A 56513-nucleotide genomic window follows, 5' to 3' on the forward strand; every position below is an offset into this window, starting at 1 on the left:
CAAAGAACACGGGGCGCGAATGGATTCACCCGCATGGCGTCCGATTCATTCAACCTGTCGTACTAGTAGATGCAGTTCTGTCAGCCACATTCTTCAGAACTGCATGGCGTATTTCGCGCCGTCGTTGCCGGTGCAGTCGCCGATGCCGTGCTCGTTTTCGTCGACCGTCAGGGTACAGGTGAGCGTCAAGACCGGAGTGCCACCGGTTCGGGCGATCAGGTTCCCGATGCGGGCCACAGGAGGGCCGTGTCGATCTGGACTGTCGAGCCGGGTGCCGATGCCTACCATCCCGTTGGTGAAGGCGGCGCTGCTGGCCCCGAAGCCGAAGCTGAGGCCCCAGCCGGCGGGCAGCGGGTTGCCGGCTCCGCTGCTGCCGTCCACGATGGCGGTACGCCCGGAGTACGCCTGCCCACCAATGGTGATCGTGGCGTTGTCTTGCGCGAAAGGATCACCCAGTCGGGGCCGGAGTGTCCCTGGAGTGAACGTCACGACCCCTTCCGTGCCGGTGACCGAATTGACGATCCGGCCCTGGTGTGGGGCGGTAACAGTCGGAGCACACGACGCGAGAAGGGCAGCGGCAATCACGGTCAGCGCGGCGTGGTTCATGATCTGCCCAGTCTAGGAGACGGGCCTGACGCGCCCATGAGCTGAACGGTAGCCCGGCGCTTAGCGATGGGAGGAGGTGCGGCCGGCTGGTCAGGGCAGGTGATTTATTTCAGACGCGGTGCCCCTGGGGCGTGAGGTGCGCGAATTCGTGGATGAAGCGCTCTTGCGCCCTGGTCTCAATAGCGTTGGGGCTGCGCGTGCGGCGCACCATCGCAATGGCGTCGTCGGGCGTCATCCCGGCCTGAACGAGCAGGCACGCCGCGGTCAACCCAGCCCGTCCCAGGCCGCCCCGGCAATGGACGACGATGGAGCGTCCGTCGAGCAGCAGGGTCATGAGGTCGTCGATGTACAGCGCAAATTCCGCTGGGTCGCGGGGCACGCTGCCATCCGGGATCGGGCACGGCACGACCGTGAGACCGTGGGTCTCGGCCGCCTCGTGGTAGCCGTCCATGCCGAGCAGGTCGAACTCGAAGTCCTCGATGAGGGGAGCGATGACCTGGGCGCCATCCTGCGCGAGCGTCTGCATGTCGTCGTTCAAGTCGCGGTCGTGGGTCACGCCGGGCTGGTAGACGCTCAGACCCTTCTTGCCGGGCGCGAAGGTCAGGCCCAGGCGGCCGGGCCACAGCCCGGTGGGAATCCAGTCCACCCGGATCGGGGCGCTCACGCCCGCTCCTGAAGCCAGCGGGCGGCGTCCATGGCGTGGTAGGTGATGATCGCGTCCGCTCCGGCCCGCCGCATGCCGGTCAGGGTCTCCAGCACCGTGCGGCGTTCATCCATAAACCCGGCCAGGGCGGCCGCCTTGATCAGCGCGAACTCGCCGCTCACGTTGTAGGCCACGACCGGCAGGTCGAATTCCCGCTTCAGCAGGCTCAGCACGTCCAGGTACGCCAGGGCGGGCTTGACCATCAGGGTGTCGGCGCCCTGTTCGGCGTCCAGGCGGGCTTCACGCAGCGCCTCGCGGTAGCCGCCGGCCGGATCCATCTGGTAGGTGGCCCGGTTACCGACGCTGGGCGTGCTACCCGCCGCGTCGCGGAAGGGGCCGTAGTAGGCGCTGGCGTACTTCACGGCGTAGGCCATGATCGGCACATGGCTGAACCCAGCCTCATCGAGCGCGGCGCGGATAGCGGCGACCTGTCCGTCCATCATGGCGCTGGGCGCGACCACGTCCGCTCCGGCGGCAGCCTGCGAGACGGCCGTGCGGGCCAGCAGGTTCAGGCTGGGGTCATTGTCTACAGTCCAGGCATCCGCGCCGGTCTGGCCGGGCACCTCGCACAGCACGCCGCAGTGGCCGTGATCTGTGTACTCGCACAGGCAGGTATCCGTGATGACGTTCATGGCGGGCACGGCGGCCTTGATGGCCTGTGTGGCCTGCTGGACGATGCCGTGCTCGGCGTAGGCGCCGCTGCCCTGGTCGTCCTTGTGCTCCGGAATCCCGAACAGGATCACGCTGGGGATTCCGAGTGCGAGGGCCTCGCGGGCCTGCGCCACGGCTCCGGCGACGGAGTGACGGCTGATGCCGGGCATGGTCGCGATGGGCTGCTCGTCGCCGTGTTCATGGACGAAGATCGGGTGGATAAAGTGCGAGGTGTGCAGGTGCACCTCGTGCGTGAGGGCCCGCAGGGCGGGCGTGCGGCGCAGGCGACGGGGACGATCCATGGCCCTACCCTACCGCCGCTGCGGCTGTCAGTCGGTGACTATCGTCCGGCGGTTTGCCGTTCAGGGGCCGATCAGGCGGCGGATGGCGAAGCGCACCCGGCCGAGGCTGGTCACGTCGTCGAAGGCCGTGAGGAGGATCTGCGGCCCGAAGGGCGTGAGGAGCGCGGGGCCACCCTCGACGTCTAGCAGCAGTTCCGTCCACTCGGAGCTGCCCAGGTTGGATTGCAGGCTGCCAATCACGGCCTTGCCGGCGGCGATGAGCCCCAGTTCGCGTTTCAGGAAGGCGGGTTCCAGTCCGGCAGAACCGACCACGGAGCCGTTCTGGTCGATCAGCAGGACGAACTTCATGCCGCGCACGGCCATGAGCGTGTCGAGCATCAGCCCTCCGTACGGGGCAGGCCGGTCAGCTCCAGGGCCAGGCGCGCGAGGGTCTGCTGGGCGCTGCGGGTGTCCTGACCGCGCGTGAGGGCCACGCCGATGACGTGGTTGGCGCTGGATACGGCCACGACCTCCACGCGTTCGCTGGTGAGGGTCAGGCGGGTCACGTCGCCTGCGCCCAGGCGGCGGCCGATCCGGTCGAAGGTGGCGCGCAGCGAGGCGAGTTCAGCGGCCAGCGGGTCGCCGCCTTCTCCCTGGGATTCGATGGGCAGGCCGTCCGGGCCGACCAGGGCGGCGGCGATCACGCCGGGCAGGCCGTTGAGGGCGTCGATGATCACAGCATGGCTCCCAGTCTGCGGGCGGCGTCCCGGCCGTACAGCCGCGCCTGCCCGAGGTTGCTGCGGGCATCGAGGGCCAGCAGCAGGTAGTACTCGGTCTTGATCGGGTGCAGGTACACGCTCAGGCGTTCGCCCCGCACGTACAGTTCACGGGTCTGCCCGCCCCCGAGCGTCTGGGTGTAGGAGGAGGATGCGGCCCGCAGCAGGCCGGCGTGCTCGGCGACCAGCAGGCTCAGGTCGGCCGTGCCGGCGCTGTGCCCTTCGATGAGCAGGCCGTCCAGTCCGCCGATGGCGGCGGCCCACGCCCCGTCCACGTCATTCACGAGTTGGGTCAGTTCGGCAAGCATCGCCCGCCATCATAGGGGGGCAACTGTTGCAGCCGCCTGACAAGCCCAGGCAGGGCGCGGCGGGACGGTCTGAGACCCGTTGGTGGACAGCGGTCAACTACGGTCGTGAGGGGTGGCGCAATGACCGGTTTTCCCCGCCGATATCGGTTAGAATTGGGGCATCGAGGGAGCGGCTTCTATTACGCTGTCAACATAATCGTGCTAGAATCGTTCCATTCCCGGAGCAGTGTCCGGGCCTCTATTCCCCCCGCCACGCCGGCCCACAGCCGGGGTGCGCCATGACTGGAGCCACATGACCGGAATTCATCCTGTTGACATCACCAGCGAAGTCAAGACCAACTTCATCAACTACGCCATGAACGTGATCGTGGATCGCGCGCTGCCCGACGTGCGCGACGGCCTCAAGCCGGTGCAGCGCCGGATCATGTACGCCATGATGCTCGAAGGCCTGTACGCCAACCAGAAGCACGCCAAGAGTGCCTCGGTGGTCGGCGAGGTCATGAAGAAATACCACCCGCACGGCGACAGTTCCATCTACGACGCCATGGTGCGCCTGGGCCAGTGGTGGAACATGCGCTACCCGATGGTTCACCCGCAGGGGAACTTCGGCTCGATCGACGGCGATCCGCCCGCTGCCATGCGGTACACCGAGGCCCGCATGACCAAGGTCGCCGAGGAAGTCCTGGCCGACCTGGAAAAGGAAACGGTCGATCTCAAGCCCAACTACGACGAGACGACCGAGGAACCCACGGTGCTGCCGTCGGCCGTGCCGAACCTGCTGATCAACGGCGCGTCCGGCATCGCGGTGGGCATGGCCACGAACATCCCGCCGCACAACCTCACGGAGATCTGCAATGGCCTGCTCGCCTTGATCGACAACCCGCACATCACGCTCGACGGCATGATGGAGCATGTGAGGGGGCCGGATTTCCCCACCGGCGGTCGCATCTCGCAGATGGGCATCCGGGACGCCTACGCCACCGGCCACGGCGGCCTGAAGGTGCGCGGCAAGGCCCGCATCGAGGAGAAGAACGGGCGCAACCAGATCATCATCAGCGAGATTCCGTATCAGGTGAACAAGACCAACCTGATCCAGACGATCTCCGCCATGTACAAGGCCGGGAAGATCCCGGACATCAGCGCCCTGCGCGACGAGTCCGACCGCAAGGATCCGGTGCGGATCGTGGTGGAACTCAAGCGCGGAGCGATCCCCACCCTGGTGCTCAACCAGCTCTACAAGTACACCCAACTCCAGGGCACCTTCACGATCATCAACCTGAGCATCGTGAACGGCGAGCCGCGCGTGCTGCCGCTGGTGGACACCATGCAGTACTTCCTCACGCACCGCCGCGACGTCGTGACCCGCCGCACGCAGTACGACCTGCGCAAGGCCGAGGAACGCGCCCACGTGCTGGAGGGGCTGCTCAAGGCGCTTGACCACATCGACGAGGTCATCTCTCTGATCCGTGCGAGCAACACCGGAGCCGAGGCGCGCGATTCGCTGATGGCCCGCTTCGGGCTGTCGGAAATCCAATCCCAGGCCATTCTGGACATGCGCCTCCAGCGCCTGGTGGGCCTGGAACGCGAGAAACTCCAGGGCGAGTTCGATGAACTCCAGAAGACCATCTCCTTCCTCCGGTCGATCCTGGGCGATGAAGTTCTGCTGTGGAAGGAGATCAAGAAGGAAATCCGAGCCATCCGCGACAACTACGGCGACGAGCGGCGCAGCACCATCACGCTGCTGGAAGACGACATCAGCAAGGAAGACCTGATTGCGGTCGAGGACATGGTCATCACCATGACCAAGGCCGGGTACCTGAAGCGCACAAACCTCGATGCGTACCGGGCGCAGAGCCGGGGTGGACGCGGAGCTTCGGGCGGCAAGTTGCGCGAGGAGGACGTGAACACCCGCGTGTTCGTGGGTTCCACGCACGACTTCCTTCTGTTCTTCACCGACAAGGGCCGCGTGTTCCACGAGAAGATCTACGACCTGCCGGAAGCCGGCCGGGACGCCAAGGGAACGCATATCCGCAACCTGCTTCCCAGCCTGCGCGAGGACGAGAACATCGCGTCGGTGCTGAGCGTGAAGGGCTTCGAGGAGACCGGCTGCTTCATCTTCGCCACCCGCAACGGCGTGGTCAAGAAGACCCTGATCACCGATTACGGGAACATCACGTCCGCCGGTCTGATCGCCATCAACCTCCAGGCGAACGACGAACTGATCGGCGTGGGTATCGTGCAGGACGGCGACCACGTGGTGCTGGCCACCCGCAATGGCAAGGCCATGCGCTTCGAGAGCAGTGAGGTGCGTGACACGGGTCGCGCGACGCAGGGCGTGATCGGCATTCGCCTGCGCGAGGGCGAACAGGACGCCGTGGTCAGCATGGCCCTGGTGCCCGGTGGCGATGAACAGAGCGAACTGTTGGCGGTCAGTGAGTGCGGCCTGGGCAAGCGCACCCCGGTCGGGGATTACCCGGCCAAGGGTCGCGGCGGCATGGGCGTGATCACGCTGGATGTCACCGACAAGACGGGCAAGCTCGTGACCCTGGCACGCGTGGCGGGCGACGAGGAACTGATGGTGCTGACTGAGAAGGGCACGGTAATCCGCACCCGCGTGGAGGAAGTACGGGTCACGGGACGCAATGCCCAGGGCGTGAAGGTCATCAACATCGCCGACAAGGACAGTGTGATCAGCGCCTTCCCGATCCGCCGCGAGGACGAGGTGTAAGCCAGCCTGATTCAGGGGTGCCCGGTGCAGGCTTCACCGGGCATTTTCTGTCCATCACTGACGGGTGGTGCTGAAGCCCAGGGTCTACGCCTCACCGCACGGGATGAGGTGGCCATGAGGCAACAGATAAGGGCGTGGATGCTGGAAATGCCGTCTGGCACGTGAGCGGCCATCATGTACCTCAAAAACGAGTGTGTGAGCTCAACGATGATTAAAGAAACAAAATTGTTTACAAAAAGGTGATTCTCGGTTACACTGTGAGCACGTCGGGAAAGGTCGTTCCATCACCTTACCGGCAGCCCTCCTCACCTCATTCCGCCCAAGGAGGCGACCCAAATGACCCAGACTTCAAACGGCACGCGCACCTACGTCGACACCGTGACCTACCGCCCCGGCGCCGTCATCCTTTACCCCGGCAAGAGCGATATGCTCTACCGCGTCAGCTCTGGCCTGATCCGCGTCCATACCATGGACGACGACGGCAACGGTCTCACCCTGCGCTACGTGAAGCCAGGTGAATACTTCGGCGAGGAAGCTCTGGCCGGAGTGAACCGCGCCTACTTCGCCGAGGCCGTGACCGATTCCAGCGTCGACGTGATCAACCCCGCCCTCATGACCGCCGAGGACAACCTCGTGGTCACCACGCACCTCGTCCGTACGCTGGAACGTGCGTACGAAAGCATCTACCGGCTGGTCGGCAAGCGGCTGCGCGCCCGCATCGCCGGCGAACTGCTCGAACTCAAGGACACCGCGCTGGCCACCCAGCTCGACAGTGGCGAAACCATGATCTACGCCACGCATGACGAACTGGCTGCCGCTGTCGGTTCCGTGCGCGAGACCGTCACCAAGGTCGTGGGCGAGCTGTCCCGCGAGGGCGTGATCAGCGCCGGCTACGGCAAGATCACCCTGAAGAACGAGTCTGCCCTGAGCCAGATTGCCGCGGCGTAAGCACTTCACGCTGAAGATCGCCACCCATGCCTCTGCGCAGGGTGGCGATCTTCCGTTTGGAGAGCTATCCAGCTTGGGATTCGGAGCCTCCCCGAGATCCAGGCCAGTCTAGTCGTGTCCAGACGTCGAATCCGGCGTTCAGCACGGCACATCCGATTCTTTCTGCTCCTGTTTCCGTCCATGTGACACAAAATGGCGGCCCTTGCCATTCACAGTCCAGGCCCCGTTCTCTACACTCGCAGCATGACCCTGCCCTACTCTCCTGAACGTCCCCTGCGAGTCGCCGTGATCGGCAGTGGCCCCAGCGGGATTTTTGCCACCGAGGCCCTCCTCAAATCCGATTTGAGTGTCGAAGTCGATGTGTACGACCGGCTGCCCACACCCTACGGGCTGGTGCGGTATGGCGTCGCGCCGGATCACCTCACCATCAAGAGTGTGACGCGCGGCTTTGAGAAGACGCTGTCCGATCCGCGCGTGCGGTTCCTGGGAAACGTGGAATTCGGCAGGGATCTGACCCACGACGACGTCCGTGCCCACTACGACGCCATCGTGTACACGGTGGGTGCCAGCAGTGACCGCCGCCTGGGCATTCCCGGCGAGGATCTCAAGGGCTCGATGAGCGCCACGGAATTTGTCGCGTGGTACAACGGGCATCCGGACGCGGCGACCCGCGACCTTGCGCTGGAGGCCACCGGCGTGGCTGTAGTCGGTGTAGGGAATGTTGCGCTGGACGTGAGCCGGATTCTGGTCAAGACGGTCGCGGAACTGCGCGAGTCCGACATCGCGGAACATGCGTTGCCTGTTCTGGAGCGGAGTGCCGTGAAGGACGTGTGGGTGCTGGGTCGGCGCGGCGCGGCCCAGGCGAAATTCACGACCAAGGAACTGCGCGAGTTCGGAGAACTGAGCGATGCCGATCCAGTGGTGAAACCCGCCGAGGTCCAGGTCGATGAAGCCGCAGAGGCACTGATCACAGACAACACAGTGAAGAAGAACCTGGAGGTGCTGCGTGATTTTGCCGTGCGCACGCCTGAAGGCAAGGATCGCCGCATTCACCTGCGATTCCTGGTCTCACCCGTCGAGATTCTGGACGATGGTCAGGGGAACGTGGGCGGGCTGAAAGTCGAGCGCAATGCTCTGGACGCCGATGGAAACGCCGTGGGCACCGGCGAGTTCGAGGTTCTGCCCGTGCAGCTCGTGTTGCGTTCTGTCGGGTACAAGGGCCTGGAACTTCCGGGGGTGCCCTTCGATGCGCGCCGGGGCGTCATTCCGAACACGGAGGGCCGCGTCGAGGGGCGTGTCGGGGAGTACACGGCCGGCTGGATCAAGCGGGGTCCGAGCGGCGTGATCGGCACGAATCGCAAGGACGCCACGGACACGGTCGCGCACCTGCTCAGGGATGCCCGCGACGGCGTCTTGCCGGGAGCAGCCCATCCGACCCGTGAGGCCGTGGACGCGGTGCTGGCGTCTCGTGGCGTGGACGTGTACACCTTCCATGACTGGCAGGTGCTGGACGCGCACGAACTGGCCCAGGGTCAGGCGCACGGCCGGCCCAGGCGGAAGGTGGTTCACCGCGAGGAAATGCTGGCCCACCGCAAGAGCTGATCTACACGGAACGGCCACTGCCGGTCTTACAGACCGACGTGCCGCCTGGGTTCCAGCCCGCGCTGGCGCACCAGCTGCCTCACCTCCTGGCACCGGCAGCCACGGTAGGTGCACAGCAGGCCCTCAGGGGTCTGGGCCAGGAACCTGACCGTGGTATCGACCAGCGCGCGCACGCGATAAAGGCGCAGTTCGGACGTGCCCACCCGCACCTCCCGGTACTGCCCTTCCAGCTCCTGGGCGAGATTCTCGAAGTCGGCGGAACAGTTCGGAAAGGCGGTGGGCAGCACGCCCTGCGGCGTGTGCACATACCGCGTGAGGAGCGGCATGCCGGCCAGATGCTCGCCGTAATGGATGGAGGTGTTGCTGCCATGATCCACGCCGATCAGCAGGGCAAAGCCGTCCAGGTCGTAGAGCGCGCCCACCGGACGGTAAGGACTGTCGAGCGACTGCGCCGCCGTGATCGCGGCCGCCTGCTCGCCGATGGCGATGAAGCTCAGGGTGGGATGGGAAGAGCGCTGCGCGCTGGCCCGCTCCACCATCTCCTGAGGAACACGGCCGATGTCGCGGCTCACCCGCATATCCCGGTGGAACCGCGCCGAGGACAACGAGGTGGGGCGGGTCATCAGGGTGGAGTACGTGAAGGCAGGCGCCATGAGGGTGGCCGTCCGGCCCAGCAGCGCATCGACGGCGCCGCGTGCGCCGCCGTCGAGCGTGCCGAAGGATTTCAGGCTGGCGTGAACCATCACGTGCTGTGTTCCGTCGAGCCCCAATTCCGTCAGGCCCCGTTCCAGATCGGCGGGCGTGACGGCAGGCTTCCGCAGCAGGTTCAGCACGCTTCCAAGTGTACAGTTCATGCGTCCAGGGACGGCAATCAGAATCACTGGCCCGCTCAAACGACGGGCGGGCCGCTCCAACCGAGCGGCCCGCCTACAGGGTGGAATTACTTGACGAACAGCATCTGGCGGTAGGTGGGCAGCGGCCAGTGCTGCTCGGCCACGACTTTCTCCAGCTTGTCGGCCGCCTTGCGGACGTCCAGCATGGCGGGCAGCACGTGGTCACGCATGTGGTGCGCTTTTTCGTGTACCTCCTCGCCACCTTCCGCCGCGTTCTGCGTGGTCAGGGCCTGGATGGCGTCGTACAGCTCGTCAGCGGCCGCGCTGACCTCGCCAGCCACGCCCTTGGCGGCGCGCGAGTTGCCGGCCGCCTGCAGGTCGCCCAGGTACTTCACGGCGGCAGGGAGGATCATCGTGCGGGCCATGTACTCGGTGGTCTCGCCCTCGATGTTCACCGTCTTGAAGTAGATGTCGTACATGATTTCCTGGCGGGCGGCCAGTTCCCGGCCCGACAGCACACCGAACTTCTCGAACAGGGCCTTGTTCTTGTCATCGCTCAGGTGCTCGATGGCGTCGAGCGACGTCCGCAGGTTCAGCAGCTTGCGGGTGTGTTCGGCTTCCTGGTGCCAGTCTTCGGAGTAGCCGTCGCCGTTGAACACGATGCGCTTGTGGGCGCTGTAGGTGCTCTTCACGAGGTCGGCCACGGCGGCGTTCAGGTCGGCTCCACCGTCCAGCTTGGCTTTCAGTTCCGCCGTCAGTGCCGTCACAGCGTCCGCGACGATGATGTTCAGCACCGTGATCGGGAAGGAGATGCTCTGCGAGCTGCCCGCCGCCCGGAATTCGAACTTGTTCCCGGTGAAGGCGAACGGGCTGGTGCGGTTGCGGTCGCCCGCGTGACGGGGCAGCGGGGGCAGGATACTGGTGCCCAGGCCCAGCAGTCCGGCCTCGGCGCCACGTCCACCCTGGCCGCTTTCCAGACGGTCGAAGATCTCGGTGAGTTCGCTGCCCAGGAAGATCGAGAGGATCGCGGGCGGGGCCTCGTTCGCGCCGAGACGGTGGTCGTTGCTGGCACTCGCCACGCTGATGCGCAGCAAGTCCTGATGCTCGTCTACGGCCTTGATCACGGCCGAGCAGAAGAACAGGAACTGCATGTTCTCATGGGGGGTGTCGCCGGGTTCCAGCAGGTTCTCACCGGCATTGGTGGCCATGCTCCAGTTGCAGTGCTTGCCGCTGCCGTTCACGCCCGCGAATGGCTTCTCATGCAGCAGCGCGACCAGGCCGTACTTGCGGGCGGTGTTGCGCAGGATCTGCATGATCAGCTGCTGGTGATCGGCGGCGACATTGCTGTCTTCGTAGATGGGCGCGATCTCGAATTGGCCGGGAGCGACCTCGTTGTGACGCGTCTTGACCGGAATGCCCAGGGCGTACATCTGCGTTTCGGCGTCGGTCATGAAGCTCAGCACGCGATCCGGGATGGCCCCGAAGTAATGGTCTTCGAGTTCCTGTCCGCGCGGGGGCTGCGCACCGAACAGCGTGCGGCCAGTCATGACCAGATCCGGTCGGCGGTAGAAGTACTCCTCGGCAATCAGGAAGTACTCCTGCTCGGCGCCCAGGCTGCTGCCCACGCGGGTTCCCTCGCTGGCGCCGAACAGGGTCAGGGCGGGCGTCACGGCCTTGTTCAGCGCCTCCACGGAGCGCAGCAGTGGCGTCTTGGTGTCGAGGGCCTCGCCGGTCCAGCTGGCGAAGGCGGTCGGGATCGACAGGGTCGCTCCGTTGGCATGGCGCATGATGAACGCCGGACTGCTGGCGTCCCAGGCCGTGTAGCCGCGCGCTTCGAAGGTGGCGCGCAGACCGCCGGATGGGAACGAGCTGGCATCGGGTTCGGCCTGGATGAGTTCCTTGCCGCTGAAGCTGGCGATCGCGCTGCCCTCGGCCGTCGGAGACAGGAACGAGTCGTGCTTCTCGGCGGTGGCGCCGGTCAGCGGGTGGAACCAGTGGGTGTAATGCGTGGCACCCTTCTCCATGGCCCAGGTCTTCATGGCGAGGGCGACGGTATCGGCGATGCTCGGGTCGAGGGTCGCGCCGCGTTCCAGCGTCGCCTGGAGGCTCTTGTAGACCGGCTTACTGAGGCGGGTCTTGAGCTGTTCGAGGGTCAGGACGTCGCTCGCGTATACGTCGGCTACCACGTCATGCGGGCTGGAGAGCTGGTTTGCGTCGGTGCGCCAGTTGCGCGCGGCAGAGATCACGTCGAAATCATGGTTCATGTGGCTCCCTTGATCAGGCCTGGCCTTCACGCGGCCCTGCGGCATCCCTGACTTCTCACCGCGGGAAGGTGTCCTGACACTGCCAGCGAGTATAGGAGTTCACAATCGGGGGGGTCAACGCATTCCCCTGCACAAGCTGCGCCTATAGGTAGGATGTGTCCGGCTATAGCAGTCGGATCGTGCGAAATGTCAGACACTCAATGTCAGGTTCAACGGATATCCACATACAAAGTGCAGATCATCACCCAAGCGTCGGTGACGGCGACTGCGCCCGAGCCACTCAACTCGGAACGGCATAATCAGGACTGCTGAGTCCATGTTTCACCCTGCGCCATCGTTCAGGATGCGTGGCAGGCCCCGGAGGTTGCCTTCACCATGAGTCCCCACAGAAGTCCACACGGCGAGAGCCCGACCCCCCCTACCCGCGACAGTGTGCTGGCCGAACTGCAACAGGGCGAGGTGAAATTCCTGCGCCTGCAGTTCACGGACATCCTGGGCACCACCAAGAACGTCGAGGTGCCCAAATCGCAGTTCTTCAAGGCCCTGAACGGAGACGTGACCTTCGACGGCAGCGCGGTCGAAGGATTCACGCGCGTCGAGGAATCCGACATGCTACTGCGCCCCGATCTCAGCACCTTCCTGATCTATCCGCAGTTCTCGCGCGAGGAGGGGGGCGGCCGAGTGGCCCGGTTGATCTGCGACGTGGCCCTGCCCGACGGCACGCCATTCACGGGCGACCCCCGCTATGTCCTCAAACAGCAGATCGAACGAGCGCAGGCCCTGGGCTTCGAGATGTTCGTGGGAACGGAACCCGAGTTCTTCCTGTTCGAGCGCACGGCGACCGGCGTGGGCAGCACGGTCACCCACGACAAGGCCGGGTACTTTGACCTCGCGCCGATTGATAAGGGTGAACGGATCCGCCGCGAAATCGCCAACAAGCTGGTCGAGATGGGCTTCGAGATCGAGGCCGCGCACCATGAAGTGGCGCCGGGCCAGCACGAGATCGACTTCCGCTACGCTCCGGCCCTCGAGACGGCAGACCGGATCGCGACCTTCAAATTCGTGGTCAAGCGGGTCGCGCTGGAGTACGGCCTGCTGGCCAGTTTCCTGCCCAAACCCGTACCCGGTGTGAACGGCAGCGGCATGCACTGCCACCTGAGTCTGTTCCGGGGCGGCGTGAATGCCTTCGCAGACCCAGCGCGCGAGTATGGCCTGTCCCAGACCGCCGAGAGGTTTATCGCGGGGCTGCTCGATCATGCCCAGGCCCTCACGGCCATCACGAATCCGCTCGTGAACAGCTACAAGCGGCTGGTACCGGGCTTCGAGGCGCCGGTGAATATCGCGTGGAGCACCAGCAACCGGTCAGCGCTGATCCGCATTCCGGCCAAGCGGGGTAACTCGACACGGGCAGAAGTGCGCATGCCGGATCCGAGCTGCAACCCCTATCTGGCCCTGGCCGTGATGCTGGCCGCTGGTCTGGACGGCATCGAGAACGAGATGGAGCCGCCGCCGGCCATTCAGCGCAACATCTTCAAGATGACGGTGCGCGAAAAACGGCACCACCGGGTGAAGGAGCTGCCCACCGATCTCCGGGAAGCCGTGGATGAACTGCAGAAGGATGAGGTGATCGCCCGCGCACTGGGGGAGCACGTGCTCGATCATTTCGTCGCGGCGAAGCTGGCCGAGTGGCGTGAGTACTCCACGACCGTCCACCCCTGGGAGCTGGATCGGTACCTGGATCTGATCTGAACGTATGAAGCACTCTGGAAGGAGGTTGTGCCCTTTGGCCTGTGTAGGTTCACGTGCGCAGGGAGCCGCTGACATCCGGGCAGGGCAAGGCGGCGTCCTCCTGCATTCGCAGAACTGCTCCGGTCGGCTGGAGAATATGGGTCGCTTCAATCAGGTCAGCCTCTAGATCCACTGTGGAGGGCCCCGTGATGGGCCTTGCGTCAGTCATCCGGAATAGTTCACACTCACCCGAGTCCACAGGAAGGCAAGAGCCAAAAATTGCGCGTAGGTATATTCTCAGAGCAATACTTGTGGCAACTTCCAGAAGAGGGCGACCTATCGTTTCAAAGCGTTTATGAGCTGCGCATTGACATCAAATCAAGACCGTGGCTAGAATTGCGCCATCACCACACCGCACTCCAGCCAGATGGCTGGCGCTGCACCCGTACCCGGAGGATCCATGAAGAAAACCGCCCTGAGCCTCACCGTCCTGGCCGCCCTTGCCCTCGGCACCGCCGGCGCGCAGACCACCCTCCGCATCGCCTCGCTGAGCCCGCTGTCCGGCGGCCAGAGCGACCTCGGCACCCAGATCCGCAACGGCACGCAGCTGGCCGTGAATGAATACAAGGCCCAGTTCAAGAAGCTGGGCTTCGACCTGGAACTCGTTCCCTACGACGATCAGGCCGACCCGGCCACCGGCACCGCCGCCGCCCGCAAGATCGCCGCAGACCGTCAGATCCTCGCTGTGGTCGGCACGTTGAACTCCGGCGTGGCCATCCCCTCCAGCGCCGCGCTACAGGCCAGCCATGTGGCCATGGTCAGCCCTGCCAACACCGCCAACCAGGTCACGGATCGCGGCCTGCCCAACATGAACCGCATCGTCGCCCGTGACGACGCCCAGGGCGGCGCCGGCGCGAACTTCCTGTCCGGCACCCTGAAGGCCAAGAAGGTCTACGTCCTGAACGACAAGACCGCCTACGGCGAAGGTCTGGCCGGCGAGGTCGAGAAGGCCCTGAAGGCCAAGTCCGTGACCGTCGTGGCCAACGAAGGCACCGAGGAAAAGAGCGACTTTTCCAGCATCATCGCCAAGATCAAGTTGCAGAACCCCGACGCCGTGTACTTCGGCGGTATTTACAACCAGGTCGGCGTGTTCATCAAGCAGCTGCGTGAAGCCGGCGTGACGACCCCTGTGGTCGGCGGCGACGGCCTGGACAGCACCGAGCTCGCCACCATCGCCGGTGCGGGCGCCACAAACATCTACTACACGACCGTCGCCGCGCCCATCGAAGCGCTGCCGGCCGCCAAGGTGTTCGCCACCAGCTACCAGAAGACCTTCAACGACACCGCCCAGGGCTTCGGCGCCTTCGGCTACGACGCCGCCAAGGTCGTGCTGCAGGGCGTGCTGAACGCCATCCGCTCGAACGGCAACAAGCTCCCCAGCCGCACGCAGGTCGAGACCGCGATCCGCAAGGGCAACTTCACGGGCCTGCTGTCCGGGGCCGTGAGCTTCAACTCGGTCGGTGACCGCCGCGCCGCGACCATGTACGTCATGAACGTCAAGGACGGCAAGTACAAGCTGGAAACCAGCATCAACGTCAAACCCGTCAAGCAGTAAGGTCAGGGGCTTCGAACGTGGGGCCGGGCAGCGCGCCCGGCCCCTGTTGTATGCCAGGACTGGGAACAGGCACCGGGGCGCAGGTACGGGCCTACCAATTCCACCCGTCGTGTGTAAGTGTTGTTCATCGCCTTACGGTCGCACCCGCCGAATTCCTGAACTGCCGGGCTCTCGTACGAGGATCATGAGCAGTCGTAGTCGAAAGGAGTTGAATTCTTTGGATCTCGCCACTTTGTTGCCGTTCCTGGTGAACGTGATCGTCGGCGGTCTGGTGCTGGGCGCGGTGTACGCCATCATCGCGCTCGGATACACCATGGTGTACGGCGTTCTGCAGCTCATCAATTTCGCCCACTCCGAGGTGTTTATCACCGGCGCGGTCGTGGGCTTCGAAGTGTTCCGCGTGCTGAAGGACTCGCCGCTGGACGGCTACCTGAAGCTCCTGATCGCCCTGCTGGCGGCCATGTTGATTTCCGGGGCACTGAACGTGGTCATCGAGCGCCTCGCATACCGGCCGCTGCGCAACGCGCCGAAGCTCGTACCGCTGATCACGGCGATCGGCGTGTCGCTGATCCTGCAAGACGTCTTGCGCGTGATCGAGGGTTTCCAGGGCCGCTTTGACCTGACCTATACCCTGCCAGGGGCCTTCACCACCAAGTTCTGCGCGGCGGCCAGTTCCTGCGCGCCTGTGGGGACGTTCCTGCGGAATATCGGGATCGACCTGCAGCTCAAGGATGTGGTGCTGCTGATCGTCTCGGGCATCAGCCTGGCTGTCCTGAACTATCTGGTGAACCACACCCGCCTGGGCACCGCCATCCGCGCCGTGGCGCAGGATCGCGTGACCGCTGGCCTGATGGGCATCGACAGCAACCGCATGATCGCGGCTACCTTCGCCATCGGCGGCGCGCTCGGCGGGATCAGCGGCGTGCTGTTCGGCATGAAGTTCGGTACCGTGAACGCCTATTCGGGATTCGATCCGGGCATCGTGGCCTTCACGGCAGCCGTGTTGGGCGGCATCGGGAGCATTCCTGGAGCCGTACTCGGCGGCCTGACGCTGGGCGTGATCCAGAACCTGATCGGCGTCACCAACGTGCTGGGTTCCGTGGTCGGCAGTGCCAACCTGGGCGCCATTGACGCCAGTTACCAGCGAATCGGCGCGTTCATCGTGCTGGTGCTGATCCTGATCTTCAAACCCACCGGGCTGCTCGGCAAGAGCAACGTGGAGAAAGTATGACCGCCACGCTGACCAAGGCGCCGCCCCGCGATCCGGTTCAGCCGGACCGGACGTGGCTGTTGCTGATCTTCTTCGTGATCACCAGCGCCGTCATCCTGATCTCGCACAACGGCGAGATGCTGCCCCGCTTGGGTTCCCTGGGCACTCTGCTCAAGAAACCGATCGTCGAAGCGTTCATGGTCAGTCTGTTCCTGGCCAATATCCTGTTCGCCTACCTGTGGCGGGCCGCTCCCTGGGCGAAACTGCTGGTGGGTATCGGCAGCCTGATCTTCGTCCTGCCCTTCGCCGGGAAGGAAGATGCCAGCCTGCTCGACCTGAGCATCAGCATCATGATCTTCGCGGCGCTGGCGCTGGGCCTGAACATCGTGGTAGGCCTGGCCGGCCTGCTCGACCTGGGGTACATCGCCTTCTTCGCCGTGGGCGCGTACACCTGGGGGATCGTGGCCAGCCCGCGTCTTGGCGAGGTGCTGAAGTATTACGGTGGGCACGCTGGGGCCGCCGCCACGCCGACCCTGGCCTTCGGGGTGGTGCTCTTGCTGATCGGTGGCGCGCTGTTCACGTACCTGCGCCGCCCAGGGAACACCTCCAGAACCGACAGCACGAGTTTCCTCCAGGCAGGGGCCCTGGTCGTTGCAGCCTTCCTCGCCATGCTGGCGGGCCGGGCAATCTTCACCCAGGGGGACACGCGCTGGAGCATGCCGGTCATCTGGCTGGGCGTGATCATCCTGCTGCTGCCGCTGCTGGCCATGGGCATCCAGCGGCTGCGTGGGCACAACGTGCTGGGCGGACTCCACAATTACAAGCAGTTCCTGACGGGCCTGCTGGCGGTGATGGGCGTGATCCTGGTGGTTCGCTCGATTGTCGTCATGAACGCCCTGAAGGCCGACGGTCTGGCCACGGGCATCAATCCCGGGTTCTTCTGGCTGTTCCTGGCGCTGAGCATCATGGCCGCCGCCACGGTGGGCGTGCTGATCGGCCTGCCCGTCCTGAAGCTCAAGGGTGATTACCTGGCGATCATCACCCTGGGCCTGGGGGAAGTGATCCGGGTGCTGGCGAACAACCTGGGACTGTACACGGGCGGTTCGCAGGGCATCAACGGCATCAAGAGCGCGCCGGTGCCGTGGTTCGACAAGCTGGCCGGGCTGGTGGGCTTCACAGACGACCAGTTCTATCTGGTGTTCCTGTACTTCGTGGTGATCGCCATGATCGGCATCATCCTGACGGTGAACATCCGCCTGGACAAGAGCCGGATCGGCCGGGCGTGGATCGCCATCCGCGACGACGAGATTGCGGCGCAGGCGATGGGTGTGCCGCTGATGCAGACCAAGCTGATCGCCTTCGCCACCGGCGCCAGTTTCGCCGGGGTGATGGGCATGATCTTCGCCGCGAAGCAGCAGTTCATCGACCCCACCAGTTTCATCCTCACGCAGAGCATCGGGGTGCTGAGCATGGTCATCCTGGGCGGCATGGGTTCGTTCCCCGGCGTGATCCTGGGCGCGACCGTGGTCACGCTGCTGAACCTGCGGATTCTGCCCGGTCTGGGCGAACAGGCGGCGAACGTCTCGTGGATTCCGCAGCAGGTGAACCCCGGCCAGCTTCAGCGCCTGATCTTCGGCGTGATCCTGGTGACCATGATGCTGCTGCGGCCAGAAGGCCTGTTGCCCAGCCGGCGGCGCACGCTGGAACTGCACCACGAGGGGAACCAGGAGGACGACTCGGGCCACGGCAGCGGCGGAGGCCTGAATGCCGGGCCGGTCGAGGTGCTCAGTCCCGGACTGGCGCCCGCCGCCGAGGGTGAACGCAGCGGGGGCGCCAAATGACGGGCGGCAATATCCTCGACGTCCAGCACGTCACCAAGCAGTTCGGTGGCCTGACTGCTGTGAACGACGTGACCATGACCGTTCCAGATCGCAGCATCGTGTCGGTAATCGGGCCGAACGGAGCGGGCAAGACCACCTTCTTCAACATGATCACCGGGATCTACACGCCGACCAGCGGCTCCATCCAGCTGGCCGGACGGGAACTAGTGGGCCTGCGCCCGGATCAGGTGACCGAGGCGGGCATCGCGCGCACCTTCCAGAACATCCGCCTGTTCTCCACCATGAGCAGCGAGGAGAACATCATGGTGGGCCGGCACTCGCGCCTGAAGAGCGGCTTCGTGGACGCCGTGCTGCGCACGAAGAAGTTCCACGACTCCGAACAGGAGGCCAGGGACGCGGCGCGGATCATGCTGGACTTCGTGGGACTGGGCAAGTGGCGCCAGGAATTGGCCACCAACCTGCCCTACGGCGACCAGCGCAAGCTGGAGATCGCCCGCGCGCTGGCCACCACGCCCAAGTTGATCCTGCTGGACGAACCGGCCGCCGGCATGAATCCCCGCGAGACCGAGGACCTCAAGGCGCTGATCCGCCGCATCCGGGACGAGCTGGGCGTGACGGTGTGCCTGATCGAGCACGACATGCGCCTCGTCATGACCCTGTCGGAGTACATCACAGTGCTGGATTACGGCAGCAAGATCAGCGAGGGCCTGCCGCATCAGGTTCGCAACGACCCGCGCGTGATGGAAGCGTACCTGGGCCGTGGCGCGGCGGCCGGCGAGTACGGGAAGGAGGAGCGACCGAATGCCTGATCCCGTGAACCTTGCACCCAAGTCTGCCGGTGCGCCCATGCTGGAACTGAACGACATCCACACTTATTACGGACACATCCACGCACTCAAGGGCATCTCGCTGACCGTCAACGAGGGCGAGATCGTGGCCCTGATCGGCGGCAACGGGGCGGGCAAGACCACGACGCTGCGCACCATCAGCGGCATGATGAAGCCCCGCACGGGCGCGCTGACATACAAGGGCCAGACCATCGCGGGCATTCCCGCCCACCACATCATGCAGCTGGGGATTTCCCACGTGCCGGAGGGCCGCCGGATCTTCCCGCAGCTCTCGGTGCGCGAGAACCTGGATGTGGGCGCGTACACCGTGACGGACCGGCCCACGGTCGAGCAGCGCGTACAGGAGGGGTTCGGGTACTTCCCGCGCCTGAAGGAACGCGAGCACCAGCTGGGCGGCACCATGTCCGGCGGTGAGCAGCAGATGCTGGCCATCGCCCGCGCGCTGATGGTCGCGCCGAAACTGCTGCTGCTGGACGAGCCCTCGATGGGACTGTCGCCGTTGTTCGTGGAGGCGATCTTCGACATCATCGAGAAGCTGAACCGCGAACATGGCACCACCGTCCTGCTGGTCGAGCAGAACGCGAACATGGCCCTGCAGATCGCACACCGCGCATATGTGATGCAGACCGGGGAAATCCGCCTGTCGGGCAAGGCCTCGGATATCGCGCAGGACGAGAGCGTCCGCAAGGCGTACCTGGGCGACGAGTAAGCCGTGCGCTGAGCCGGGCCGCTCCCACTCGGGACGCGGCCCGGTTGCCGTTGTGACAGTGGCTGTCGCGACTTGAGGGTACGGTGAAGCATGCGTGCCCTGCTCTCCTCCGCCCTGCTGCTGGCCGTCCTGACTGCGTGCGTTCCAGCGCCGATGGCGTTCGACCCGTCCTTCCAGCCACGTCCGGACGCCTTCGGGCCGAACAACGCGAACACCGAGTGGTGGTACGCCTCGGGCGTGCTGCCGGACTCCGGGCTGGCCTTCCACTGGGCGCAGTTCAAGGTGAACTACCGTGGCACGCCGTACTACACCTCGCATGTGGCCGTGACAGATCTGCGGGGGAACACCGTGACTTTCGTGGAGAACAGCGTGCAGACAGCCAGGTTCGCGTTCCCACCCCTGAGATTGTCGCAGGGAGACTGGACGTTGAGCCAGCAGGGGTCGACCTACCACCTGTCGGCCGGGCCACTGAACCTGACCATGACGCCCACCAGGGCGCCGGTGGTTCACCCGCCCGGCTATTCGGGCACGCCGGAGGTGGGGAGGATGTACTACCAGAGCATCACCCGGCTGGCGGTCGGCGGCACGGTCACGGTGGCCGGGCAGCCGCGCGAGGCGAGGGGCACGGTGTGGTTTGACCACCAGTGGGGCGACCAGACGCCGGGCCGCGCGGCCCTGTGGGACTGGTACGGCCTGCACCTCTCGGACGGCTCCGATCTGATGCTCTACCGGGTGCGGGATACCGGTGGCAGGGTCGTGCAGGTGGCGGGTTCGCGGATCGGCGCGGACGGCGTGGCGCGGGCCGTGCCCGACCTGACCATGACACCGGGCCGGACATGGGCGAGCCCGAGCGGACGCACGTATACGCTGGAGTGGACGATCAGCGCGCCTTCCCTGACCCTGACGATGCGGCCGTTCCGAGATGACCAGGAGCTGCTGAGCAAAACCACGGCCATCGCCTACTGGGAAGGCCCGGTGCGCGGCTCCGGCACCGCCGACGGGCAGCCAGTGACGGCCGAGGGGATGGGCGAATTCATCGGTGGGGTGTTGACCCGCGCGGAGAACCCGGCCCTTCCTGTGGGCCGCTGGACGATGGGCAAAGATCAGGGACACCTAGGGCAGGTCGGACACTCTGTGACCACGGACACGCCGCTTAACCCGCAATAAACTTGACATGACCACGCTCAAGTTCCAGAATAGGGACAGCTGTATGTCCGTCCTCTTCCCTGCCCTGGAGGCCCAGTTTGAATCCCGAACGCTTCACCGAAGCCAGCGCCCAGGCCGTCGCCGCTGCGCAGCAGCTCGCGCAGGCCAGTGGCCAACAGAACCTCACCATCTACCACATTCTGCGTACCCTGCTCGACAACGACACGGCCTCGCGCGCCATCACCGCCGCCGGCGGTGACCTGCACTCCGCCCGCACAGCCCTGGACGCCGAACTCGCCAAGCTTCCGCGCGTGCAGGGTGGCGTGGATCAGCTGTACCTCGACCCGGCCCTCAACCGCGCGTTCCAGAAGGCCGACACCCTTGCAGGACAGCTCGGCGACGCCTTCGTGGCGGCCGACACGCTGCTGCTGGCGCTGCGCGGCGAGTACCGGGGCAAGGGCCTGCCCAGCGAGAGCGACCTGAACCGCGCCGTCAATGAGGGGCGCAAAGGAAAGACCGTGAAGAACAAATCCGCCGAAGGCCAGTTCGACGCCCTGAACAAATACGGCACGGACCTCACCCAGCGCGCCCGGGACGGCAAATTTGACCCCGTGATCGGTCGCGACGAGGAGATCCGCCGCGCCATGCAGATCCTGCTGCGGCGCACCAAGAACAACCCGGTGCTGATCGGGGAGCCCGGCGTGGGCAAGACGGCGATCGCGGAAGGACTCGCCAGCCGCATCGTGAGCGGCGACGTGCCCGAGGGCCTGAAGGACAAGCGCATCGTGTCGCTGGAAATGGGCAGCCTGCTGGCGGGCGCCAAGTACCGGGGTGAGTTCGAGGAGCGCCTCAAGGGCGTGATCGACGACGTGCTCGCGTCGGCCGGCGAGATCATCCTGTTCGTGGACGAGCTGCACACCATCGTCGGGGCCGGCAAGACCGAGGGCAGCCCGGACGCCGGGAACATGCTCAAGCCCGCCCTAGCCCGCGGCGAACTCCACCTGATCGGCGCGACCACCCTGGACGAGTACCGTGAGATCGAGAAGGACTCGGCGCTGGAACGCCGCTTCCAGCCGGTGTTTGTGGACGAACCCAGCGTGGAGGACACCATCAGCATCCTGCGCGGCATCAAGGACCGTTATCAGGTGCACCACAACGTCGAGATCACGGATCCGGCGCTGGTCGCCGCCGCGCAGCTCTCCAACCGCTACATCACGGACCGTCAGCTGCCCGACAAGGCCATTGACCTGATCGACGAGTCCGCCGCGCGGCTGCGGATGGTGCTGGAATCCAGCCCCGAGCGCGTGGATCAGCTCGAACGCCGCAAGCTCCAGCTGGAGATCGAACGCGAGGCCCTGAAGCGTGAGAAGGATCAGGACTCGCTGGCCCGCCTGAGCGACCTTGAGGACGCCCTGAAGAAGGTCTCGGACGAGCTGGGCGACGTCCGGTCGCGCTGGCAGGCCGAGCAGGGCGAGGTGCACGCCCTGAAGGCGAAGCGCGATGCCCTGGATCAGATGCGCACCGACATCGAGCGGGCCAAGCGCGACTACGACCTGCAACGCGCCGCCGAGCTGGAATACGGCAAGCTGCCGGCGCTGGAGAAGGAGGTCAGCGACCTCACCGCGAAGCTCAAGGGCGCGGAATTCGCCCACACCCAGGTGACCGAGGAGGACGTGGCCGCTGTGGTAAGTCGCTGGACTGGCATTCCCGCGAGCAAACTGATGGAGGGCGAGCGCGAGAAGCTGCTGCGCCTGGAAGAGGGCCTGCACGCCCGCGTGATCGGGCAGGATCGCGCCATCGTGAGCGTGTCGGACGCCATCCGCCGGGCGCGGGCCGGGCTGAACGACCCGAACCGCCCGCTGGGCAGCTTCATGTTCCTGGGGCCGACTGGGGTGGGCAAGACCGAGCTGGCCAAGGCGCTCGCGGAGTTCCTGTTCGACTCGCAGGACGCCATGATCCGCTTGGACATGAGCGAGTACATGGAGAAGCACACCGTGGCCCGCCTGATCGGGGCGCCTCCCGGCTACGTGGGTTACGAGGAGGGTGGCCAGCTGACCGAGGCCGTGCGCCGCCGGCCCTACTCCGTCCTGCTGCTGGACGAGATCGAGAAGGCCCACCCGGACGTGTTCAACGTGCTCCTGCAGGTGCTCGACGATGGCCGCCTGACAGACGGCCAGGGCCGCACGGTCGATTTCCGCAACACGCTGATCATCCTGACCAGCAACATCGGCAGCCCGCTGATCCTGGAAATGCAGCACCGGGGCGACGAGCCGGACGAGATCCGTGACGCCGTCCTGGGCGAACTCCAGGGCCACTTCCGCCCCGAGTTCCTGAACCGCGTGGACGACATCATCGTGTTCGACGCACTGACCGAGGCCGACCTGACCCGCATCGTGGAGATCCAGCTGGGCAGCCTGCGCAAGAGACTGGCCGAGCGCCGAGTGACGCTGCACCTCAGCGACGCCGCGAAGGCCCGCCTGGCCGCCATCGGCTACGACCCAGCCTTCGGTGCCCGGCCCCTGAAGCGCGCCATCTCCCGCGAGATCGAGACGCCGCTGGCCCGCGAGATCCTGCAGGGGCACGTGCCGGACTCCAGCACCCTGAACGTCGATTACGACGGCTCGCACTTCCAGTTCGGCACGGCCGTCCTGAACTGAGCGCCGCCGTCACCGAACCCGCTCCCTCATCGGGGCGGGTTTTTGTTCATTGTGTGCCCGCGTGTCCCCGGCACAGGCACGCCCACGCGCCGGCCGGCCAGGATTAGGCTCAGGGCATGACGGTACCGCCGGTCTCCCCGGCCCACCCACACACGGACGCCCGGCCGGACACGGAGCCGACGCCGACCACCCTGCTGAGGGTTTTTATCGGCGTGGCCCTCTCTGGCATCGGCGGTGGCCTGCCCGCCCACGCCCGCCGGGCCATGACCACCCGCCGCTGGCTGACCGACACGCAGTTCGCGGAAACGTACACGCTGGCGCAGCTCACGCCCGGCCCGAATGCCGTGAACCTCGCCGCGATGATCGGCGCGCGGCTGTGCGGCCCTCCGGGCGCGTTCATGGCGGTCATGGGCATCCTAGTGCCCGGTCTGACCACCATGCTCGCCGCCGCCGCCCTCACGCTCAGCGGCGGGACGGCCCTGCCACCAGTCGTGCAGAGCGGACTGCGCGGGGCCGCCTGTGCCGCGCTGGCGGTCATGGTAAGCGCCGTGATTCCCGTCGTGAAGGTCGGCCTAGGTGTCCGGGGCGGCCTGGTGCTGGCAGGGCTGACATTCGTGGGGCTGGGCGTGCTGCGGCTCAACCTGCTTCCCGTCTTCGCCTTCCTGGTCGGTGCCGGCCTGATCCTCAACCGGCCCCGCCGGACGCCGCCCCCACAGGACGACCCCCATGTCTGAACCCGGCGCGTGGCCCCTGTTCCTGGAGTTCGCCCGGCTGGGGCTGATTTCCTTCGGCGGCACCAATATCGCGGAGATGGAACGCGTGCTGGTCGGGGAGCACCACTGGATCACGGCGGCAACCCTCGCCAACGGCTTCGCCCTCGGGCAGCTGATGCCCGGCCCGAACATGCTGGCGGTCACCTATTACGGCTTCGCCGCCGCCAGACTGAGCGGCGCCCTGGCCGCCACCCTGGGCTTCTACGGCCCCACAGCCCTCCTCAGCGCCGCCGCCGCCCTGGTGTGGCGGCGCTTCAGCACCCACCCGTGGCTGGTCGCCTTCCGCGACGCCCTCCTCCCCTTCGGAGCAGGCGTGCTACTGGCCGGGGTACTCGTGCTCGGCCGAACTAGCATCCATTCCTGGGCCGGAGCGGCCATCGCCCTGCTGGCCTTCGTGATCCTCTGGCGTTCTAAGGTGAACTCGGTAATTGTTGTCATCGGCGCGGCGATTCTCGGAGCGCTGCTAGGGTTGTAGCGCGAGCTCATACCCCTACCGCTCCGCGGAATGGTGGAGTCCCTCTACGTTCCCGCCGTCTGCCATACCTGCCCGACCGCTTCCTCGACGCTTTTCACGCCTGCATGCCCTGATAATCCAGGGGGGACGACCAGCCGCGTGTACCCAGCCCGTCCGGCTTCCTCCGCGCGACGTTGGGAGGCCTGAGTGGAGCGCACCTCGCCGGCCAGACCGACCTCGCCGAACACGGCCACGTTGCCGGGGAGGGCTCGGCCCACGACAGCCGAGTACACGGCCAGGGCAATGGCCAGATCCAGTCCCGGGTCAAGCACCTTCAGGCCGCCGGCGAGGTTCACGTAGATGTCCAGGCCGCCCAGGGTGAGGTCGAGGCGGCGTTCCAGTACGGCCAGCACCACGTCCACGCGGCGTGGATCGAGCCCCACGACGACCCGCCGGGCATTCGGATAAGGGGTCTTGCTGGCGAGGGCCTGGACTTCGAGGAGCATGGGGCGTTGACCGTCCACGGTGGCGGCGACGACGCTGCCGGGCACGCCGACCGGACGCTCGGCCAGGAAGGCCTCGGATGGGTTCTCGACGGCGATCAGGCCCTCGCCGCGCATTTCAAACACGCCGAGTTCACCGGCCTGCCCGAAGCGGTTCTTGACGCTGCGGAGCAGCCGGAACGCGCCGACCGTCTCGAGGAACACGGTGGTATCGACGATATGTTCCATGACCTTCGGCCCGGCGACGGTCCCGTCTTTCGTGACGTGACCAACGAGCACCGTGGCCGTGCCGGTTTCCTTGGCAGCGCGGGTGAGCATCGACGTCCCGTCGCGCACCTGGGCCACGCCGCCGGGAGCACCCTCGCCCTCGACCGTGACGGTCTGGATGGAGTCGACGATGCACAGCGCGGGCCGGTGCTCCTGCATGAGTCCGGCGATGTGCTCGGCGCGGGTGTCGCGCGTGAGCTGAATCTCGGCGGTCACGCCCAGCCGGTCGGCCCGCAGCCGGATCTGCTCCAGCGACTCCTCGCCGGCCACGTACAGCACCGTGCCGCCCGCACGGGCCACCCGGTCGGCGACCTGCAGCAGCAGCGTGCTCTTGCCGATGCCCGGCTCCCCACCGATCAGGGTGACGCCGCCCGCCACCAGTCCGCCGCCCAGCACCCGGTCGAGTTCCAGGATGCCGCTGGAGGTCCGTGGTTCCTCGCGCCGGCCCACCCCGGACAGCGGCGTGAGTTTCCCGCCGGTGATCCCCCCGTAGGCCCCGCCACGCGCCTTCGGGGCGACGGCCGACGGCATGTCCTCCTCGAAGGAGTTCCACGCCTGGCAGTTCGGGCAGCGGCCCAGCGGCTTGCTGGCCTGGTAGCCACAACTGGTACAGACGTACTTCGCGGCGACTTTAGCCACGGGCCCCCGGACGGCCGTCGGCGCGCCAGTACACGCCGTCGGCGGTGGCGAGGTAATCGCCCTCCACGAGTTCGCGCAGCAACAGGGTCGGGTCGTCCACGGTGCTGTGGTCGGCGAGGATCTGGTCCACCTGCCCCTGGTCGTAGGACACGCCGGGATCGAACAGCCCCGTCAGGTAATCCAGGATCGCCAGTTGGTGGGCACGGCGGCGGTCACTGGGCCAGCCCGTGATGCGCCCGTGTTCGTCCTGGAATGCGGCAATACTTTTCGTCATGGTCGCATGCTACCTGCCTGTGGCGTGCGCGCAGGTTGTGCCGGGCACAAAGTCCGCCGGCGGATACACTCCGCACGTGGCCGTCCACTGGTTTGCCTGTCCGCGTATGGTCGCCGTGTGCTTGATCCTGTCGGGCATCGGCGCGGCAACTCCTCCGCTTCCCACCTTGGCTCCGACGTGTGGCAAGTCGCCGACTGTCGACCTCACGCCGTCCGTGCTGCCTCCGGTGGTCACGGGGCGGGTGGCCTTCTATGCCGCCGAGTACGATCCCGCCAGCCTGCGGGTTCTCCGGAGCATGGGCCTGGGCCGCCTGAATGAGGTGCAGCCCATCGCCAGCACCTACAAGTCCCTAGTGGTCGAGGCGGCGCTCAGGGACGTCGACTCCGGTCGGTTGAGGTTGACCACGCTGTTCACCACCACGGCCGCCACCCGCAGCATCGAGGCGTATCCACCCGGCACCAACACCCTGGCCTTCCTGGCGAAACGCGCGATCCTCCAGAGCGACAACACGGCGGGCGACCTCCTCCAGCGAGCCGTCGGCACGCAGCGCCTGGCGCGCTCAATCCGGGATCGAAGTCCGTGTACGACGGTGCTTCTCACGGGCAAGGCGACGTGGGCCGCGCAGGGCGACCTGCAGGGCGCCGTCCTGAATGGCGATCTGCTGGCTGGGGCCCAGCAATACGCCGCCCTGCCCTTCGAGGAGCGCCTGGCCGTCGCCACGCGACTGAACGCGAACGCGATGACCTTTACCGGGCCGGAGGTCGAGCGGGCCATCGACTCGTATTTCCGTGGCCCGCTGTACGACGCGCGCATCGACCTCGCGTTCCAGCACACGAGTACAGCGAAGGCGTACGCCGACCTGACCGCGCGGGTCTACGGAGGGAACAACCTGAAGCCCGCGACCCGGCGCGTCCTGCGTACCTTGCTGGATCAGGGGTGCTGCCGCCCGAACACCCCAACCCTGAAGGCCACGTACTGGGGCGCGAAGGCCGGAAGTGGCTGGCGGCTGCTCACGTTGACTGGACGGGTCGAGACACCGGGCGGCCGCATCTTCGCCTATGCCTACCTGAACGACGGCAGCGATACCCTGGAATCCGAGGATATGGAAGCACAGATTCCGGCGGTGGTCGCGTGGGTCGAGCGGAACCTGCTGGTGCTGGCGCAGAACTGAACGGGCAAAGGCGGGGATTGCTCCCCGCCCTCCACTGAAACTCCCTGTGCCCTTACGCCAGGATCTGGGGTGGGGCGGGCATGCTGCGCTCGAACTGGATCCCTCCATCGCTCAGCACCACGCGGACTTCCTCGCCATCGTTGCCGATGAGCTCCATGGCCAGCGGATCCTCGATCTCCTCGCGCACCAGGGTGCGGAGTTGGCGGGAACTGCCGACCGCGTGTTTGGCGCTGCGGGCCTTGAGCTTGCCGACCAGCCACGACGCGATGGCGGGGTCGAAGGTCACGGTCAGCTCTCGGCTGGCGAGTTCCTCGCGCATCTCACCCATGAGCTGCTGCGCGACGCGGACAAGTTCTTCCTCACCCAGCGCCTTGAAGCGAATGACCTCGTCCAGGCGATCCAGGAATTCCGGGGTGAAGATATGCCGCAGCGGCTGGTTGTTGTCGGGCGTGACCGGGCTGAAGCCCACGGTGGGGTTCACGTTGAAGCCGGTGTTGCTGGTCATGATCAGGATCGTGCGGCGGAAGTCCACGGTGCGGCCCAGGCCGTCGGTCAGGCGGCCGTCGTCGAGGACTTGCAGGAAAGTGTTGTACACGTCCGGGTGGGCTTTCTCAATCTCGTCGAGCAGGATCACACTGAAGGGCTGGCGCCGCACGGCCTCGGTGAGGCGGCCGCCCTGCTCAAAGCCCACGTAGCCGGGGGGCGACCCAATCAGCTTGCTGACCGAGTGGCTTTCCTGGAATTCGCTCATGTCCACGCGGATCAGGGCGCGTTCGCTGCCGAACAGGCTGCGCGCGAGGGCCTTGGCCAGGTGCGTCTTGCCCACGCCGCTGGGGCCGACGAACAGGAAGCTCGCGGCCACGCGGGTGCGACCGCCCAGGCCCACGCGCGCGCGGCGCAGGGCGCTGGACAGGGCCTTGATGGCGTCCGGCTGGCCATACACCTGATCCTGGAGGTTCTGCTCCAGATCGGCGAGTTGCGTGGCCGTCTCCTCGGAGTAGATGCCGCCCATGGAGTTGATGACGGCCTCCATGTCCTCGCGGGTCACGACGGGTTCGCCGTCCTCGTTCTCCTGCACGGGCAGGCCGACGCTCATGTTCAGCCGGACGCGGCTGGCGGCCTCGTCGATCAGGTCGATGGCCTTGTCGGGGAAATTGCGTCCCGGCAGGCTGCGCTCGCCGATGCGGACGGCGAGCTCGATGGCGCTGTCCGGGATCTGCACGCCGTGGTGCTCCTCGTACTTGGGGCGCAGGCCGCGCAGGATCTGGATGGTCTCGGCGGGGCTGGGCTCCAGCACGATGACCGGCTGGAAGCGGCGTTCCAGTGCGGCGTCCTTCTCGATGTAGCGGTGGTACTCGCCGGTGGTGGTCGCGCCGATCACCTGGATTTCCCCACGGCTCAGCGCCGGCTTGAGGATGTTCGCGGCGTCCAGGGTGCCCTCGGCACCGCCCGCTCCGACCAGCGTGTGCAGCTCGTCGATGAAGGCCATGACCTTGGCGTTCCTGAGTTCCTCGATGATTTGACGCAGGCGTTCCTCGAACTCGCCCCGGTACTTGGTGCCGGCGACGACGCCGCTCAGATCGAGACTGACGAGGCGCATGCCGTGCAGGTTCGGCGGCGTGCGCTTCTCGTGGATGGCCAGGGCCAGCCCCTCGACGATGGCCGTCTTGCCCACACCTGGATCGCCGATCAGCACGGGATTGTTCTTGGTGCGGCGGGTCAGGATCTGCGTGACGCGGCGGATTTCCTCGCTGCGGCCGATCACCGGATCGAGGCGACCCTCACGTGCCCACTTGGTCAGATCGCGGCCGTACTCGTCGAGGAACGGCGTGGCGACCGGCTTGGCCGGCTTGCTGCTCGTGCCGTCGCCCTGTGCCAGGATGCGCCAGCGGATGGTGTCCACGTCCTTGGTGAGTTCCTGGAGAATCCGGAAGGCCACGCCGTCACCCTCGCGGATGATGCCCAGCAGGATGTGCTCGGTCGAGGTGACCTGCGCGCCCAGGCTGCGGGCCTCGGCGGACGCCAGTTCCATGACCCGGCGGGCGCGCGGCGTGATGCTCGGCGCGTCGTTCAGGCGGTTGCCCTCGCCCCGGCCGATGATCTCTTCGACCCGGCGGCGCAGGCCGTCCAGGCTTGCGCCGAACTCGGTCAGGATGGTCGCGGCGGTGCCGCCCTCACGCATCAGCCCCAGCAGGAGGTGCTCGGGGCCGACCATGGCGTGCCCCAGGCGGTTGCCCTCCTCACGGGCGTAGTGGAATACCAGTCGGGCGCGGTCGTCGTATCTGTTCATGGGGAACCCCCGGTGGAGGGAGCGCGGTGGGGAGCGCAGGGCTGGTCAGGCGGAACACGGTCGGACGAAACTAACAACATTCAAACGCGGCGCAGCGGGCGTAGACGGGATCGGTCGGACTGCTGTGAGTCTAGGGTATCGTCCGGGCGCGTGTCACGGCGCAGCCAAACTCACGATCTGCTCCGGCGCTCGACCCTGCCCTCAGCGTACCCACCCGCCCCTGACGGAGTTCTTTCCGCCCGGTTCGCAGCCCCGCGCCGTACGCTGGGCGCATGAGTGACCCGCCGGAACCCAGCCCACACGCCCGTGAGACGATCTTCGGCGCGCACCATGACCGTATTCTGCACCGACTGGACAGCCTGGATGCCGATCTGGCCGGGTACGTGAAGGACTTTGCCTACGACACCGTGTATGACCACGCCGGCCTCGACCTGAAGACCAAGGAGCTGATCGCCTGCGCGCTGCTCGTGTCCCTGGGCAGCCCGCCAGAACTCCGGACACACCTGCGGGGCGCCCTGAACGCCGGAGCCACGGAGGCGGAAGTGCGGGCGACCCTGCTGATGTGCATTCCCTATCTCGGGTTCCCGAGGACGATCGCCGGTTTTGAGCAGCTCAAAGCGCAGTTCAGCTCAGGGGCGTCAGAAAAAGGGTGAACCGGCCTTCACCAGTTCACCCGTTGCCCAGACAGACTCAGAACACGTACTTGATGCCCACCCGAACCTTGAATTCGACGCCGGGACGGACGACACGATTATTGAATGTCGCGTAGTTAGCATCGCCGGTGCCAATGCTGTCCGGAGTGGTAGACGTTCCGTCTGCCCTGGTGCCGCTGATATTGATCGGCCCCTTGAAGAAGTAATCCGCGCCGAGGTCGCCCACCAAGCTCAGATTGCCTGTCAGGGCATAGCTCACCATCGCACCGGCACCGATGCCGAATTCGTTGCTGCTATACGTCGTAGTGCCACCAGAGACGCCTTCCGTACTGCGGAACATGCCGTAGCGACCGCCAACGTACAAGGTGGTGTCGATTCCCGGAGCGAGTTCGCCCAGGCCGTAGGTGGCGTCCAAGCCGACGATCGTGTGCGAGCCGGATTCCGTGGCGTCCAGACCGCCACTCGCCGTGGACTTCTTGGCGTTCCCAAAGGTGAAGGTGCTGGGATAGAGCGCGCCGGAGGGATCGTACGGGGCCGAGTCGTTGATCGCATCTGCGGCGCGGGCGTAGGCCACCCCGAACTTCACGCCGACCGGGCCGATGAGGTTGGGCGAGTGGATGAACAGTTCACCGCTCAGGCCGCCGGCGTACCCGCCGGTGAGGCCGAGCTCGACGGACTGTGCGCCAGCTGTGGCGGCAGTGGCAAGAGCAGAAATCGCGAGGACATTGATCAGCTTCATGGTCTGGACTATGCGCCTAGACGTCAGGGCCTCAGATGAGAATTCTGATTCTGGGATTGTCACGTTTTTTAGGTTGTCTTGGCCTGAGTGGCAGGAAGTGGGGGTGGACGTGGATGCCCCCGCGTGAAGTGTCTGCTAAACTTGAACTCGGTTCAATTTGTCATGCTGGGATGAGCCGCCGCACCGTTCAGACCATTCCAGCCGACCCCCCTTTCCGGAGGCCCCATGAAAATCCTGACCCTGGTACGCCAAGTTCCCGATGCGGAAGCCCGCATCAAGATTCAAGGACAGGCGGTCGATCTCGACGGCACCACCGTCGTCATTGACGGCATGGACGAATACGGCGTAGAAGAAGCCCTGCGCCTGCGCGAGAGTGGCGCGGCCGTCGAAGAGATCATCGCCCTGGCCGTCGGCCCCAAACGCAACGAGGACGCCCTGCGCACGGCCCTGGCCATGGGCGTCGACCGCGCCATCCATGTGGAAACCGACGAGAAGTATGACGCGGTGGCCCTCAGCAAAGTCGTGGCGCAGGTCGCCCAGAGCGAAGGCGTGCAACTCGTGCTGGTCGGCGGGCAGGAAGCCGACTGGGACTCACAGGCGCTGGGAGCGGCGAGCGCCGAACGGCTCGGCTGGCCGCAGCTCACGTGGACGAACGAGCTGAAGGTCGAGGGCGACACCATGACTGGCCGACACGACGTGGATGACGGCAACGAGAGCTTCCGCGCCACCCTGCCCGCCGTGGTCACCACGCAGCAGGGCCTGAACGATCCGCGCTATCCCACCTTGCCGAACATCATGAAGGCGAAGAAGAAGGAACTCCGCAAGGACGACCCAGCGACCTACGGCGTGACGCCCACCGTGATGGTGGTCGGCGCGGAAATCCAGACGCGCGCCCGGCGCAATACCCTGATAGACGGCAAGGATCCCCAGGCGGCCGCCCAGCAGTTGCTGGAATTGCTGCGCACAGAGGCGAAGGTGATCGCATGATTCTGATCGTTGCTGAACACGCGGGCGGGAAGCTCGCCAAGGCCACCCTGGAAATGGTGACGGCGGCGCGCGACTCAGGCCGCGAGGGGCCGGTCACGCTGCTGGTGCTCGGACAGGCTGTGGCGGCCATCGCGAAGGAAGCGGCGGCCGTGGCCGATCAGGTGCTCGTCGCCGATCTCCCGGCCCTCGCCACATACAACGCAGAGGTGTGGGCAGCGGCCACCGCGCAGATCGCCCGTGAAGGCGAGGCCCATACCGTCCTGATCGGCGGGAGCCGGTCCGGCCGGGAGTACGCGCCGCGCGTGGCCGTGAAACTCGATGCGCCGTACCTGGAAGACGCCATCAAGCTCAGCGCGAATGGCGAGGCCCTTCAAGCCCAGCGCTACACCTTCCTGGCCCGCGTGACCGAGACGGTGGAGGCGAGCGGCCCGGTGATCGTGGTGACCGTGAAGCCCGGCTCCTTCGCGGCGGCCGCCCCGGCCGCCCAGCCCGGCGAGGAGTACGACGTGGACCTCGAGCTGCCCACGCCACGGGTCGAGGTGACGGGCAAGAGTGTCGAGAAGACGAGCCGCGTGGCCCTGACCGAGGCCGACGTGATCGTGACCGGCGGGCGCGGCGTGGGCAGCCCGGAGAACTTCGCCACCTATGTTGAGGGTCTCGCGGACGCCATCGGAGCCGGTGTGGGGGCCACGCGCGCCGTGGTAGATGCCGGCTGGCGTCCCTACGCCGAACAGGTCGGACAGACCGGCAAGACCGTGCAGCCCCAGGCGTATATCGCGCTGGGCGTGAGCGGCGCGGTGCAGCACCTGAGCGGCATGGGCAAGAGCAAGAACATCATCGCCATCAACAAGGACGCCGAGGCCCCGATCTTCAAGGTCGCGGATTACGGCATCGTCGGAGACGTGAACCAGATCGTGCCTGCCCTGATCGAGGCCGCGAAGAAATAGCGCTGGACATGCACGCTCGGGAGACCACGACGGTCTCCCCTTTTTTTGTCGTGTATTCAGCAAGAATTGAGACTTGATGACGGACTGTCGTCTGGTCGGTGACACTGGAGTATGGTTCCAAGCGCACCCGGATCACCATCCACATCCTCAGACCGCGCGACGGCCCCGACCGTGATCGTGACCGGAGCCGCGCGCGGAATCGGTCGCGCCATTGCCGAGCTGTATGCCGAACGTGGCGCCCAGGTGATCTCCGTGGACATCGTCCTGCCCCCCACGCTCAAGGGACACACCCGGCTGAAGGCGGACATCACGACGCCGAGGGGCCGGGCGCGGATCGCTCAGGCCGCCCACGAACATGGCGGCCTGCACGTGCTGGTCAACAACGCCGCCTATCAGGGAGCGCACGGCAGCGTGCTGGACGTCAGCGAGCGCGGGTGGGCGAGAACCCTCGACGTGAACCTGACCGCTCCCCTGCTGCTGGTCCGTGAGGTCGTCGACCTGATGCCGCGCGGAGCGGCGATCGTGAATGTCGCCAGCGTGCAGGGTCTCTTCGCCGAGCAGGACAACGCGGCCTACAACGCCAGCAAGGGCGGGCTCGTGAACCTCACGCGGGCCATGTGCCTGGATCTCGCGCCGCGTGGCCTGCGCGTGAACGCCGTCGCTCCCGGCGCGATCAGCACGGAAGGAGTCCTGCAGGCCATCGAGGGCAGCGACGACCCGGCGCAGACCCGGCGCGACTACGAGGATCTGCACGCCCTGCGGCGCATCGGGACGCCGCGCGAGGTGGCGGAGGTCGTGTACTTCCTCGGGAGCGACGCCGCGAGCTTCGTGACCGGCGCCATCCTGCCGGTCGACGGCGGCATGACCGCCAGCTTCATGATGGCCGGGCGGCCTGTGTGAGCTCCACATGCAAACACCCGCCCGGAGGGGCGGGAGGTGGTGGCGATGCGCGGACTTGAACCGCGGACCTAACGATTATGAGTCGTTCGCTCTAACCAGCTGAGCTACATCGCCTTTCAGGTGTGGGCACCGGCTGACCGGGCCGCATCAGAGTAACGCCCGAACGCGAATCGCACAAGCCCTGTGCTGCCGTGTTCCCGGCTTCCGCCCGGGCAGCTCCATGCAACGAAGCGTTGACGGTGCTGCGAGCACGCTACGGGCACCCATGAGCCATCCTCCCCGCGCTTCCCTGAACACCCGTTCATCGGGCCGCCACGTGACGCGACTCACTGGCGTGATCCTGGCCATCACCCTGACCCTGTCGGCCTGCACGTCTCCCTCCCAGCCCACGCCGGCCGATCCCTACGCCGGTGGCGTCACGCATCCGTGGAGCACCGGCACGGCCTCTCCCGCCGGGATTCCGGCCAAAGTCAATTCCATCAGCGACCTGGACTACCGCAGCGCCAAGAACGGCTGGGGACCGATCGAGAGCAATCACAGCAATGGCAGCGAACAGGCCGACGATGGCGGCACCCTCTCGGTGGGAGGACAGACCTTTGCCAGCGGGCTCGGCGTTCATGCTTCCAGCGAGATCACGTACACGCTGCCCGGCACCTGCACGACCTTCACCGCGCAGGTTGGTGTGGACGATGAGGTCGGGGCTCGCGGCAGTGTGGTGTTCCAGGTGTACGGCGACGGCGTGAAACTCGCCGACAGCGGCGTACGGGTCGGCGGTCAGGCGGCCGTCACCGTCACGGCCACGCTGAAGGGCGTAAAGGAGCTGAAACTGGTGGTCACCGATGCGGGTGACGGCATCGCGTACGACCACGCGGACTGGGGAGCGGCGACGCTGGACTGCACGCCGGTCAAGCCTCCCCCACCGACCAACACCTTCACCTACAGTTCCATCGCCAGCCAGCCGGACAACGTCGGGGTGTCCGAAGCCCAGGGCGAGTTCGTGGGCGGGAAGCTGTACGTGTTCGGCGGGTTCGACAGCCTGAAAAACTGCTGTACCCCCACCGACCGCGTGAACGCCTACGATCCGGTCACGAACACCTGGGCAAAGAAGAACGTCATGCCCACCCACGGGGTGACGCACGCCGGGATGACCACGGACGGGCAATTCATCTACTTCGCGGGCGGGTACATCGCCAATGCCAGCTGGACAGGACAAATCTTCGGGACAGACGCCGCCTGGAAGTACGATCCGCAGAAGGATACGTATTCGGCCCTGCCCAAACTGCCCGTGACGATCGCAGCGGGGCAACTGGAATACCTGAACGGAACACTGCATTACTTCGGCGGCACGAACACGGCCCGCACCCAGGATCTCGGCGTCCACTATGTCCTGAACCTGAGCAACCCTGCGGCCGGGTGGACAACGGCTGCCGACATGCCGCACCCACGGCAGCACATGGGGTCGGTGGTGCTGGGGGGCAAGATTTACGCCGTTGGAGGACAGATCCATCACGACGCGAACCTGACCACCGAGAATTACGTGGAAGCCTATGACCCAGCGACCGACCGCTGGACGGAAGTCGCGCCCCTGCCACTGGCCCGCAGCCACATCGCCAACTCGACGTTCGTTCTGGAGGGCCGGATCGTGGTGGCCGGCGGTGAATCTGCCCACGACCAGCCGATCGCCGACGTGTCTGCGTACGACCCTGCCACGAACACCTGGACTGCCCTGACCAAGCTCCCAGTGGCCCTTATCTCCAGCGTGGCCGTGGGATATGAGCACGGCTTCCTGTATACCGACGGCAACACGGGCAGCAAGCAGGTGGCGACCGGCCTGCGCGCCACCCCAGCCCCGTAAGGCCGCTTTCCTGGTATAGCTGACAGCAAACAAAAGCAGGAACCCGGAAGCTAAAACTTCCGGGTTCCTCTTGGTGGTGGAGCTGAGCGGGATCGAACCGCTGACCTTCTGAATGCCATTCAGACGCGCTCCCAGCTGCGCCACAGCCCCACTCGTCGTGCTCTGCCCGCTTCCGGGCTCAGCTAGGTTAACAGCGACCCCCAGGCTTGTCAACAGGGAGCGCGGCCGTGGTCAGCCGGGTACTTTGACGCCGCGCGCCGCGAGTTCCACGTAGCCCTCGATCAGGTGAATGATCACTGGATTGTGGGTGTGGACGCCGTGGGCCTCGCCACTGCCACCCTCGTCGATGAAGTGCGCGATCACGGCCGCTTCGCCATCGCGGGCCAGCAGGAAGGCCCGCTGGCCCTGCGCGGCCACGCTGGGCAGGCCGTCCAGGCTGCTGACCAGCAGGTGCACGCCACGTGGGGTCAGGCGTTCCAGGCGGGCGGCCATGGTGGCGTCTCCGGCGACGTGCAGACTGCGCCGGGCGTTCAGGGTCAGATCCTCGCACAGGCTGCGGATGGCGGCTTCGCCGTACAGGTGGTACACGGCCTCCGGCGCGGGATCCGGGGCCAGTCGGGTCAGGTCACGCTCCAGTGCCCCCAGCCGGTCATCAAAGGAGCGGCGGGCACGGGACAGGTACTCACGGGCACTCAGGGGCGCGTATTCCAGAGGATTCTGTCCGACCTTGGCTGCCAGCCCACGTCCTTCGAGGCGTTCGAGCGTCTCGTAGATCTTGGGACGCGGTATGCCCGCCTGCCGGGCCACGCGGGCGGGCACGGCGCGGCCCAGGGCCAGCAGGGCAGTGTACGCGCGGGCCTCGTACTCGGTGAGGCCCAGCGCTTGCAGGTGGATCACGGCGCTCATGTTCTCCGTAGCATAAGCGATCCACGGGCAAGTCGCGTGCTGCATGCCTGCGCGGCCTGGACAGTCCTGACGGTCAGATGACGCCGCGAGAAGCAGCTGTATTCAGCTGTGCTTGCGCAACAGGACGCTCTTCAGATACAGGCTCTCGGGCACGCTGAGGAGGTGAGGGTGGTCGGCGGGCTGGTAGGTCACGTCGAGCACCTCGGCGTCGCAGCCTGCAGTGGCGGCGGCAACGCGGGATGCGTCGAGCAGGTCGTCGACCCGGATGTAGTGCGCGCAGGTGCTGACCAGGAGCAGACCTCCCACTTCGAGCATGCCGAGCGTGAGGGCCGCACCATCGGTGAAGATGCGTTTGGCGCCGGGCACGTCGTCGCGGCGTTTGGCCAGGGTGGGCGGATCAAGCACCGCGATCTGAAACCGGCGCTTGTCCTTCGCCAGGGTTCGTAGCACGTCGAGCGCGTCGCCCCAGCGAACACCGACGCCCACGCCGTTGTGCCGCGCCGCCTGTTCCAGGGCGGCCAGGGCCACCTGATCCTTGTCGATGGCGACACTCTTCGCTCCGGCCCGGGCCGCGTGCAGGCTGAAACCCCCGGTGTACGAATACACGTCGAGGAAGCCGTCGCCAGGCTGCACGTGAGATCGCAGCATCCGCCGGTTGTCGCGCTGGTCGAGGAAGAAGCCGGTCTTCTGCGCGTCCATGGGCGAGAAATGAAGTTCCAGGTCGTCCTCATGGAAGGTCACGCGCTCGGGCACCTCGCCCCACAGGGTGCCGGTGTGCAGGTCCAGACCCTCACGCCGGCGTTCGCCCGTGTCGCTGCGCTCATAGGCGGCGTCGGCACCCGTCTCGGCCTTGAGGGCCTGCACGATCAGGTCACGGTGCCGTTCCACGCCCGCATTGCGCAGTTGCACGCCCAACACGCCAGCGAACTGATCCGCGACCACGCCGGGCAGTCCGTCGGCCTCGGCATGCAGGACGCGCAGGGCGTCCGTCCCGTGAATGCGACCTGCCCGGCGATCCAGGGCAGCGCGCACCCGCCGCCGGTAGAAGGCTCCGTCGATGTCCTCGCCCGTCCAGGTGAGCAGGCGCAGCGGCGTGCCGCCCTCCGCATTGAAGTACCCGCGGGCCAGAACCGGGCCGGTCGGGCCCCTCACATCCACGACCTCACCGGGCGCGATGCCGGGATCACTGTCGGCGATGTCGGCGCGGTGTCCGAAGGGGTAGCGGCCCGCGACTCGCCTCACGGCGGCGGCCTGAAGGGTGACGGTGGGACGGCGTTTCACGCGGGCAGGCTACCAGAGCCTGTCACCTGCCTGTCAGAGACGCCCGGTATCGTGGCCGTCAGCACCCGCGTGCGGCCTCTCCCGCCCCATCCCCGTCCGGAGGACTCCTCATGCCCACCTTGTCCAATGCACGTTCCATCCTTTTCCTTGCGCCGCTGCTCCTGGCGGCCTGCGGCGTCATTCCCACGCCCGTGGTCGACCTGCCGGACACGTCCGTGCCACTCGCGAACACCTTCATCACGCAGGGGCAGGTGGTGTATGTCGATCAGGATGAACTGGCCACCACGAAATCGACCCTGCCCGCTGCGCTCCAGGGCCTGACCATCCGGGGCGACGCGCTGTACAACTCGTCGGGCGGGAACCTGGGCACGGTGAAACTCTACGTGAGAACCACCCTGGCGGGCCTGGACAGCCGTTGCACCAGCATGGGGGCTACGCCGTTCACGCCGGCCATCTACGCCTGCGATCCGCAGGGCGAGACGGCCCAGGCCATCGGCACGGTCACGGTGCAGGCGGGGAGCAAGGTGCCGTTCACGCTGAACGGGGCCGCCCTCGACACGGCCGCCAAGGCCGGTCACGGGTACTTCGGCTTCCAGGTCGTCACGGGTACCGCCCTGAACGGCGAGAGTGTGGATCTGACGGCCCTGAAGGCACAGGCGAAGCTGTAGGCCGGAGGGGGCGTCGTGCCGGTGAGATTGTGGGATTCATCGGGCCGTACGGTCAACCGGGCCGTACCCTGTGACGTGTCCTTCACAACGTTCCTGAGTCGGCTGGCTGGCCGGACTGCCCGGCAAGGTGTGGTTCTGACCGTGCTCCTGGGAGCTGCCGCCCAGGCCAGTCCGGCGACCGACCTCTACAAGGCCGCCTCGGGCGACGTCCTGCGCGAGTACTACGGGTGGTCGACCGCCGACCTGGAATCGCTGGTGGGCAAATACCGGGCCGTGCTGGATGAGCGCTGCGCTTCCCAGGCCGAGACGTGCCCGTTCACGACCGCGCGCGTGGTACTCGGCGAACTGCTGCACGAGGTCGGGGATGCCCACACCAGCGTGCGCGATCCGGACGCCGCGAAACGCCTGGACGAAATTTCCCGGAACCTCCCGGTGGCCCGGACTGGCGCGCGGGTGGTGCGCGTGGAGGGCGGCCTGCTGGTCGCGTCCGTGATGCGGGGCAGCCCGGCCGCAGACGCGGGCCTGCGGGTGCATGACCTGATCACCGTGGTCAACGGCGAGGTGGCTGGAAAGCACGGCGCGGTCAACGATCCGGTCGGGCCGAACGAATTCACCACACTTGAGCGCGACGGGCAGGCGCTCCAGCTGACCGTACGCCGGGCTGGTGAGCCCGAGCTGGCACTAACCGTGGGCACCAGGGAACTTCCGGCGCGGGATGCGCCGACCCTGGACTGGGCCGGTGACGATCACCGGGTCGCCGTGGTCACCATTCCCTCGTTCCTGCCGACGGACACGGCCGATCTGTTCCTCCGCCGGGTGCGCGAAGCGCAGGCCCAGGGGGCGCGCGGTCTGGTCATCGACCTGCGCTTCAATTCTGGGGGCGGGTTGAACCAGTGTGTGGCTGCCGCCAGTATTTTCGCGCCCGTGCGCTACCGCATGCAATTCAAGATGGGTGCCCAGGAGGTCATGGGCATCAACGGTGAGACACCACGGCGGCCCCCACCGCACGGCTCTCCGCCGCCTGGGGACGCGCGGGTCTGGACCGGTCCGGCAGCCATCCTGATCGGCCCGGATACGGCGTCGTGCGCGGAGGTGTTCACGTTCTACGCGCAGCAGACGGGCGTGCCCGCAGTGGGTGAAGCTACGCGCGGCGTCTGCAACAGCGGCGTGACCTTCGATGCCCTGCCAGACGGCGGCGTCCTCACCGTGACCGTGCTGCGTGGGTTCGCCGCGGAGGGCCAGCCCCTGCCCGAGCGCATTCGGCCCGATGTGAACGCTCCGCTGAACATCGCGGCCCTATCGACAGACGGGCGAGACTCCACACTTGAGGCCGCGCTGAACGTGCTGCACGCCCCTATGGGCGACGCTCCTCCTCCTCCCGCTGGACTGTCCGTGCCCCCATCTCCGTGAAGCCGGTTCCGGATCGGGACGGCACCTTCCTCTGGTTTCGCTTCAGCCGTGTCGCTGTCGGTCGGCGGCACCCTGTGAGTACCAGAACGGAACCGAGGATTAGCAGTCCTCGGTTCCGTCAAACAGACATGCTCTGCGGGTTTTGGCTCCCTGTTCAGTCGGTTAGCGGGACCAGCGTTTCATCAGGGTCACGAGCCGTTCAGGGGTCACCGCGCGGTATTCCTGGCCGTCCACGCGGATGAGGGGAGCGTCCTCGGGAGCGGTGCCAGCACCGCACTGGCACAGGGCCAGTTCCACGTTCCCGTCGGCGGTCACCATTCCGGGACTGATTCTCAGGGTGTCCCACACGGCATCCAGTAGCGTCTCGCGTTGATCGATGGACAGGTGTTCGGTACAGATTTCCAGACGGGTGACGGGCAAAGCTGGGCCTCCTCTATGGCGCGCCCATGCTACCGGATGACGACCCCATGAGACGCCTGAGGTCTGCGGGTCACTGGCGGGACGGTACCTCGGCTGCGGTCGGGGACACGGGTAGGTGGCCATGGCGGGCGCGCAGGTTCAGGAATTCCACGGCCAGCGCGAAGCCCATCGCGAAATACGTGTAGCCCTTGGGAATCTTGAAGCCCAGGCCGTCGGCAATCAGGTTCACGCCGATCAGCAGCAGGAAGGCAAGGGCCAGCAGTTTCACCGTCTTGTGCGCCTGCACGAACTCCCCGATGGGTTTGGCCGCGAAGAGCATGATGGCGACCGTGACGACCACGGCCGCAACCATCACGCCCAGGTCGCTGGCCATCCCGACGGCCGTGATGACCGAGTCCAGACTGAACACGATGTCCAGCACCATGATCTGAGCGATGGTTGCGGCAAAGCCTGCGGCGACGCGCGCCGTCGTTCCGGCCGGAGCGTCCACCGTCTCGTGGCCCTCGACGAGTTCGTGCATCTCGCGGACGGCCTTGTACAGCAGGAACAGGCCGCCGCCCAGCAGGATCAGGTCACGGCCGGAAAAGCCCATCCCGAAGACGCTGATCAGTTCCGTCTTGAGATTCGAGACCCACGCGATCGAGAAGAGTAGCCCCAGCCGCATAACCAGGGCGCCGAGCAGCCCCACGGTGCGGGCCCGCTGCTGCTGCGCGGGCGGCAGCTTGCCGGCGAGAATCGAGATGAAGATGACGTTGTCGATGCCGAGCACGATCTCCAGCAGCAGCAGCGTCGTGAACGCCAGCCACGCCTCGGGCTGGGCCATCCAGGCGAACAGTGTTTCCATGTTGTGATCTCCACAGGAGGGGAAGCGGGCGCTGCCACGCACGCCCAGGTCACCGAAGAGGGAGAACTCCCGTACTGCCGCGCCCGTGCGGCGCGCTAGGGGCTATGTTCCGGGAGAAGGAGTGCACCGTTCATGTCAGCCGGATGAAGGGCCTTCATGAAACGACGATGGCGTCAGCGGGGGGTCGCTCCATCGAGGTACACGGCCAGCAGCGCGCGTGCGGTGCCGTGTGGATCAGGCTGTGGAACGCCGCTGACCAGCGGGTAGAGCAGCGCAAGAAAGGCGCGCGTGAGGCCTGCCGGTGGCACGTCCAGTCTGAGTTCACCGCGCTCGGCCGCCTGTTCGAACAAGGAGGTCAGGCCGCCCATCCAGACCCGGCGGTATGCCTGCTCGAACACGGCGCGCCGTTCGGGGGACACGTGCCGCAGCTCTCCGGCGAGTTGCAGCCCGACCCGCTGCTCCGGAGCGCTGGCGATGAGTTCCTCCACCAGGGTGTGCAGTTGGGCGCGCAGGTCTGTCTGTGCCGAGGCCAGCTCGATCAACCGGGACAGGCCGCCCAGGGCCCCGTCGAGCATGGACAGGAACAGCGCCTCCTTATCGGCGTAGTGGTGGTAGAGCGCGGGTTTGGTCACGCCGACCGCCTCGGCGACCTCGCGCATGCTGACGCCGTGATAGCCGCGCTGCACGAAGAGCCGCGCTGCCTGGAGCTGAATGCGTGCGCGGGTGCTGTCTTGCGCCGGCTGGGCGAGCGGGACGGACGGAACGGTCACCGGGTCATGATAGGCGCAGTCGCCCGACACCGTCCTGACCTGGGCCTTTACAATCGGGGTGAACCACAGCCCACCGCCCCACCCCTGAGGAGCTGACCGATGCGCCACCTACCCCTGACCGCGCTGTGTACCGTCACCCTGCTCGCCGCCTGCTCACACTCGGCACCGACCGTTCCTCAGGCCAGCACGTCCACAGCCCCCTACGCGGCCCGGCCGGAGCTTCAGGATGCGGGGAGCCAGACGATCCTGCGGCAGTACGCGAACGATCCGGGCCTGATTGCGGCCCTCCAGGAAGCCTACGGTGAGCGCTCCTCGAGCGTGACCCTGCCGAAAGTTCCAGCGATCAGTGGGCTGGACCTGGCCAGTGACCGGATCGCGTACGTGAAGCGCACCGGCTGGGGAACGGTGGGCAACTACACCGCCCAGTACGCGGCCTATGCCACGTCGAGCACCCTGCCGTATCCGGGCCTGGACTGGACGCGTGACGGGTGCAGCGCGCCCGACGGCCTGGGCCTGGGCTACCGCGAGGACTTCCGCCCCGCCTGCAACGTCCATGACTTCGCGTACCGCAACCTGAAGGTCTACGAGCGGACGGACGCGAACCGGGCCACCAGCGACAGCGCGTTCTATACGAACATGAAATCCATCTGCGCCACGAAGAGCTGGTACGCGCGGCCCGCGTGCTACGCGGCGGCCTACGCCTACTACGAGGGCGTGCGGATCGGGGGCGGCAGCTCCTTCTGAGTGCGACGGCTCACTCCTCGGCTGCCCAGACGTCCAGCGGCGTCTCGCGGCGCCGGATCACCGACCAGTCGCCGTCCTGCCAGAGCAGCTCGGCCGGGCGTGAACGGGTGAGGTACGAGCTGCTCATGGCCGCGCCGTACGCCCCCGCGTCACCGAACGCGAGCACCTGACCGCGCTCCGGTCGAGGCAAATCCACGTCACGGGCGAGGACGTCGCCGCTCTCACAGGCCGGGCCGGCAATGTCCCAGCGACTCCGTTCAGACGCATCCCACAGCGCCATGACCGGATGAACAGCGCCGTACAGCATGGGGCGCAGCAACTCAGTCATCCCGGCATCGACCAGCACAAAATTCCGGCCGGTGCGTTTGGTGCCGACCACCCGCGTAAGCAGGTGTCCGGCTCGCGCCACCAGGTAGCGGCCCGGTTCCACCCACAGTTCTGCGCCGAATGCGTGCGCCGCCCGCTGCGCTTCCAGCGCGATGCCAGCCAGGTCGGCCTCCAGACCCCAGCCGCCACCGGCGTCCAGCACGGCCAGGGGGCCAGTCACGTCGCGCAGCTCTATCAGGCGGCCAAAGGCAGCCGTGAAATCGCCGGCGTCACGGATGGCGCTGCCGATGTGGACGTGCAGCCCCACGGCCGTGTGCCCGGCCACGCGCAGGGCGTCCAGCACGAGGGGGGCCTGGTCGAGCGTGACGCCGAACTTGCTTCCGGCCGCGCCGGTGGCGAGGTGGTCATGCGTGCTGACGGCCAACGCGGGGTTCACCCGCACCAGCGCCCGTGACGACGGAGGCAGCAGCCTGACCTCCTCCTCGCGGTCCACGATGAAGGTCGCGCCCAGCCGTGCGCCCGCTGCGTACTCGGCGTCCGATTTCGCGGGGCCGTTCACGAGGAGCTGCGTCCCCCGCGCGCCGATGTGCTCCGCACGGGCGATCTCGCCCGCGCTGACGCATTCGAAACCCACCCCGGCCCCGTGCAGCCGGCGCAGCAGCGTCAGGTTCGGGTTGGCCTTCATGGCGTAGTACACGCGGGCGTCCCCGAAGGCGGCGCGGACGCGGGCCAGGGCCGCATCGAGTTCCGACGCGTCGTACACGTACAGGGGCGTGCCGTGGGTGTCGGCGGCATCGAGCAGGGCGTCGGGTGGGATGCTCACCCCGCGAGTGTACCGGGCAGGAGTGGACGCTCCTGTGGTCGGTGGCCTCGTCCAGTTCCCGATACGCGCCGTGAATTGCCCTTCCCGTCACGCCGGGCGCGGCCCCGACCTGTTAAGCTGCGCGGCTGTATGAGCGCTCCGACTGCCGCCGCCACCCCCACCGTCTCCCCGGCCATCGGCACGGGCGAACGCGTGTTGTGCGCGATGTCCGGCGGCGTGGACTCGTCGGTCACCGCCTCCCTGCTCAAGGAACAGGGCTACGAGGTGATCGGCGCGATGATGCGGTTCTGGCCTGACGACAAGCGGGTCGATACCTTCGACACGTGCTGCTCGCCCGACGCCGCCTACGAGGCCCGCCGGGTGGCCGAGCAGGTGGGTGTGCCCTTCTACCTGCTCGATTACCGCGAGGCGTTCCAACGGCACATCGTGAGGCCGTTCCTGGACGAGTACAGTCGGGGCCGCACCCCCAACCCCTGCGTGAACTGCAACACCAAGGTGAAGTTCGACGAACTGGTGAAGAAGGCCCGGATGCTGGGGTGCCGGTACGTGGCGACGGGCCACTACGTGAAGCGCGTCGAGAACGCTGCGGGCGAGGTCGAATTCTGGAGGGGGGACGACCCCCGCAAGGATCAGACGTACTTCCTGTGGGGAACGCCCAGGGATGCGCTGCCGTACATCCTGTTCCCGGTGGGCGAACTGGAAAAGCCGCGCGTCCGCGAGATCGCGGAGGAGCGCGGCCTGCTCACGGCCCGCAAGCCCGAGAGCCAGAACATCTGCTTCGTGCCGGGCAAGGTGCAGGACTTCGTGGCCGAGCACCTGCCGCAGGCCAGCGGGGCGATCCGCGAGATCGCCACCGGGGAACGGGTCGGGGATCACCTGGGCACGCAGTTCTACACGCTGGGGCAGAAGCGCGGCCTGGGCCTGTACCAGTCGCACCGCGTGCGGTTCATCGTGCACCTCGACCCGCAGACCAACACGGTCTGGGTGGGTGACCACGCGGACTGCCTGTGGCGTGGCCTGCGGGCCAGCCGCGCGAACTGGCTGCTGGATCTGGCCGACCTGCCCGCCGAGCTCGACGTGCAGGTTCGCTACCGCACGACGCCAGTGCGAGCGCGCGTGCTGCACGCCGACGCCGAAACCTTTGAGCTGGAATTCCTGGAACCGCAGTTCGCCGTCGCCCCCGGTCAGAGCGCCGTACTGTACGACGGCCCTCGGCTGCTGGGTGGCGGCCTGATCGACGATCACGTCCGGACGCTGCCGGCCCTAATCTGACGGGTTCTTCTGGTGCCCCGCCAGGCACCGGTTCAGAGCACCTTATCGGCCAGTCCGGGCGTCAGTATTTCCGCCAGGACTCCACTAGGCCTTCGGGTTCGTGGCCCTGCTGGAAGTCGATCAGGAAGTCCCGCGTGAGGCTCGCCCCCCGGTAGACGAGATCCGTGGTGGTGCTGGCGATATGAGGCGTAATGATCACGTTCTCCTCGGCCCACAGCGGATCGTCCTGGGGCAGCGGCTCGGGATCGGTGACGTCCAGCACGGCCCCGGCGAGTTGACCGCTGTGCAGCGCCGCGATCAGGTCGTCCCGGACGATCAAATTCCCGCGTCCGACATTCACGAGCCACGCGCCGCGCTTCATGCGGTCGATCATCTCGCGGTTCACGATGCCGCGCGTGTCCTGGGTGCTGGGCAGGATCAGCACGATGAAATCGGCGCTGGCCAGCGCCTCGTCGCGTTCGGTGTCGGTGGTGCCTGAGGTGATGCCCTCGATGAACACGTCGAACGGGCGAAGCAGGTCTTCGAGGTTGCGGCCGATGCGCCCGAAGCCCCACAACACGACGCGGGCACGGTCGAGGCTGATCAGGCGCGACTCGCGGATGCTGGCCGGGCTGGCCCACTCGTGCCGGCCCTGGGCGTCGCGGTACCGGTGGAAGCCGCGCGCGGCGCTGAGCATCCCGGCCAGCGCGTGCACGGCCACGGCCCGTTCGTGCAGGCGGTTGGCGTTGTAGAGCTGGACGCCCCCAGGCAGGCGGTTGCGGACGTGGTCGATGCCGGCAGTGAGGGTCAGCACCCACTTCAGGCCGGGCAGGGCCAGCAGGTGGTCGCGGGTCTCGCCGCTGGCGAACCACAGCACCACCCCGTCGGCGTCTCCCTCGGGCACGTGATCGCCCGAGTAGTACGCGAGCTCACAGCCGGGAACGCTGCGCTCCCCGACTTCACTGAGGGCACGAAACTCGGGCAGATCCGGCAGTAGAACGCGCATACTTCCTATTCTGAGGGACGGACGTTACTGGAACGCCACTCGGCCCGGCCGATCTCCATGTGCACATCCACCCGGCCACGGCCCTCCGTGCGACCCGTCTCGTGGAAGCCGCAGGCGGTGAAGGCCCGCTGGGCGCGGCGGTTGTGTCCGAAGGTGGTGAGGCGCACGCGCATCAGCGGCGGGTCACGCACCTCGAAGGCCCAGCGCAGCAGGGCGGTGACGCCGCTGCGGCCGTAGCCACGCCCCCACAGGTCGGGGTACCCGATCATGATGCCCAGCGTGCCGGTCGTGGCCGCCAGAGGGGGTGGAGGGCGCAGGTCGTACAGTTCCGCGCTGCCGATCAGGGTGCCCTGGGGATCCAGGATGCCGAAGCCCGCGCGTTCCCCACCCCGCTCCTCGTCCTGCATGATCCGGCGGAAGAGCCATTCGGGCAGGTGAATGGGCTTGGCGTCGTTCCAGTCGGCCAGTTCACGGTTCCGGAAGAAGCCGTGCAGCGTGCGCCACTCGGCTGACGTGAAAGCCAGCAGCGGTTTGAGGGTCACGGCCGCGCCGCCCCCAGGCCCGCTGGCCGGGGGTGGGGTGGACGTGGTCTCCGTCATGGTGTCAGCCTAGCGCTCCGGATGCGTGAGTGCGCCCAGGGCCCGCGTGACATCCCGCGAGAGCCGCTCCAGATGAAAGGCGTCCCCCTCGGCCCGCTCGACGGTGCGGGTGGCCGGATCCACCACCAGCAGGGCCAGCACCCGGCCGTCGGCGTGCCGGACGTACACTCCATCGTGCGCTTCCAGGAGGGTCTGGTCGGCTGTGCTCAGGGCCGACCAGGCGGGGGCATCGGGGCGCAGGCCCAGGTGGGCGGTCGGCAGCGCGCGGGTGTGGAGTTCGGCCTCCAGCCACTCCAGCGCGTCCGGATACCCGCCGATGATGCCCTGCTCAATCTGAGGTGAGGCCTGGTTGTACCGGATGGCCCGGCCATCCCGGCGGCGAAGCTCGCCTCCGGCCGCCCGCAGCAGGGCGTGCCCGGCGGCGATATCCCACTCGCTGCGGGGCGACATGGTGAAGGTCACGTCGGCGTGCCCCGCCGCAATCCGCGCGAGCTTCAGGGCGATGCTGCCGCTGGGGTGCAGGCCCGGCAGGTCGAGGGCACGCAGCTCGTGGCCGTACTCGGTGTCCGACACGGCGATGCGCCAGCCGGGAGCGCTCGCCTGCGCCGCCCGCTGCCCACGGTATGCGACGCCGCTGCCGACGACTCCGCTGAACAGTTCGTCGGTATCGGGCGCATAGACCACGCCCAGCACCGGTTCACCGTCCACCGCGAGGCCGATGCTCACGCAGTAGTCGCCGCTGCCGTTCGCATACTCCTTGGTACCGTCGATGGGATCCACGATCCACACGCGCGAGCGTTCGAGGCGGTGGTCGCTGTCGGCTTCCTCCTCGCTCAGCAGGCCGTCGCCGGGGAAGGCCGCGGCCAGCCCGGCGGTGATCAGATGGGACGCCTCCCGGTCGGCGGCGGTCACGGGATCGTCGGCAGAGGTCTTGTGCTCGACCGTCAGGCCCGCCCGCAGGTGCGCGCGCAGCAGGTCGCCGGCCTCCAGGGCGAGACGCGTGGCGACCTCCAGTTCGAGGGTCAGGGAAGTGGGGGTCGTCATGACCCGAGCATAGCGGCCTCTGACGCCGTCTTCGGCCCGAGGAGCGCGGCAGCCGGACACAGATCCAGCAGCACGCACTGGTCACAGCGAGGATTCCTCGCGCGGCAGGTCTCCCGGCCATGTCGGATGGCCGAGACGTGGAAGGTGTAGCGGGCCGCCCACTCGCGCGTCAGCACGCGGTCGAACCACCGCTCGACCTTCACGGCGTTCCAGCCCTCGGGGGTGAGCCCCAGGCGGGTGGAAATGCGCCAGATGTGCGTGTCCACGGGCATGGCGGGCCGGATCAGGTCAAACAGCATCACGCAACTGGCCGTCTTCATGCCCACGCCCGGCATGCCTTCCAGCAGGGCCCGCACCTCCGTGTCCGGCAGGTCGCGCAGATCGCGCAGGCTGAGGGCACCGCGCGTGGCCTCCAGGTGGGCAAGAGCCGCGTGGATGTATCCGGCCTTGAGGCGCGACAGGCCGCCGCCCGCATCCCTGAGCACGGTCTCGATGCCGTCTGGGCCGTCGGCCAGGGCCGCCTCCCAGCGGGGATAGGTGGCTTTCAGGGCGGCGAACTGGCGCCGGGTGATCGGCGCGGTGTTCTGCTGGGACAGGATGGTGCTGATCAGCCCGTCCAGCGGTTCGGGGGCGCGCTGGGCACGGGGCGGATCCGGCAGATAGCGGTCCCGCAGGCGCCGCGCGATCTCCGGCAGGTGTGGCGGGGCGGGCAGGGTCTCGGGGGACAGGCGTGGCAAGGCCGGGGCGGTCACCTCCGCAGCGTAGGCGGACACGGCGGTTCAGACCGTGGCGGTCGTCGCGGGATTCAGGCCTGCCGGCGGGCCTGCATGACCTTCACGACCACCGGGATGACACTCACGACCAGCACGACGGCCACGATCAGCAGCACGTACTTGTCGAGGTTCGGGATCAGTTTCCCGAAGTAGTACGCCAGGGCCGGCAGCGAGACGCCCCACAGCACGGCACCCAGGACGTTGTAGGCGGTGAAGATCCCCAGCGGCATGCGGCTCACGCCGGCCAAGGTGGGCACCAGGGTTCGCACGATGGGCACGAAGCGGGCCAGCACGATGGACTGCCAGCCGTACTGCGCGAAGAACTGCTCGGACTGTGCGACGTACTCCGGCTTGAAGAACCGGGAATTCTGGTTGCGGAACACGGCGGGCCCAAAGCGCTGCCCGATGAAGTAGCCGGACACGCAGCCCAGGATGCCTCCCGCCACCACGGCGGCCATGACGCCCCACAGGTTCAGCTCGCCGCTCGCCGCAAGCAGCCCGGCGGTGATCAGCAGACTGTCTCCCGGCAGGAAGAACCCCAGCAGCAGTCCCGTCTCGGCAAAGACGATCAGAAAGATGCCGATGTATGAGAAGGCGAGAATGGTGTGAATGAGGGAGTCCATGTGGGCACCCTAGCGTGCCCGGGGCTACACGAACGTCACCCATCGGGAGGAGGGAACGGGAGCGCCGATGGCTGCTTTCCCGTGCGGTCAGCGCGCCCGCAGCGTGGTGCGGTTCCCGGCGGCGTCCACGGCCTCCAGGTCGGCCCAGATGCCGGTCGTCTCGGCGTAGAAATCCACCTTGGCGCCTGGCGTGATGTTGATCTGGTTGCCGTCCACTAGCATCTGGACGACCCGGCTGTTGTCGGTGGCCGTGCCCGTCACGCGGATCACGTTCCCGGCCTTCTCGAAGCGCGTGATGGTGATTGTGGGTTTCTCGGCATCGACGGTGACGGGCAGGATGAGGGTGCTGCGGTTCCCGGCCGCGTCCTGCGCGGCGATGGTGTACTTACCGGTGCTGCCCTGGATCAGGGTCTTGAACTGGAAGTGCGCGAGTTTACGGCTGCCCGGCAGGATCGGAATGGGCGTGCCATCCACGGTGATCTGCGTGACGCCGGTATCGTCGAGCACGTAGCCGTCTACCACGAAGGACTTCGCTCGGCTGGCGGCCCCGTCGGCGTTGCTGATGGTAATACGCGGCTTGAAGGTGTCCGTCGTGCGCGCACACCCGGCCAGACCAATCGTCAGGCCCACGGCGCAGGCGAGCGGGGCGAACACGGAAGGGCGGGCGCGGCGCATGAGGCGGAGTATACCGGGCGCACCCGGAGACGACCGTTGGGGCGTGGCTGGACGGGCTGACCGTGACGCGATGGGCGACGCTTAGAATGCCCCCGTGAGTGCGCCCGCCCGCCCGTCCCTCCGTCCGTCCAGTCCCGGGATTCCCGAGGGCACCCGCGATGTGCTGCCGCCCGAGTGGGGCCATCGGGAAGCCCTGCGGGCCCGGCTGGCGGCCACCTTCAGCGCGTGGGGCTACCGGGGCGTGGAGGTGCCCGCCCTGGAGTTCGCGAGCAGCGCGCACCCGCAGGATGCCCTGGCCTTCAAACTGATCGACTCGGGCGGGCAGGTGCTGGCGCTGCGCAGCGAGTTCACGACCGCTGTAGGCCGTCTGGCCCGCACGCGCTTCCCGGCCGGGCCGTTCCCGCTGAGGCTCCAGTACGCGGGCCGCCTGTGGCTGCGGGCCCTGACCAGCGAACTGGGCCGCCTGCGCGAATTCAACCAGTCGGGCGTGGAACTCATCGGCGTAGAGAGCGCCCGCGCCGACGCCGAACTGCTGCACCTGGCCGACGCGGCCCTGCGCGACGTGGGCGTGGATGCGCAGCTCGAGGTCGGCTATCCGGGCTTCGTCGATGCCGTGCTCGAGGACGCGGGTCTGCACGGCCGCGCCCGCGAGGAGCTGCACCTCGCGATCGACCGCAAGAGCGGCGCAGACGTGGACGTGCTGTCCCGCCGGGACGGCCTGACGGCCGATGTCACACGCACGCTTCACGCGCTGACGGACCTGTACGGCGGCCCGGAAGTGCTGGATACCGCCGGGCGCATGGCCCAGGGCATGCGGGCCCGCGCGGCCGTCGCGCATTTGCGGGACGTGGCCGCGCAGGTGCGCCAGCCGCTGCTGTTCGATCTGGGCGTGAGCCGCCGCTACGACTACTACACGGGCGTGACCTTCCGCGCGTACTCGCCGGGACTGAACCAACCCGTGCTGGGGGGCGGCCGCTATGCGCTGGACGGAGGACTGCCCGGCGCGGGCTTTGCGATCGGCCTGGAACGGCTGGCCCGCGCCGCCGCCCCGACCCTGCCCGCCGAACCGGAGGTCGTCCTGGCCCTGGATCTGGAGGGCGCCCGGACGGCCCGCGACCAGGGCCTGTCCGCAGAACTCGCGTGGACGGACGATTTGGCGGCCCTGCGCGCCTACAGCCGGGAGCGCGGTATCGACCGCTGGATCACGGGTACGACCTGGCAGGAGGTGGAGGCATGAGCCCCCACTCGGGCCGCGCGCCCGATCATCTCACCCTGGCCCTGCCGAAGGGCCGCATTCTGGAGGAGGCCATCGACCTGCTCGCCCGCGCGGGCCTGCCCCTCACGCTGCCGGAGAAAAGCCGCGCGCTCCGCCACGAGTTTCCCGGCGTGACGGTGCTCGAACTCCGCAACCAGGACGTGCCGGTGTACGTCGACCTGGGCGTGGCGGATGCCGGGATCGTGGGCAAAGACGTGCTGGTCGAATCGGGCCGCACCGTGTACGAGCCGATCGACCTGCACTTCGCGCCGTGCCGACTGTCCCTGATCCGCGAGGTCGGTGCGACCGGGCCGGTGAACCGGGTGGGCACGAAATACCCGCGCGCGGCCCAGGCGTACCTGACCGCGCAGGGCATGCCCGCCGAGATCGTGAAGCTCAACGGCAATATCGAACTCGCCGCCCTGACGGGTCTGGCGGACGCGGTCATCGACCTCGTGCAGACGGGCAGCACCCTGCGCGCCAACAACCTCGAGGAACTGGACGTGCTGTTCTACTCCAGCGCCCGCCTGATCGTGAACCGCGCGGCGCTCAAGTTACGCCGGGATCGACTGCATCCCCTGATCGCGCGCCTGCGGGACGTGGTCGCCGAGGCTCAGCCCGGCTGACCACCTGGCCAGAACCCGGCGCCCGCGAGGCAGAATCAGCCAGTTCCCCGGTTGCCCGGCGGATCTGACTGGGGAGACGACTGGCACGCGCGAAGGCCGCCGAACAGGTCAGGCGTTCGGCACGGCCAAATGGTGAGCGACCCAGGTCACACCGGGTCGCTCCTCGCCATGCCGTGCCCTAACCCTGAGGAGTGGCGGTCAGCGCCGTCGTCATGCGGTCGAGCGCCTCGGTGAGGAGGGCACGACTGGTCGCGAAGTTCACGCGGATGAAGCCCTGGTACTGCGCCTTCTGCGCTTCGGGGGCAAAGACCGGCCCGTCATGGACGGCAATTTTCGCCTCGTCAAGCAGGAACGACTGGATGTCTCCGACACGCGGGTGGTCGCGCAGATCCAGCCAGGCCAGGTACGTGGCTTCCGGCGTGTACGCGCGTACCCACGGCAGGTTCGTGCGCAGGTAGTCGATCAGGAAGTCCCTGTTCGCATGGAGGTAGGCGACCGTATCGGCCAGCCACGGGCCACCTTCCTTGAGGGCGGCCCGCCACATGGTTACGCTCAGCGCCCCCTCGTGGCCCATCAGGCCGCCGGCGGACGTGCGAACCCGTTTGACCAGTCCCGCGTTGTGGCTGAGCATGGCGCCGATTCCGAGTCCGGCGGTGTTGTAGGCCTTGCACGGCCCGGTCAGGGTGATCGTGCGGCTGCGGACGCGCGGATCGGCCGCGAACGCCTCGAAGGCCTCCCCGGTGAAGCGGAGGTCGGCGTGCAGCTCGTCGCTCACCACGAACAGGTCGCGAGCGATCGCCAGATCACGGAGTTTTTCAAGTTCCCCGGCCGACCACACGCGCCCGGTGGGGTTGTGCGGGTGGCACAGCATCAGCAGGCGGCTGCCGCGCGCGGCGGCGTCCATGGCGGCCCAGTTGATCTCGTAGCCATCCTCGCCCTCGCGCAGGGGCACACCGGCCACCCGGCGGCCCAGATCGGTGATCGCCAGGTGGAAGGGGTGGTAGATGGGGACCATCGTCACCACGGGTTCCCCAGGGGTGGTCAGGGCATGGACGGCCGCGTACAGGCCGGGCACGACCCCCGGCTGCAGCGCGATGCCGTCCTCGGGAAGGTCATCGAGGCCCTGGGTGGCCAGGTGGGCGTGCAGGAGCGGCATCAGTTCTGGATCGCCGCGCAGCTGGTGGTACCCGAGGCCGCGCGTGAGGCGTTCCTGCAGTGCGGCCAGGATCGCCGGAGCGACCGGGTAGTCCATGTCCGCGACCCACAGCGGAATGACATCTGGCGGGTAGAGCGTCCATTTGATGGAATCGGGGTGGCGCAGCGCGGTCACGTCCAGGTGGTCACGCGCGTCGGCGGCCTGCGGGGGAAGGCTCGTCATGCGTCCGAGCATACGCCGGGCTCGTGAATGTCCGGCAAGGACGGCGCGGGTACACTGGGGCGGATGCTGGCGATCATGGGCGCGATGGACGAGGAGATCGAACTGCTCCTGGCGGAGCTACAGGCCCGTGAGGATCTCACGTTTCCGGGCGTGACGCTGCACCGGGGCGTGCTGGACGGCGTGCCGGTGCTGCTCACGCGGGCCGGAATCGGCAAGGTGAATGCCGCCATGACGACCACCTACCTGCTGATGCAGGGAGCGTCGAGCGTGGTGTTCACGGGCGTGGCGGGCGGCGTTCACCCGGAGCTCCAGGTCGGGGATCTCGTGGTCAGCACGGATCTCGTACAGCACGATGTGGACGTGACCGCGCTGGGCTACGAGGTGGGGACCGTGCCCGGGGAGTCGCCCGCGTGGACGGCAGATCCTGGGTTGCGGGCCGCAGCGGTCAGGGCCGCCCGGTCGGTGGAGGGCGTGCAGGTCATCGAGGGCCGGGTGGCGAGCGGGGACCAGTTCATCGCTTCGCCGGAGGGCGTGACGCGCCTGCGGGAGACCTTCGGGGCCGCGTGCGCCGAGATGGAGGGCGCGGCGGTGGCCCAGGTGTGCGCGAAGGCGGGCGTGCCCTTCGTGGTGATCCGCTCGGTGAGTGACACGGCCGACACCGGCGCGAACGTGGATTACCGCGAGTTCATGCCCAGGGTCGCGCGACATGCCAAGCAGGTCGTCCGGGGCATGCTGGCCGGAATGAACCCCGCCCGGTGACGGGCCCGGAGGAGGCCGGGGTCTCGGTCACGGCCCGCCTTCCCGCTCCAGCCCGCTTCGTGCTCGGCCTGGGTATCCTGCTGGGATTCGCGGTGCTGGGCCAGGGGCTGGTGACCGCCCTGCACCTGCCCTTCCCCGGTTCGGTGACCGGTATGGCCCTGCTGTGGGCGGCCCTGGGTACACGCGTGATCCGCCTGCACTGGATCTCGGACGCCGCCGACGGCCTGCTGGGCATTCTGGGCCTGCTGTTCGTGCCGGCCACCGTGGGCTTCATCGGGTACCTCTCGGCGGGGGCCGCGTGGGGCTGGTGGGTGCTGGTCATGGCGGCCGGACTGCTGGTGGGCGCGGGCGTGGCGGGCGGGCTCGCGTCCCGTCTGGTACGGGACGGCGCGTGACCTGGATCACCGTCACATTGCTGGCCTTCGCGCTGGGCGTGGTCGCGCAGGTTCGGGTGCGCTCACCGCTGGCGAACCCGACCCTGATCGCCACGCTGCTGGTCGCGGCCCTGCTGCTGCTGACCCGCGTGCCGTATGCCACCTACCTGCGGGAGGTCGGGCCGATCCAGGGATTGCTCGCGCCGGCTGTCGTGGCGCTGGCGGTGCCGCTGTACCGCCTGCGGGCCCTGCTGATCCGGCAATGGCGGGCGCTCGCCCTGAGTGGTCTGGCGGGCACCCTGGCAGCCGTCGGCGTCGATGCCGGTCTGGCCCGGGCGCTGCACCTGAACACCGACGCGCAACGCTCCCTGCTGACCGCCCCGGCCACCAGTCCCGTGGCCCTGCAACTCGCGCACCTGACCGGCGCGCCTCCCGCCCTGGCAGCCACGCTCGCGGTGCTGTCCGGCCTGCTGGGGGCCCTGATCCTTCCCCCGGTGCTGACGCGGCTGGGGATTCGCCACCCGCTGGCACGCGGGATCGCCATCGGGGCCGTGTCACATGGAATCGGCACGGCCCGCGCCCGCGAGGAGGGCGACTTGACGGGCGCGGCCAGTTCGATCGGCATGGGCCTCGCGGCGCTGATTGTGACCCTGGTCGTGGCCGGACTCAGCCGGTCGTGACCGTGGCTGCGCCGGGATGGCGGGCGTAGAAGGCCTCGAAATTGTCGAGGATGGTTTCCGTCCCCTGTGGAAGCTGGTTAGCCCAGATCACCGCATCACCCGCCCTCACCTCACCTTCCTCGATCACGCGGGCGTACATGCCGGGGCGGCGGGCCTCCCGGAACTTTTTAACGAAGCCCGGATCGCCCATCCGCTCGGCCAGGGTCACGCAGGGCATGCGGGCCGAGGCGATTTCCAGCAGGACCGTGCCGACCTGAAACCTCTGGCCTATGGACACGGTGGCGGATTCCAGCTCCGAGAACAGGAAGTTCTCCCCGAAGGTGCCCGGCTCCAGCTCCCGACCCAGGCGTTCGGCCCAGTAGGCGTAATCCGGCGTGGTGTAGATGTACACGGCCTGCTCCACTCCGCCGTGGTTCTCGGTGTCGAGAATGTGGTCTCCGCTGAGGCCCAGCCGTCCGACCGGCACGGCGCCATCGACCGGGAGCTTGTGGATTCCGGTCCAGCCGGATTTGCTCCGGACGGCACGCGGCTGACCCACACAGACCTTCAGGAGTTCCATACGGGTCAGTGTACCGATCCAGACCGTCATGCACGGGCGTTCGTTCGCTTGACTCGCCTTCCTCCAGCCGGGATGCTGGACGGACATGGCGCGCAAGGTCAACCCCATCCAGGATCGTGCCCGGCGCGCGGCCCTGGAGAAGGCGGCCTACGTCGCCATCTACGAACGGGGGTACGCGGGCGTGACCCTGGCGGACATCGCCGCGCATGCCGGCGTGAGCCGGGGCACGCTGGTGTACCACTTCGGGAGCCGGGCCGGCCTGCTGTCGGCCGTGGTGCGGAGGTTCACGCGGACGATCGGGGTGGCCACCCGCCGGGCGCTGCGGCTGGCCGCCACGCCCGAACAGAAGCTGCGGGCCTTCGTGGACAACCAGTTCTACGGTGTGGAGAACACCCGGCGCTTCTACACGGTGTCGCTGGATTTCCTGGCGGCGGCCACCCGTGACCCGGCCCTGATGGACGTCCAGCGGGATTTCCTGCGCGAGACGCTGACCCTGGATCTGGAACTCGCGCGGCTGTCCGGGGAGGGAAACGCCCCGGCGCGGGCCCGTCAACTGCGCGCGCTGGTCGAGGGCCTGAGCGTGAGGTTTCTCGCAGATCCGCAGCCCGAGCTCTCGGCGTACCGGGCGGACTGCCTGTCCGGCCTGCGGGCCCTCCTCGGCTGGCCAGACCCGGCGGCGGCGGGTCGAGCCGGTTAGGTCATCGTCGAGGCTGACACCGGACACTGCAGGCTCAGGTGGAAGCCAAGGCGCCGAGCGCGGCAGACAGCTGCCGGGCACCATCCAACAGGCGCGGGCCGGGGCGGCCCAGGCC

Annotated in this window: 56 protein-coding genes and 2 tRNA genes (1 of these 58 running past the window's edge); 29 read left to right on the forward strand and 29 right to left on the reverse strand. The window is 67.3% G+C overall.

The features are described 5' to 3' along the window. Positions 1–93: 93 nt before the first annotated feature. The 6 genes from E7T09_RS04810 to E7T09_RS04835 all read right to left on the reverse strand — a co-directional run bounded on the left by E7T09_RS04810 (position 94) and on the right by E7T09_RS04835 (position 3325). Positions 94–606, reverse strand: a complete 513-nt coding sequence (locus E7T09_RS04810) for a hypothetical protein (protein ID WP_136387968.1) — start codon at positions 604–606, stop codon at positions 94–96. Positions 607–715: 109 nt separating this feature from the next. Then, entirely contained in the window at positions 716–1270 is a 555-nt protein-coding gene (locus tag E7T09_RS04815) for a cyclin-dependent kinase inhibitor 3 family protein (RefSeq protein WP_240741610.1), read from the reverse strand. Continuing rightward, on the reverse strand, positions 1267–2262 hold the full coding sequence (gene hemB, locus E7T09_RS04820) for a porphobilinogen synthase (protein ID WP_136387969.1): 996 nt from the start codon (positions 2260–2262) through the stop codon (positions 1267–1269). The genes E7T09_RS04815 and hemB overlap by 4 nt, the downstream gene beginning before the upstream one ends. 60 nt (positions 2263–2322) lie before the next feature. Further along, on the reverse strand, positions 2323–2640 hold the full coding sequence (locus tag E7T09_RS04825) for a roadblock/LC7 domain-containing protein (protein WP_136387970.1): 318 nt from the start codon (positions 2638–2640) through the stop codon (positions 2323–2325). Further along, entirely contained in the window at positions 2640–2978 is a 339-nt protein-coding gene (locus E7T09_RS04830; RefSeq protein ID WP_136387971.1) for a roadblock/LC7 domain-containing protein, read from the reverse strand. The genes E7T09_RS04825 and E7T09_RS04830 overlap by 1 nt, the downstream gene beginning before the upstream one ends. Next, on the reverse strand, positions 2975–3325 hold the full coding sequence (locus E7T09_RS04835; RefSeq protein WP_136387972.1) for a roadblock/LC7 domain-containing protein: 351 nt from the start codon (positions 3323–3325) through the stop codon (positions 2975–2977). The genes E7T09_RS04830 and E7T09_RS04835 overlap by 4 nt, the downstream gene beginning before the upstream one ends. A gap of 292 nt (positions 3326–3617) precedes the next feature. On the opposite strand from E7T09_RS04835, the gene gyrA reads away from it, so the two are divergent. The 3 genes from gyrA (at position 3618) to E7T09_RS04850 (ending at position 8603) form a co-directional block, all read left to right on the forward strand. Then, entirely contained in the window at positions 3618–6053 is a 2436-nt protein-coding gene (gene gyrA / locus E7T09_RS04840; protein WP_136387973.1) for a DNA gyrase subunit A, read from the forward strand. Positions 6054–6389: 336 nt separating this feature from the next. Further along, positions 6390–7001 carry a helix-turn-helix domain-containing protein gene (locus tag E7T09_RS04845; protein ID WP_168734701.1) on the forward strand — a complete coding sequence of 204 codons (612 nt, stop codon included), beginning with the start codon at positions 6390–6392 and terminating at the stop codon, positions 6999–7001. Between the two features lie 243 nt (positions 7002–7244). Continuing rightward, complete coding sequence (locus tag E7T09_RS04850) at positions 7245–8603, forward strand: FAD-dependent oxidoreductase (protein ID WP_168734702.1); 1359 nt, start codon at positions 7245–7247, stop codon at positions 8601–8603. Between the two features lie 26 nt (positions 8604–8629). On the opposite strand, the gene E7T09_RS04855 is transcribed toward E7T09_RS04850, so the two are convergent. Together E7T09_RS04855 and E7T09_RS04860 are read right to left on the reverse strand one after the other, a co-directional pair. Beyond that, positions 8630–9436, reverse strand: a complete 807-nt coding sequence (locus E7T09_RS04855) for an AAC(3) family N-acetyltransferase (protein WP_136387975.1) — start codon at positions 9434–9436, stop codon at positions 8630–8632. Positions 9437–9543: 107 nt separating this feature from the next. Beyond that, positions 9544–11700, reverse strand: a complete 2157-nt coding sequence (locus tag E7T09_RS04860; protein ID WP_136387976.1) for a glutamine synthetase III — start codon at positions 11698–11700, stop codon at positions 9544–9546. A 375-nt stretch (positions 11701–12075) separates the two neighbouring features. On the opposite strand from E7T09_RS04860, the gene glnA reads away from it, so the two are divergent. The 10 genes from glnA (at position 12076) to E7T09_RS04910 (ending at position 24702) form a co-directional block, all read left to right on the forward strand. Continuing rightward, complete coding sequence (gene glnA, locus E7T09_RS04865) at positions 12076–13449, forward strand: type I glutamate--ammonia ligase (RefSeq protein WP_136387977.1); 1374 nt, start codon at positions 12076–12078, stop codon at positions 13447–13449. A gap of 439 nt (positions 13450–13888) precedes the next feature. After that, positions 13889–15043 (forward strand): branched-chain amino acid ABC transporter substrate-binding protein, encoded by a 1155-nt coding sequence (locus E7T09_RS04870; RefSeq protein ID WP_136387978.1) that lies wholly within the window; start codon positions 13889–13891, stop codon positions 15041–15043. A 217-nt stretch (positions 15044–15260) separates the two neighbouring features. Beyond that, a complete protein-coding gene (locus tag E7T09_RS04875; protein ID WP_136387979.1) occupies positions 15261–16274 on the forward strand; it encodes a branched-chain amino acid ABC transporter permease in 1014 nt (337 codons plus the stop codon). Continuing rightward, positions 16271–18094: a branched-chain amino acid ABC transporter permease gene (locus E7T09_RS04880; protein WP_240741611.1), complete on the forward strand. Its 1824-nt coding sequence runs from the start codon at positions 16271–16273 to the stop codon at positions 18092–18094. Before E7T09_RS04875 ends, E7T09_RS04880 begins: the two co-directional genes overlap by 4 nt. Then, a complete protein-coding gene (locus tag E7T09_RS04885) occupies positions 18091–18903 on the forward strand; it encodes an ABC transporter ATP-binding protein (protein WP_136387980.1) in 813 nt (270 codons plus the stop codon). Before E7T09_RS04880 ends, E7T09_RS04885 begins: the two co-directional genes overlap by 4 nt. Beyond that, the gene (locus E7T09_RS04890; RefSeq protein WP_240741612.1) at positions 18896–19651 is read left to right on the forward strand and encodes an ABC transporter ATP-binding protein; all 756 of its coding nucleotides are present in this window, start codon (positions 18896–18898) and stop codon (positions 19649–19651) included. Before E7T09_RS04885 ends, E7T09_RS04890 begins: the two co-directional genes overlap by 8 nt. Before the next feature lie 90 nt (positions 19652–19741). Continuing rightward, positions 19742–20818, forward strand: a complete 1077-nt coding sequence (locus E7T09_RS04895) for a lipocalin family protein (RefSeq protein WP_136387981.1) — start codon at positions 19742–19744, stop codon at positions 20816–20818. A 77-nt stretch (positions 20819–20895) separates the two neighbouring features. Further along, positions 20896–23454 (forward strand): ATP-dependent chaperone ClpB, encoded by a 2559-nt coding sequence (gene clpB, locus E7T09_RS04900; protein ID WP_136387982.1) that lies wholly within the window; start codon positions 20896–20898, stop codon positions 23452–23454. 116 nt (positions 23455–23570) lie between these two features. Next, entirely contained in the window at positions 23571–24188 is a 618-nt protein-coding gene (locus E7T09_RS04905) for a chromate transporter (protein WP_136387983.1), read from the forward strand. Further along, positions 24181–24702: a chromate transporter gene (locus E7T09_RS04910; protein ID WP_136387984.1), complete on the forward strand. Its 522-nt coding sequence runs from the start codon at positions 24181–24183 to the stop codon at positions 24700–24702. Before E7T09_RS04905 ends, E7T09_RS04910 begins: the two co-directional genes overlap by 8 nt. Positions 24703–24746: 44 nt before the next feature. Here the strand turns inward: E7T09_RS04910 and radA are convergent, their stop codons facing one another. After that, positions 24747–26090 (reverse strand): DNA repair protein RadA, encoded by a 1344-nt coding sequence (gene radA, locus E7T09_RS04915; protein WP_136387985.1) that lies wholly within the window; start codon positions 26088–26090, stop codon positions 24747–24749. Beyond that, positions 26083–26364, reverse strand: coding sequence for a DUF2087 domain-containing protein (locus tag E7T09_RS04920; RefSeq protein WP_136387986.1), 282 nt, complete (start codon positions 26362–26364; stop codon positions 26083–26085). The genes radA and E7T09_RS04920 overlap by 8 nt, the downstream gene beginning before the upstream one ends. Positions 26365–26440: 76 nt before the next feature. Here E7T09_RS04920 and E7T09_RS04925 point away from each other — a divergent pair, with 76 nt between their 5' ends. Then, positions 26441–27535 carry a serine hydrolase gene (locus E7T09_RS04925; RefSeq protein WP_240741613.1) on the forward strand — a complete coding sequence of 365 codons (1095 nt, stop codon included), beginning with the start codon at positions 26441–26443 and terminating at the stop codon, positions 27533–27535. Between the two features lie 52 nt (positions 27536–27587). Here the strand turns inward: E7T09_RS04925 and E7T09_RS04930 are convergent, their stop codons facing one another. Then, positions 27588–29825, reverse strand: coding sequence for an ATP-dependent Clp protease ATP-binding subunit (locus tag E7T09_RS04930; RefSeq protein ID WP_136387987.1), 2238 nt, complete (start codon positions 29823–29825; stop codon positions 27588–27590). Positions 29826–30097: 272 nt separating this feature from the next. On the opposite strand from E7T09_RS04930, the gene E7T09_RS04935 reads away from it, so the two are divergent. Then, positions 30098–30478: a carboxymuconolactone decarboxylase family protein gene (locus tag E7T09_RS04935; RefSeq protein WP_136387988.1), complete on the forward strand. Its 381-nt coding sequence runs from the start codon at positions 30098–30100 to the stop codon at positions 30476–30478. A gap of 37 nt (positions 30479–30515) precedes the next feature. On the opposite strand, the gene E7T09_RS04940 is transcribed toward E7T09_RS04935, so the two are convergent. Next, a complete protein-coding gene (locus E7T09_RS04940; RefSeq protein ID WP_240741614.1) occupies positions 30516–31217 on the reverse strand; it encodes a hypothetical protein in 702 nt (233 codons plus the stop codon). A 225-nt stretch (positions 31218–31442) separates the two neighbouring features. Here E7T09_RS04940 and E7T09_RS04945 point away from each other — a divergent pair, with 225 nt between their 5' ends. From E7T09_RS04945 to E7T09_RS04955, 3 genes are all read left to right on the forward strand, one after another. Next, positions 31443–32204, forward strand: a complete 762-nt coding sequence (locus E7T09_RS04945) for an electron transfer flavoprotein subunit beta/FixA family protein (RefSeq protein WP_136387989.1) — start codon at positions 31443–31445, stop codon at positions 32202–32204. After that, a complete protein-coding gene (locus E7T09_RS04950) occupies positions 32201–33151 on the forward strand; it encodes an electron transfer flavoprotein subunit alpha/FixB family protein (protein ID WP_136387990.1) in 951 nt (316 codons plus the stop codon). The genes E7T09_RS04945 and E7T09_RS04950 overlap by 4 nt, the downstream gene beginning before the upstream one ends. Positions 33152–33262: 111 nt before the next feature. After that, entirely contained in the window at positions 33263–34051 is a 789-nt protein-coding gene (locus tag E7T09_RS04955; RefSeq protein WP_136387991.1) for an SDR family NAD(P)-dependent oxidoreductase, read from the forward strand. 37 nt (positions 34052–34088) lie between these two features. Here E7T09_RS04955 and E7T09_RS04960 read toward each other — a convergent pair. After that, positions 34089–34165, reverse strand: a tRNA-Met gene (locus E7T09_RS04960). A gap of 151 nt (positions 34166–34316) precedes the next feature. Here E7T09_RS04960 and E7T09_RS04965 point away from each other — a divergent pair. Next, positions 34317–35906: an NPCBM/NEW2 domain-containing protein gene (locus E7T09_RS04965; RefSeq protein ID WP_240741615.1), complete on the forward strand. Its 1590-nt coding sequence runs from the start codon at positions 34317–34319 to the stop codon at positions 35904–35906. Positions 35907–35980: 74 nt separating this feature from the next. Here the strand turns inward: E7T09_RS04965 and E7T09_RS04970 are convergent. From E7T09_RS04970 to E7T09_RS04980, 3 genes are all read right to left on the reverse strand, one after another. Next, a tRNA-Ala gene (locus tag E7T09_RS04970) sits at positions 35981–36056 on the reverse strand. Positions 36057–36137: 81 nt separating this feature from the next. After that, on the reverse strand, positions 36138–36812 hold the full coding sequence (locus E7T09_RS04975; RefSeq protein WP_136387993.1) for a TrmB family transcriptional regulator: 675 nt from the start codon (positions 36810–36812) through the stop codon (positions 36138–36140). A gap of 102 nt (positions 36813–36914) precedes the next feature. Beyond that, positions 36915–38093, reverse strand: a complete 1179-nt coding sequence (locus E7T09_RS04980; protein WP_136387994.1) for a class I SAM-dependent rRNA methyltransferase — start codon at positions 38091–38093, stop codon at positions 36915–36917. Positions 38094–38203: 110 nt separating this feature from the next. Between E7T09_RS04980 and E7T09_RS04985 the strand changes: the two genes are divergently transcribed. Both E7T09_RS04985 and E7T09_RS04990 read left to right on the forward strand, forming a co-directional pair. Next, complete coding sequence (locus E7T09_RS04985; protein ID WP_136387995.1) at positions 38204–38761, forward strand: hypothetical protein; 558 nt, start codon at positions 38204–38206, stop codon at positions 38759–38761. Positions 38762–38836: 75 nt separating this feature from the next. Further along, the gene (locus tag E7T09_RS04990) at positions 38837–40171 is read left to right on the forward strand and encodes a S41 family peptidase (protein WP_240741616.1); all 1335 of its coding nucleotides are present in this window, start codon (positions 38837–38839) and stop codon (positions 40169–40171) included. 162 nt (positions 40172–40333) lie between these two features. Here the strand turns inward: E7T09_RS04990 and E7T09_RS04995 are convergent, their stop codons facing one another. The 3 genes from E7T09_RS04995 to E7T09_RS05005 all read right to left on the reverse strand — a co-directional run bounded on the left by E7T09_RS04995 (position 40334) and on the right by E7T09_RS05005 (position 42205). Beyond that, positions 40334–40591 (reverse strand): NAD(P)H-dependent oxidoreductase subunit E, encoded by a 258-nt coding sequence (locus tag E7T09_RS04995; protein WP_136387996.1) that lies wholly within the window; start codon positions 40589–40591, stop codon positions 40334–40336. A 70-nt stretch (positions 40592–40661) separates the two neighbouring features. Further along, on the reverse strand, positions 40662–41435 hold the full coding sequence (locus E7T09_RS05000; RefSeq protein WP_136387997.1) for a TerC family protein: 774 nt from the start codon (positions 41433–41435) through the stop codon (positions 40662–40664). Positions 41436–41608: 173 nt separating this feature from the next. Further along, positions 41609–42205 (reverse strand): TetR/AcrR family transcriptional regulator, encoded by a 597-nt coding sequence (locus E7T09_RS05005; protein ID WP_136387998.1) that lies wholly within the window; start codon positions 42203–42205, stop codon positions 41609–41611. A gap of 99 nt (positions 42206–42304) precedes the next feature. Between E7T09_RS05005 and E7T09_RS05010 the strand changes: the two genes are divergently transcribed. Then, on the forward strand, positions 42305–42949 hold the full coding sequence (locus E7T09_RS05010) for a phospholipase A2 (RefSeq protein WP_136387999.1): 645 nt from the start codon (positions 42305–42307) through the stop codon (positions 42947–42949). A 10-nt stretch (positions 42950–42959) separates the two neighbouring features. On the opposite strand, the gene lysA is transcribed toward E7T09_RS05010, so the two are convergent. Then, positions 42960–44099, reverse strand: coding sequence for a diaminopimelate decarboxylase (gene lysA, locus E7T09_RS05015; RefSeq protein WP_136388000.1), 1140 nt, complete (start codon positions 44097–44099; stop codon positions 42960–42962). Positions 44100–44228: 129 nt separating this feature from the next. Here lysA and mnmA point away from each other — a divergent pair, with 129 nt between their 5' ends. Continuing rightward, entirely contained in the window at positions 44229–45371 is a 1143-nt protein-coding gene (gene mnmA / locus E7T09_RS05020) for a tRNA 2-thiouridine(34) synthase MnmA (protein WP_136388001.1), read from the forward strand. A gap of 61 nt (positions 45372–45432) precedes the next feature. Here mnmA and E7T09_RS05025 read toward each other — a convergent pair whose 3' ends face one another. From E7T09_RS05025 to E7T09_RS05050, 6 genes are all read right to left on the reverse strand, one after another. Continuing rightward, positions 45433–46356, reverse strand: a complete 924-nt coding sequence (locus E7T09_RS05025) for a D-isomer specific 2-hydroxyacid dehydrogenase family protein (protein ID WP_136388002.1) — start codon at positions 46354–46356, stop codon at positions 45433–45435. 5 nt (positions 46357–46361) lie between these two features. Next, positions 46362–46955 carry a GNAT family N-acetyltransferase gene (locus E7T09_RS05030; RefSeq protein ID WP_136388003.1) on the reverse strand — a complete coding sequence of 198 codons (594 nt, stop codon included), beginning with the start codon at positions 46953–46955 and terminating at the stop codon, positions 46362–46364. A 9-nt stretch (positions 46956–46964) separates the two neighbouring features. Beyond that, positions 46965–47999 carry a 3'(2'),5'-bisphosphate nucleotidase CysQ gene (locus E7T09_RS05035; protein WP_136388004.1) on the reverse strand — a complete coding sequence of 345 codons (1035 nt, stop codon included), beginning with the start codon at positions 47997–47999 and terminating at the stop codon, positions 46965–46967. Beyond that, positions 47996–48751 carry an endonuclease III gene (locus tag E7T09_RS05040; RefSeq protein WP_240741617.1) on the reverse strand — a complete coding sequence of 252 codons (756 nt, stop codon included), beginning with the start codon at positions 48749–48751 and terminating at the stop codon, positions 47996–47998. The genes E7T09_RS05035 and E7T09_RS05040 overlap by 4 nt, the downstream gene beginning before the upstream one ends. A gap of 53 nt (positions 48752–48804) precedes the next feature. Continuing rightward, positions 48805–49395, reverse strand: a complete 591-nt coding sequence (locus E7T09_RS05045; protein WP_136388005.1) for a DedA family protein — start codon at positions 49393–49395, stop codon at positions 48805–48807. Positions 49396–49482: 87 nt separating this feature from the next. Next, the gene (locus tag E7T09_RS05050; protein ID WP_136388006.1) at positions 49483–50070 is read right to left on the reverse strand and encodes a hypothetical protein; all 588 of its coding nucleotides are present in this window, start codon (positions 50068–50070) and stop codon (positions 49483–49485) included. A gap of 94 nt (positions 50071–50164) precedes the next feature. Between E7T09_RS05050 and E7T09_RS05055 the strand changes: the two genes are divergently transcribed. Next, positions 50165–51307, forward strand: coding sequence for an ATP phosphoribosyltransferase regulatory subunit (locus E7T09_RS05055; protein ID WP_136388007.1), 1143 nt, complete (start codon positions 50165–50167; stop codon positions 51305–51307). Continuing rightward, a complete protein-coding gene (gene hisG / locus E7T09_RS05060; RefSeq protein ID WP_136388008.1) occupies positions 51304–51951 on the forward strand; it encodes an ATP phosphoribosyltransferase in 648 nt (215 codons plus the stop codon). The genes E7T09_RS05055 and hisG overlap by 4 nt, the downstream gene beginning before the upstream one ends. Before the next feature lie 178 nt (positions 51952–52129). Here hisG and E7T09_RS05065 read toward each other — a convergent pair whose 3' ends face one another. Next, a complete protein-coding gene (locus E7T09_RS05065) occupies positions 52130–53329 on the reverse strand; it encodes a MalY/PatB family protein (protein ID WP_240741618.1) in 1200 nt (399 codons plus the stop codon). Positions 53330–53392: 63 nt separating this feature from the next. Here E7T09_RS05065 and E7T09_RS05070 point away from each other — a divergent pair, with 63 nt between their 5' ends. Genes E7T09_RS05070 through E7T09_RS05080 form a run of 3 tightly spaced genes read left to right on the forward strand, consistent with a single transcriptional unit; the run spans position 53393 to position 55142 of the window. After that, the gene (locus tag E7T09_RS05070) at positions 53393–54088 is read left to right on the forward strand and encodes a 5'-methylthioadenosine/adenosylhomocysteine nucleosidase (RefSeq protein ID WP_168734703.1); all 696 of its coding nucleotides are present in this window, start codon (positions 53393–53395) and stop codon (positions 54086–54088) included. Continuing rightward, complete coding sequence (locus E7T09_RS05075; protein ID WP_136388011.1) at positions 54085–54483, forward strand: CidA/LrgA family protein; 399 nt, start codon at positions 54085–54087, stop codon at positions 54481–54483. Before E7T09_RS05070 ends, E7T09_RS05075 begins: the two co-directional genes overlap by 4 nt. Continuing rightward, complete coding sequence (locus tag E7T09_RS05080; RefSeq protein WP_136388012.1) at positions 54480–55142, forward strand: LrgB family protein; 663 nt, start codon at positions 54480–54482, stop codon at positions 55140–55142. The genes E7T09_RS05075 and E7T09_RS05080 overlap by 4 nt, the downstream gene beginning before the upstream one ends. On the opposite strand, the gene E7T09_RS05085 is transcribed toward E7T09_RS05080, so the two are convergent. Beyond that, positions 55129–55701: an MOSC domain-containing protein gene (locus tag E7T09_RS05085; RefSeq protein WP_136388013.1), complete on the reverse strand. Its 573-nt coding sequence runs from the start codon at positions 55699–55701 to the stop codon at positions 55129–55131. The genes E7T09_RS05080 and E7T09_RS05085 overlap by 14 nt on opposite strands. 85 nt (positions 55702–55786) lie before the next feature. Here E7T09_RS05085 and E7T09_RS05090 point away from each other — a divergent pair, with 85 nt between their 5' ends. Next, positions 55787–56398 (forward strand): TetR/AcrR family transcriptional regulator, encoded by a 612-nt coding sequence (locus tag E7T09_RS05090; protein WP_136388014.1) that lies wholly within the window; start codon positions 55787–55789, stop codon positions 56396–56398. Between the two features lie 34 nt (positions 56399–56432). Here E7T09_RS05090 and E7T09_RS05095 read toward each other — a convergent pair whose 3' ends face one another. Next, positions 56433–56513: the end of a helical backbone metal receptor gene (locus tag E7T09_RS05095; RefSeq protein WP_136388015.1), read on the reverse strand. It continues 669 nt past the right edge of the window; the window shows 81 of its 750 coding nt (coding positions 670–750); the start codon falls outside the window, past its right edge; its stop codon occupies positions 56433–56435.

Origin of the sequence: Deinococcus sp. KSM4-11, assembly GCF_004801415.1 — a bacterium.
GTDB lineage: Bacteria > Deinococcota > Deinococci > Deinococcales > Deinococcaceae > Deinococcus.

Bases quoted from the DNA above. Each gene is read 5' to 3' on its own strand.
- E7T09_RS04880 (WP_240741611.1), top strand. From the start codon at position 16,271: ATGACCGCCACGCTGACCAAGGCGCCGCCCCGCGATCCGGTTCAGCCG.
- E7T09_RS04850 (WP_168734702.1), top strand. From the start codon at position 7,245: ATGACCCTGCCCTACTCTCCTGAACGTCCCCTGCGAGTCGCCGTGATC.
- E7T09_RS04895 (WP_136387981.1), top strand. From the start codon at position 19,742: ATGCGTGCCCTGCTCTCCTCCGCCCTGCTGCTGGCCGTCCTGACTGCG.
- E7T09_RS05070 (WP_168734703.1), top strand. From the start codon at position 53,393: ATGCTGGCGATCATGGGCGCGATGGACGAGGAGATCGAACTGCTCCTG.
- E7T09_RS05035 (WP_136388004.1), bottom strand. From the start codon at position 47,999: ATGACGACCCCCACTTCCCTGACCCTCGAACTGGAGGTCGCCACGCGT.
- hemB (WP_136387969.1), bottom strand. From the start codon at position 2,262: ATGGATCGTCCCCGTCGCCTGCGCCGCACGCCCGCCCTGCGGGCCCTC.
- E7T09_RS04965 (WP_240741615.1), top strand. From the start codon at position 34,317: ATGAGCCATCCTCCCCGCGCTTCCCTGAACACCCGTTCATCGGGCCGC.
- E7T09_RS04825 (WP_136387970.1), bottom strand. From the start codon at position 2,640: ATGCTCGACACGCTCATGGCCGTGCGCGGCATGAAGTTCGTCCTGCTG.
- E7T09_RS05090 (WP_136388014.1), top strand. From the start codon at position 55,787: ATGGCGCGCAAGGTCAACCCCATCCAGGATCGTGCCCGGCGCGCGGCC.
- glnA (WP_136387977.1), top strand. From the start codon at position 12,076: ATGAGTCCCCACAGAAGTCCACACGGCGAGAGCCCGACCCCCCCTACC.
- E7T09_RS04885 (WP_136387980.1), top strand. From the start codon at position 18,091: ATGACGGGCGGCAATATCCTCGACGTCCAGCACGTCACCAAGCAGTTC.
- E7T09_RS04985 (WP_136387995.1), top strand. From the start codon at position 38,204: ATGCCCACCTTGTCCAATGCACGTTCCATCCTTTTCCTTGCGCCGCTG.
- E7T09_RS05025 (WP_136388002.1), bottom strand. From the start codon at position 46,356: ATGCGCGTTCTACTGCCGGATCTGCCCGAGTTTCGTGCCCTCAGTGAA.
- E7T09_RS04835 (WP_136387972.1), bottom strand. From the start codon at position 3,325: ATGCTTGCCGAACTGACCCAACTCGTGAATGACGTGGACGGGGCGTGG.
- E7T09_RS04975 (WP_136387993.1), bottom strand. From the start codon at position 36,812: ATGAGCGCCGTGATCCACCTGCAAGCGCTGGGCCTCACCGAGTACGAG.
- E7T09_RS04930 (WP_136387987.1), bottom strand. From the start codon at position 29,825: ATGAACAGATACGACGACCGCGCCCGACTGGTATTCCACTACGCCCGT.
- E7T09_RS05050 (WP_136388006.1), bottom strand. From the start codon at position 50,070: ATGCGCCGCGCCCGCCCTTCCGTGTTCGCCCCGCTCGCCTGCGCCGTG.
- gyrA (WP_136387973.1), top strand. From the start codon at position 3,618: ATGACCGGAATTCATCCTGTTGACATCACCAGCGAAGTCAAGACCAAC.
- mnmA (WP_136388001.1), top strand. From the start codon at position 44,229: ATGAGCGCTCCGACTGCCGCCGCCACCCCCACCGTCTCCCCGGCCATC.
- E7T09_RS04935 (WP_136387988.1), top strand. From the start codon at position 30,098: ATGAGTGACCCGCCGGAACCCAGCCCACACGCCCGTGAGACGATCTTC.
- E7T09_RS05000 (WP_136387997.1), bottom strand. From the start codon at position 41,435: ATGGAAACACTGTTCGCCTGGATGGCCCAGCCCGAGGCGTGGCTGGCG.
- E7T09_RS04955 (WP_136387991.1), top strand. From the start codon at position 33,263: ATGGTTCCAAGCGCACCCGGATCACCATCCACATCCTCAGACCGCGCG.
- E7T09_RS05045 (WP_136388005.1), bottom strand. From the start codon at position 49,395: ATGGACTCCCTCATTCACACCATTCTCGCCTTCTCATACATCGGCATC.
- E7T09_RS04890 (WP_240741612.1), top strand. From the start codon at position 18,896: ATGCCTGATCCCGTGAACCTTGCACCCAAGTCTGCCGGTGCGCCCATG.
- E7T09_RS04905 (WP_136387983.1), top strand. From the start codon at position 23,571: ATGACGGTACCGCCGGTCTCCCCGGCCCACCCACACACGGACGCCCGG.
- E7T09_RS04870 (WP_136387978.1), top strand. From the start codon at position 13,889: ATGAAGAAAACCGCCCTGAGCCTCACCGTCCTGGCCGCCCTTGCCCTC.
- E7T09_RS05065 (WP_240741618.1), bottom strand. From the start codon at position 53,329: ATGACGAGCCTTCCCCCGCAGGCCGCCGACGCGCGTGACCACCTGGAC.
- E7T09_RS04860 (WP_136387976.1), bottom strand. From the start codon at position 11,700: ATGAACCATGATTTCGACGTGATCTCTGCCGCGCGCAACTGGCGCACC.
- E7T09_RS04910 (WP_136387984.1), top strand. From the start codon at position 24,181: ATGTCTGAACCCGGCGCGTGGCCCCTGTTCCTGGAGTTCGCCCGGCTG.
- E7T09_RS04810 (WP_136387968.1), bottom strand. From the start codon at position 606: ATGAACCACGCCGCGCTGACCGTGATTGCCGCTGCCCTTCTCGCGTCG.
- E7T09_RS04940 (WP_240741614.1), bottom strand. From the start codon at position 31,217: ATGAAGCTGATCAATGTCCTCGCGATTTCTGCTCTTGCCACTGCCGCC.
- E7T09_RS04845 (WP_168734701.1), top strand. From the start codon at position 6,390: ATGACCCAGACTTCAAACGGCACGCGCACCTACGTCGACACCGTGACC.
- E7T09_RS04920 (WP_136387986.1), bottom strand. From the start codon at position 26,364: ATGACGAAAAGTATTGCCGCATTCCAGGACGAACACGGGCGCATCACG.
- E7T09_RS05030 (WP_136388003.1), bottom strand. From the start codon at position 46,955: ATGACGGAGACCACGTCCACCCCACCCCCGGCCAGCGGGCCTGGGGGC.
- E7T09_RS04950 (WP_136387990.1), top strand. From the start codon at position 32,201: ATGATTCTGATCGTTGCTGAACACGCGGGCGGGAAGCTCGCCAAGGCC.
- E7T09_RS04945 (WP_136387989.1), top strand. From the start codon at position 31,443: ATGAAAATCCTGACCCTGGTACGCCAAGTTCCCGATGCGGAAGCCCGC.
- E7T09_RS05010 (WP_136387999.1), top strand. From the start codon at position 42,305: ATGCGCCACCTACCCCTGACCGCGCTGTGTACCGTCACCCTGCTCGCC.
- E7T09_RS05085 (WP_136388013.1), bottom strand. From the start codon at position 55,701: ATGGAACTCCTGAAGGTCTGTGTGGGTCAGCCGCGTGCCGTCCGGAGC.
- hisG (WP_136388008.1), top strand. From the start codon at position 51,304: ATGAGCCCCCACTCGGGCCGCGCGCCCGATCATCTCACCCTGGCCCTG.